Annotated in this window: 57 protein-coding genes, 1 tRNA gene and 1 pseudogene (1 of these 59 only partly in view); 43 read left to right on the top strand and 16 right to left on the bottom strand. The window is 56.8% G+C overall.

The genetic code is table 11. From position 1 onward, the window contains the following. A pseudogene (locus AUC61_RS26620) lies at positions 1–553 on the top strand (PAS domain-containing protein) (its annotated part extends 227 nt beyond the left edge of the window); the annotation flags it as partial. An 84-nt stretch (positions 554–637) separates the two neighbouring features. Then, the gene (locus tag AUC61_RS26615; protein ID WP_422765266.1) at positions 638–1,093 is read left to right on the top strand and encodes a methyl-accepting chemotaxis protein; all 456 of its coding nucleotides are present in this window, start codon (positions 638–640) and stop codon (positions 1,091–1,093) included. A 307-nt stretch (positions 1,094–1,400) separates the two neighbouring features. Here the strand turns inward: AUC61_RS26615 and AUC61_RS11480 are convergent, their stop codons facing one another. The 8 genes from AUC61_RS11480 to AUC61_RS11440 form a co-directional block, all read right to left on the bottom strand. Continuing rightward, positions 1,401–1,643, bottom strand: a complete 243-nt coding sequence (locus AUC61_RS11480; RefSeq protein ID WP_243246147.1) for a hypothetical protein — start codon at positions 1,641–1,643, stop codon at positions 1,401–1,403. Between the two features lie 398 nt (positions 1,644–2,041). Further along, entirely contained in the window at positions 2,042–2,797 is a 756-nt protein-coding gene (locus AUC61_RS11475) for a DUF1828 domain-containing protein (protein WP_243246145.1), read from the bottom strand. After that, positions 2,784–3,284, bottom strand: coding sequence for a hypothetical protein (locus tag AUC61_RS11470; RefSeq protein WP_243246144.1), 501 nt, complete (start codon positions 3,282–3,284; stop codon positions 2,784–2,786). The genes AUC61_RS11475 and AUC61_RS11470 overlap by 14 nt, the downstream gene beginning before the upstream one ends. Positions 3,285–3,497: 213 nt before the next feature. Then, positions 3,498–3,776 carry a hypothetical protein gene (locus AUC61_RS11465; RefSeq protein WP_243246142.1) on the bottom strand — a complete coding sequence of 93 codons (279 nt, stop codon included), beginning with the start codon at positions 3,774–3,776 and terminating at the stop codon, positions 3,498–3,500. Continuing rightward, positions 3,773–4,177 (bottom strand): hypothetical protein, encoded by a 405-nt coding sequence (locus tag AUC61_RS11460; RefSeq protein WP_243246140.1) that lies wholly within the window; start codon positions 4,175–4,177, stop codon positions 3,773–3,775. The genes AUC61_RS11465 and AUC61_RS11460 overlap by 4 nt, the downstream gene beginning before the upstream one ends. A 443-nt stretch (positions 4,178–4,620) precedes the next feature. Continuing rightward, a complete protein-coding gene (locus tag AUC61_RS11450; protein ID WP_243246133.1) occupies positions 4,621–5,034 on the bottom strand; it encodes a hypothetical protein in 414 nt (137 codons plus the stop codon). A 291-nt stretch (positions 5,035–5,325) separates the two neighbouring features. Continuing rightward, positions 5,326–5,736, bottom strand: coding sequence for a DUF4279 domain-containing protein (locus AUC61_RS11445; RefSeq protein ID WP_243246131.1), 411 nt, complete (start codon positions 5,734–5,736; stop codon positions 5,326–5,328). A 184-nt stretch (positions 5,737–5,920) separates the two neighbouring features. Next, positions 5,921–6,295, bottom strand: coding sequence for a GNAT family N-acetyltransferase (locus tag AUC61_RS11440; RefSeq protein WP_340163293.1), 375 nt, complete (start codon positions 6,293–6,295; stop codon positions 5,921–5,923). A 428-nt stretch (positions 6,296–6,723) separates the two neighbouring features. Here AUC61_RS11440 and AUC61_RS11435 point away from each other — a divergent pair, with 428 nt between their 5' ends. After that, positions 6,724–7,080 (top strand): hypothetical protein, encoded by a 357-nt coding sequence (locus tag AUC61_RS11435; protein ID WP_243246128.1) that lies wholly within the window; start codon positions 6,724–6,726, stop codon positions 7,078–7,080. A 350-nt stretch (positions 7,081–7,430) separates the two neighbouring features. On the opposite strand, the gene AUC61_RS11430 is transcribed toward AUC61_RS11435, so the two are convergent. After that, positions 7,431–7,515: transfer RNA gene (locus AUC61_RS11430), tRNA-Leu, on the bottom strand. A gap of 108 nt (positions 7,516–7,623) precedes the next feature. On the opposite strand from AUC61_RS11430, the gene queA reads away from it, so the two are divergent. The 6 genes from queA to AUC61_RS11400 all read left to right on the top strand — a co-directional run bounded on the left by queA (position 7,624) and on the right by AUC61_RS11400 (position 13,768). Next, on the top strand, positions 7,624–8,688 hold the full coding sequence (gene queA, locus AUC61_RS11425) for a tRNA preQ1(34) S-adenosylmethionine ribosyltransferase-isomerase QueA (protein WP_243246127.1): 1,065 nt from the start codon (positions 7,624–7,626) through the stop codon (positions 8,686–8,688). Positions 8,689–8,702: 14 nt separating this feature from the next. After that, entirely contained in the window at positions 8,703–9,818 is a 1,116-nt protein-coding gene (gene tgt, locus AUC61_RS11420) for a tRNA guanosine(34) transglycosylase Tgt (RefSeq protein ID WP_243246530.1), read from the top strand. A gap of 52 nt (positions 9,819–9,870) precedes the next feature. Beyond that, positions 9,871–10,206, top strand: coding sequence for a preprotein translocase subunit YajC (gene yajC / locus AUC61_RS11415; protein ID WP_032630903.1), 336 nt, complete (start codon positions 9,871–9,873; stop codon positions 10,204–10,206). Positions 10,207–10,269: 63 nt separating this feature from the next. Next, the gene (gene secD, locus AUC61_RS11410; protein WP_243246126.1) at positions 10,270–12,138 is read left to right on the top strand and encodes a protein translocase subunit SecD; all 1,869 of its coding nucleotides are present in this window, start codon (positions 10,270–10,272) and stop codon (positions 12,136–12,138) included. A 9-nt stretch (positions 12,139–12,147) separates the two neighbouring features. Beyond that, the gene (gene secF, locus AUC61_RS11405) at positions 12,148–13,059 is read left to right on the top strand and encodes a protein translocase subunit SecF (RefSeq protein ID WP_243246125.1); all 912 of its coding nucleotides are present in this window, start codon (positions 12,148–12,150) and stop codon (positions 13,057–13,059) included. 166 nt (positions 13,060–13,225) lie between these two features. Further along, a complete protein-coding gene (locus AUC61_RS11400) occupies positions 13,226–13,768 on the top strand; it encodes a glycine zipper 2TM domain-containing protein (protein ID WP_027899883.1) in 543 nt (180 codons plus the stop codon). A gap of 120 nt (positions 13,769–13,888) precedes the next feature. Here the strand turns inward: AUC61_RS11400 and suhB are convergent, their stop codons facing one another. After that, positions 13,889–14,704: a type III secretion system regulator SuhB gene (gene suhB / locus AUC61_RS11395; protein WP_122665310.1), complete on the bottom strand. Its 816-nt coding sequence runs from the start codon at positions 14,702–14,704 to the stop codon at positions 13,889–13,891. Positions 14,705–15,181: 477 nt separating this feature from the next. Here suhB and trmJ point away from each other — a divergent pair, with 477 nt between their 5' ends. The 22 genes from trmJ (at position 15,182) to AUC61_RS11285 (ending at position 34,536) form a co-directional block, all read left to right on the top strand. Further along, positions 15,182–15,955 carry a tRNA (cytosine(32)/uridine(32)-2'-O)-methyltransferase TrmJ gene (gene trmJ, locus AUC61_RS11390; protein WP_243246123.1) on the top strand — a complete coding sequence of 258 codons (774 nt, stop codon included), beginning with the start codon at positions 15,182–15,184 and terminating at the stop codon, positions 15,953–15,955. Then, entirely contained in the window at positions 15,955–16,731 is a 777-nt protein-coding gene (gene cysE, locus AUC61_RS11385; RefSeq protein ID WP_122665308.1) for a serine O-acetyltransferase, read from the top strand. Before trmJ ends, cysE begins: the two co-directional genes overlap by 1 nt. Before the next feature lie 158 nt (positions 16,732–16,889). Further along, a complete protein-coding gene (gene iscR / locus AUC61_RS11380; RefSeq protein WP_122665307.1) occupies positions 16,890–17,381 on the top strand; it encodes a Fe-S cluster assembly transcriptional regulator IscR in 492 nt (163 codons plus the stop codon). A gap of 44 nt (positions 17,382–17,425) precedes the next feature. After that, positions 17,426–18,640 (top strand): IscS subfamily cysteine desulfurase, encoded by a 1,215-nt coding sequence (locus tag AUC61_RS11375; RefSeq protein ID WP_122665306.1) that lies wholly within the window; start codon positions 17,426–17,428, stop codon positions 18,638–18,640. An 83-nt stretch (positions 18,641–18,723) separates the two neighbouring features. Continuing rightward, on the top strand, positions 18,724–19,110 hold the full coding sequence (iscU, locus tag AUC61_RS11370) for a Fe-S cluster assembly scaffold IscU (RefSeq protein WP_002552476.1): 387 nt from the start codon (positions 18,724–18,726) through the stop codon (positions 19,108–19,110). Positions 19,111–19,157: 47 nt separating this feature from the next. Then, a complete protein-coding gene (gene iscA, locus AUC61_RS11365; protein WP_087264568.1) occupies positions 19,158–19,481 on the top strand; it encodes an iron-sulfur cluster assembly protein IscA in 324 nt (107 codons plus the stop codon). 8 nt (positions 19,482–19,489) lie between these two features. Beyond that, the gene (gene hscB, locus AUC61_RS11360) at positions 19,490–20,011 is read left to right on the top strand and encodes a co-chaperone HscB (RefSeq protein WP_243246121.1); all 522 of its coding nucleotides are present in this window, start codon (positions 19,490–19,492) and stop codon (positions 20,009–20,011) included. A 45-nt stretch (positions 20,012–20,056) separates the two neighbouring features. Then, entirely contained in the window at positions 20,057–21,919 is a 1,863-nt protein-coding gene (gene hscA, locus AUC61_RS11355) for a Fe-S protein assembly chaperone HscA (protein ID WP_243246120.1), read from the top strand. Positions 21,920–21,922: 3 nt separating this feature from the next. Further along, complete coding sequence (gene fdx / locus AUC61_RS11350; RefSeq protein WP_122665302.1) at positions 21,923–22,264, top strand: ISC system 2Fe-2S type ferredoxin; 342 nt, start codon at positions 21,923–21,925, stop codon at positions 22,262–22,264. A 14-nt stretch (positions 22,265–22,278) separates the two neighbouring features. Continuing rightward, positions 22,279–22,479 carry a Fe-S cluster assembly protein IscX gene (iscX, locus tag AUC61_RS11345; RefSeq protein WP_243246118.1) on the top strand — a complete coding sequence of 67 codons (201 nt, stop codon included), beginning with the start codon at positions 22,279–22,281 and terminating at the stop codon, positions 22,477–22,479. Positions 22,480–22,574: 95 nt separating this feature from the next. After that, positions 22,575–23,000 carry a nucleoside-diphosphate kinase gene (gene ndk / locus AUC61_RS11340; RefSeq protein WP_002552482.1) on the top strand — a complete coding sequence of 142 codons (426 nt, stop codon included), beginning with the start codon at positions 22,575–22,577 and terminating at the stop codon, positions 22,998–23,000. 30 nt (positions 23,001–23,030) lie between these two features. Then, positions 23,031–24,179: a dual-specificity RNA methyltransferase RlmN gene (gene rlmN / locus AUC61_RS11335; RefSeq protein WP_243246117.1), complete on the top strand. Its 1,149-nt coding sequence runs from the start codon at positions 23,031–23,033 to the stop codon at positions 24,177–24,179. A 26-nt stretch (positions 24,180–24,205) separates the two neighbouring features. Next, positions 24,206–24,964 carry a type IV pilus biogenesis/stability protein PilW gene (pilW, locus tag AUC61_RS11330; RefSeq protein WP_243246116.1) on the top strand — a complete coding sequence of 253 codons (759 nt, stop codon included), beginning with the start codon at positions 24,206–24,208 and terminating at the stop codon, positions 24,962–24,964. Further along, positions 24,964–25,953, top strand: a complete 990-nt coding sequence (locus AUC61_RS11325; RefSeq protein ID WP_243246115.1) for a RodZ domain-containing protein — start codon at positions 24,964–24,966, stop codon at positions 25,951–25,953. The genes pilW and AUC61_RS11325 overlap by 1 nt, the downstream gene beginning before the upstream one ends. A gap of 3 nt (positions 25,954–25,956) precedes the next feature. Beyond that, a complete protein-coding gene (gene ispG, locus AUC61_RS11320; RefSeq protein ID WP_122665298.1) occupies positions 25,957–27,066 on the top strand; it encodes a flavodoxin-dependent (E)-4-hydroxy-3-methylbut-2-enyl-diphosphate synthase in 1,110 nt (369 codons plus the stop codon). A gap of 22 nt (positions 27,067–27,088) precedes the next feature. Beyond that, positions 27,089–28,378 (top strand): histidine--tRNA ligase, encoded by a 1,290-nt coding sequence (gene hisS, locus AUC61_RS11315; protein WP_243246114.1) that lies wholly within the window; start codon positions 27,089–27,091, stop codon positions 28,376–28,378. A 39-nt stretch (positions 28,379–28,417) separates the two neighbouring features. Then, complete coding sequence (locus AUC61_RS11310) at positions 28,418–29,059, top strand: YfgM family protein (RefSeq protein WP_243246113.1); 642 nt, start codon at positions 28,418–28,420, stop codon at positions 29,057–29,059. Then, the gene (bamB, locus tag AUC61_RS11305) at positions 29,052–30,203 is read left to right on the top strand and encodes an outer membrane protein assembly factor BamB (protein WP_243246112.1); all 1,152 of its coding nucleotides are present in this window, start codon (positions 29,052–29,054) and stop codon (positions 30,201–30,203) included. Before AUC61_RS11310 ends, bamB begins: the two co-directional genes overlap by 8 nt. A 127-nt stretch (positions 30,204–30,330) precedes the next feature. Next, complete coding sequence (gene der, locus AUC61_RS11300) at positions 30,331–31,803, top strand: ribosome biogenesis GTPase Der (protein ID WP_027902635.1); 1,473 nt, start codon at positions 30,331–30,333, stop codon at positions 31,801–31,803. Between the two features lie 255 nt (positions 31,804–32,058). Further along, a complete protein-coding gene (locus AUC61_RS11295) occupies positions 32,059–33,207 on the top strand; it encodes a pyridoxal phosphate-dependent aminotransferase (protein WP_243246111.1) in 1,149 nt (382 codons plus the stop codon). After that, a complete protein-coding gene (locus tag AUC61_RS11290; protein WP_243246110.1) occupies positions 33,195–33,986 on the top strand; it encodes an amidohydrolase in 792 nt (263 codons plus the stop codon). Before AUC61_RS11295 ends, AUC61_RS11290 begins: the two co-directional genes overlap by 13 nt. Before the next feature lie 127 nt (positions 33,987–34,113). Further along, positions 34,114–34,536 (top strand): FlxA-like family protein, encoded by a 423-nt coding sequence (locus tag AUC61_RS11285; RefSeq protein ID WP_243246109.1) that lies wholly within the window; start codon positions 34,114–34,116, stop codon positions 34,534–34,536. 88 nt (positions 34,537–34,624) lie between these two features. Here AUC61_RS11285 and leuA read toward each other — a convergent pair whose 3' ends face one another. The 3 genes from leuA to xseA form a co-directional block, all read right to left on the bottom strand. Further along, entirely contained in the window at positions 34,625–36,295 is a 1,671-nt protein-coding gene (gene leuA / locus AUC61_RS11280) for a 2-isopropylmalate synthase (protein WP_243246108.1), read from the bottom strand. A gap of 392 nt (positions 36,296–36,687) precedes the next feature. After that, entirely contained in the window at positions 36,688–37,524 is an 837-nt protein-coding gene (locus tag AUC61_RS11275; protein ID WP_243246107.1) for a peptidoglycan DD-metalloendopeptidase family protein, read from the bottom strand. A 6-nt stretch (positions 37,525–37,530) separates the two neighbouring features. Further along, positions 37,531–38,910 carry an exodeoxyribonuclease VII large subunit gene (gene xseA / locus AUC61_RS11270; protein ID WP_243246529.1) on the bottom strand — a complete coding sequence of 460 codons (1,380 nt, stop codon included), beginning with the start codon at positions 38,908–38,910 and terminating at the stop codon, positions 37,531–37,533. 188 nt (positions 38,911–39,098) lie between these two features. On the opposite strand from xseA, the gene AUC61_RS11265 reads away from it, so the two are divergent. The 7 genes from AUC61_RS11265 (at position 39,099) to tadA (ending at position 47,127) form a co-directional block, all read left to right on the top strand. Next, positions 39,099–39,878 carry a sulfite exporter TauE/SafE family protein gene (locus AUC61_RS11265; protein ID WP_243246106.1) on the top strand — a complete coding sequence of 260 codons (780 nt, stop codon included), beginning with the start codon at positions 39,099–39,101 and terminating at the stop codon, positions 39,876–39,878. A 68-nt stretch (positions 39,879–39,946) separates the two neighbouring features. After that, the gene (locus tag AUC61_RS11260; protein WP_243246105.1) at positions 39,947–40,495 is read left to right on the top strand and encodes a sugar ABC transporter ATPase; all 549 of its coding nucleotides are present in this window, start codon (positions 39,947–39,949) and stop codon (positions 40,493–40,495) included. Positions 40,496–40,589: 94 nt separating this feature from the next. Further along, positions 40,590–42,059, top strand: coding sequence for an IMP dehydrogenase (guaB, locus tag AUC61_RS11255; RefSeq protein ID WP_243246104.1), 1,470 nt, complete (start codon positions 40,590–40,592; stop codon positions 42,057–42,059). A 105-nt stretch (positions 42,060–42,164) separates the two neighbouring features. Further along, a complete protein-coding gene (gene guaA, locus AUC61_RS11250; RefSeq protein WP_122665285.1) occupies positions 42,165–43,742 on the top strand; it encodes a glutamine-hydrolyzing GMP synthase in 1,578 nt (525 codons plus the stop codon). Positions 43,743–44,052: 310 nt separating this feature from the next. Then, the gene (locus AUC61_RS11245) at positions 44,053–44,781 is read left to right on the top strand and encodes a hypothetical protein (protein ID WP_243246103.1); all 729 of its coding nucleotides are present in this window, start codon (positions 44,053–44,055) and stop codon (positions 44,779–44,781) included. A 490-nt stretch (positions 44,782–45,271) separates the two neighbouring features. Then, positions 45,272–46,645, top strand: coding sequence for a multicopper oxidase family protein (locus tag AUC61_RS11240; RefSeq protein ID WP_243246102.1), 1,374 nt, complete (start codon positions 45,272–45,274; stop codon positions 46,643–46,645). Further along, positions 46,645–47,127, top strand: coding sequence for a tRNA adenosine(34) deaminase TadA (gene tadA, locus AUC61_RS11235; RefSeq protein WP_243246101.1), 483 nt, complete (start codon positions 46,645–46,647; stop codon positions 47,125–47,127). Before AUC61_RS11240 ends, tadA begins: the two co-directional genes overlap by 1 nt. A gap of 169 nt (positions 47,128–47,296) precedes the next feature. Here tadA and mltF read toward each other — a convergent pair whose 3' ends face one another. After that, positions 47,297–48,757 (bottom strand): membrane-bound lytic murein transglycosylase MltF, encoded by a 1,461-nt coding sequence (gene mltF / locus AUC61_RS11230; RefSeq protein ID WP_243246100.1) that lies wholly within the window; start codon positions 48,755–48,757, stop codon positions 47,297–47,299. A 214-nt stretch (positions 48,758–48,971) separates the two neighbouring features. Here mltF and purL point away from each other — a divergent pair, with 214 nt between their 5' ends. Together purL and AUC61_RS11220 are read left to right on the top strand one after the other, a co-directional pair. After that, on the top strand, positions 48,972–52,868 hold the full coding sequence (gene purL / locus AUC61_RS11225) for a phosphoribosylformylglycinamidine synthase (RefSeq protein WP_243246099.1): 3,897 nt from the start codon (positions 48,972–48,974) through the stop codon (positions 52,866–52,868). Positions 52,869–52,874: 6 nt separating this feature from the next. Further along, positions 52,875–53,186 carry a YqfO family protein gene (locus tag AUC61_RS11220; protein WP_243246098.1) on the top strand — a complete coding sequence of 104 codons (312 nt, stop codon included), beginning with the start codon at positions 52,875–52,877 and terminating at the stop codon, positions 53,184–53,186. A gap of 95 nt (positions 53,187–53,281) precedes the next feature. Here the strand turns inward: AUC61_RS11220 and AUC61_RS11215 are convergent, their stop codons facing one another. Together AUC61_RS11215 and AUC61_RS11210 are read right to left on the bottom strand one after the other, a co-directional pair. Continuing rightward, the gene (locus AUC61_RS11215; protein WP_243246097.1) at positions 53,282–53,845 is read right to left on the bottom strand and encodes a L,D-transpeptidase family protein; all 564 of its coding nucleotides are present in this window, start codon (positions 53,843–53,845) and stop codon (positions 53,282–53,284) included. 43 nt (positions 53,846–53,888) lie between these two features. After that, a complete protein-coding gene (locus AUC61_RS11210) occupies positions 53,889–54,440 on the bottom strand; it encodes an NUDIX hydrolase (RefSeq protein ID WP_243246096.1) in 552 nt (183 codons plus the stop codon). A 156-nt stretch (positions 54,441–54,596) separates the two neighbouring features. Here AUC61_RS11210 and AUC61_RS11205 point away from each other — a divergent pair, with 156 nt between their 5' ends. Genes AUC61_RS11205 through AUC61_RS11195 form a run of 3 tightly spaced genes read left to right on the top strand, consistent with a single transcriptional unit; the run spans position 54,597 to position 55,954 of the window. Continuing rightward, the gene (locus AUC61_RS11205) at positions 54,597–55,193 is read left to right on the top strand and encodes a CoA pyrophosphatase (RefSeq protein ID WP_087264536.1); all 597 of its coding nucleotides are present in this window, start codon (positions 54,597–54,599) and stop codon (positions 55,191–55,193) included. A gap of 42 nt (positions 55,194–55,235) precedes the next feature. Beyond that, the gene (locus AUC61_RS11200) at positions 55,236–55,760 is read left to right on the top strand and encodes a gamma carbonic anhydrase family protein (protein ID WP_243246095.1); all 525 of its coding nucleotides are present in this window, start codon (positions 55,236–55,238) and stop codon (positions 55,758–55,760) included. After that, on the top strand, positions 55,760–55,954 hold the full coding sequence (locus tag AUC61_RS11195; protein ID WP_371856717.1) for a DUF1289 domain-containing protein: 195 nt from the start codon (positions 55,760–55,762) through the stop codon (positions 55,952–55,954). The genes AUC61_RS11200 and AUC61_RS11195 overlap by 1 nt, the downstream gene beginning before the upstream one ends. Positions 55,955–55,980: the final 26 nt, after the last annotated feature.

Here is a 55,980-nt window from a genome sequence, read left to right as displayed (position 1 = left end):
TACCGACCACTTCGCGCGCATGAGCAAAGCCATTCAGCAAGGCAAGCACTGGGCGGGCGCCCTGCAGATTTTTCGTGGCGACCAGAAAGAGGCGTGGCTGCGGGTGATTGTTCAGCCGGTGACCAACAGCGCTGGCAAGGTCATACAGTTCTCTTTGTACGCCAGTGACCTGACTCGCACCATCGAGACTTCCCGTGAGCACGAGAACCTGATCGAAGCGCTGCAACGCTCCACTGCAGTTATTGAATTTGATTTGAGCGGCAACGTGCTGACTGCCAACCAGCGCTTTCTGGATTCCATGGGCTACTCGCTGGCGCAAGTGGTTGGCAAACACCACAGTATTTTCTGTGAGGCGCAAGAAGCCAACTCCCAGCAGTACCAAGTGTTCTGGGAAAAGCTGCGCCGTGGTGAGTTCGTGGTCGATCGCTTCAAACGTATCGACAGCCGTGGTCATTCGGTCTGGCTGGAGGCTTCTTACAACCCGGTTACAGACGCGCACAGTCGTCTCTATAAAATCGTGAAATTCGCGACTGTTATCACTGAGCAAGTCGAACGCGAAGAGGCCGTTTCCGAAGCAGCAAAAATTGCCTTCACGATTTCCAAACACACCGATGAAACTGCACGCAAAGGCAGCATCGTGGTCAAGGAAACCGTTGACGTCATGCGCGCCCTGGCTTCGCAGATGGAGCTCGCCGTAGAAGGCATCGGCGCGCTCGACAAGCAATCGCAAATCATCGGTTCGATCATCACCGCCATCAGCAGCATTGCCGATCAAACCAACCTGCTGGCCCTTAACGCCGCCATCGAAGCCGCCCGCGCCGGTGAGCAAGGCCGAGGCTTCGCCGTTGTTGCCGACGAAGTCCGCCAACTCGCTTCCCGCACCAGCGCCGCTACCGCCGAAATCGTCGACGTGGTGCAGAAAAACCAGGCCCTGGCAGAACAAGCCGTGGGCGTTATCGAACATGGTAAAAAGCAGGCCGAACAAGGTCTGGAGCTGTCAGGTCAGGCAGGCAAAGTCATCGTCGAGATTCAGGACGGAGCCCAGCAGGTGGTGAATGCTGTGGGGCAGTTTGCGAATCAGGTTTCGGGGTGATTGATAAACCAGGCCCGGATTAGACCGGGCTTGGTTTGATTGCTCGTCTCAGGCCGCTTTGGTTTCCGTCCATTGACTGTTGTTCATCATGAAGACGGCACCTTCAACCGGGGCCGCATTGCAAAATCTGCCCTAGACCTTGCAGGTCGGTCAGGGCAGCGCGGTCTCTGTGGGAGCCGAGCTTGCTCGCGATAAGGCCGGACGCGATCTAAAGTGAATCGAGTCCAGCCTTATCGCGAGCAAGCTCAGCTCCCACAGTGGAATGCAATCCTGCAGGCAGAGCTGGGTGGCCAGACCAGATTCGCAATCAATCCTCAGGATCAACCTGACTCTCCGGTTTCCAGCGCGCCACCAGATCAGCCATCCCGGCCGTAATGCCGTCGGTGTTGTCTTCGATGATCTGTAAGTGGCTGGCGATGCTGTCGGCGGCGTCTACTGCGCCGCGCTCATCGAGCCAGATTCGAACCTCGTCCATGGCCGCACGTAGCGCGTTGATGTTTTGGTCGAGGCTGGCAAGCAAGGCAGGGGTGGGGTCATCAGGCACTGACATGGTCTTTCCTCCATAAAAAGGAAAGTGTAGTTGTGGCCCCTACAGTGTCATGCAAATCAAACGGGTACTTTGTGTCCAGTCTTGTCGGTCGATACCGCGCCTTCCTCAGCCAGGAGGAATGGTACCCAGCAGACCCACGCCGATTGCCGCCACCAAAAAGATCGCCATGTAGATCGTAAGCTTGCCCATAAGGCCTCCCGAGGATGGGTGATGTAGCACGTTCAGAATCACATCAAGAACGACCCGATCAGTTGAAGGGTTCAGGCTGTCGGGGTGGCTTTATTATCAAGGGAAGGGCGATTGCAATACAGATTCAGATGGGGGAGAAAAATACGGATCAGATGGGGGCGAGGTGAACAAGCGATAAGGCTGTACAGCGAAATAGCTAGCGTAATCGACTAGTGAGCACTGGAGCTGTAAAACTCCTCAAAGTCAGTGAGGCGTATGGTCGGTGCCAGATCACCAAGGACTGCTATTTCCTCATCAGCTTTTCTTCGCTTGTCCCGGTCATCCACTATGAAAAGTACGTCGACAGGGTCGTCAGCTTTGTTGACCTGTAGTGCTTTTCTGAGCCTTGCATTGATGGCGTTGGCTGTAGGCGTAACTGAATCCACGTAGGTGGTCCCCCAAAGGAAGTCAAAGTGAGTACCCACTCCACCCACGTTGATAAGTACGTTTCGATCCAGATGCCTTGTCGGGTCCTTGGCGCGCAACAGCAGCTCGACTTCTTGAGTTAGCGAGAAGTCGGTATCGCCCTCCGAAAATCGATCCTCCTCCCAAGCAACAACGGAAGAGAAAAGACGCAATATCTTCGCCCCCCAGACATCCAGTTCAGACTCAAGAAAAACAGCTTCGAAAGCGCCTGCGCCCGACAGTGAAAAGCCATGCCTGATTGCGATGTTTTCAAGGCTCCGCCAGTTGCGTTTGTCTCCTAGTGGATAGCCGAGAGAGCGCAACGCAAATACAGTAATACCGTCGTCTGTGAACTCCAGATTTTCGCCATCTGCGAACAGGTAAAAATCCAAGGGCTTTGCGCCCGGCAATGTGATCGGCGTACTGATGTACGTGGCTTTCCTGCTGCCGTTTTCAATGGCCTGGCAGTGCCATCCTGATTTCACAAAGAAGTCGTCGCAGCTTGTATTACCCATATTCATGCCCGAAAAAATCGTCTTTGAAAGGCGGGGACAGCGTTCGGTTTTTGTTATCAAGAACCCTTGCATGTCGCCTGAAACGCTCAACCCACCGAGACATCGTAGCTGATCTGAGCTGCGAGATAACTGTCCTGGTGACCTGACAGAGTCTTTCGTCGCCAAGATGGATATGTGGGCCAAAAAACACTCTGTCGCGTTCTTTATGGGAGCGCTCATGTCTGGGAAAAATCTCCAACATGAAAACCCGGCGCTTCTCCTTCCCGTCGCGAAACATCAGGCCATAGCTCATACGCTCACCCATGCGACCAGGCTGGTACTCGCCCTTGAAATAGAGATGAGGAATTGATACTCGGCGTTCATCCAATAGCGAACTCGTCGCTTGAAGCCATCCCGAATGTGTTGGTTTCGCCTGCCACTGTATTTCATCAGATAGATATTTTGCTTTCCGACACCAATCACGACACGCGGCAAGCCAGTCTTCTTCAACCATTGCAATTCCATAGGTGCGAGCAACGAGCTCTTTGGCGCTACTTTTGGGGGAGGAAATGCTAATGAAACGCGGAGGGGATTGCTGTCAGAGGAGTCTGTTAATGGCTGCGATTTTTCGCTGTGGTAATGCGGGCAGGGTGAGGGCCGCAGCCCGTGATCCATGCGTCACGTTTCTTTAGGGACCTCATTGGCATGTTCGGACAAGACTGATACATCAGCGAATATTTGCTCCAACTTCGCTGATTTCATCCGCCGAAAGGTCTCGCCAATCTGGTAGGCCTATCCCGTACTCCGCGCTTGCAGCTTCAAGCACTTCTTCAAGTGAATGGTAGAGATGGTCGCCTTCAACGATGTTTGGGTAATCGATGTAGCGAATAACCAGATAAAAAACCTCATCTTCCGTGGTCACCAGGCCGAACGTTACCAGTGCGGTGACGCCTGCTTCATCCGGCTGCTTCAGCGAAGCGAAGAGGTAGCTCGGTTGTGACGTCATGGTGTTGCGCCATTAGCTGGATGAGAGGCCTGGTTATCCTTGATCTCTTCCAGTCGACCTCCGCAGTCAATGAACGACTCCTTGTAATTCTGCCGACAGATCTTGCTCTGCGCCGCGCCAGGGTCGACCGGCTCCGAGCCGCAGGGGTTTGAAATTTGCGGGGTCGCTGGGGTCTGCTGCATGCAGGCTCGGTAGCCAACCATTCGGCCTTCGTAAGTCGCCCGCTGGCCCTGAACGCTTTCCTCCGCTCGCTTTTCACAGGCCTGGACTCTTGCATCCAGCTCGGCAACACAGCGCTGTCCCTGCTCGGTTTCAGGTTTGACATAGCGATACTGGGTGCAGGCGGCGAGGTTGATTAAGGCAAGGGCTGCGAGGGAGATAACAGTGAGGCGGCCAGTCATGGATTTCATATCCTTATGGGTAAACAATGCGCTGTTCGACCGGGGAAATGGGCGCAGGTTCTGAGTTGTCGAGCCTTTGTCCGCCTATAGCTGACTGTCTGATTGGAAAGGCCGAGCTGGAAGGGCTGATAGGCAGCTAGTACGCTTGAGTCCCTCTAATGATAGGAGACTTAAATGGGAAATGACTCCTCGTTACAGATCGAACGCGCCGCTTATGAGGAGTTCGTCCGGCTTTGGAGGCAAGGAAGCTTCGAGCATCAGCGACTGGGCCAAGCGTTTTACAACCACTTCAATCTACACAAACTCACCGATCAGGTCGGATTACACGATCTGTATGAGGCCGACGGTGATAAAGCCTCACGCTTGATCTCAAGGCTTTTCCACTTTCACTGAGTGGCAGCAATCGACCCATAGCAGACGTCGAGGGCCAGAATTTATTCCGTTCAGAAAACGATTTCGCACCGTGCTTCAGCGGCTTGTACTCGTAATGTCAGACCAGACTCGAAACACATGACAAGGTGATGATCTGGTTGGATGTTATCTGTGAGATAAAAGGTTTGTGTCTCGGCGTCGGACACCACGGCTCCAATCGAATGGATAACACTACCGTCGCCTTCAATTGGGTGTACATCCCGCCCACTTGCTGAAAAGTAATCGACCTCATGGAAGCTGATAGTAATCTTGCGTGCCTCTTCGGCTGGCACCCAAGCTTCAGTCCGTCGAGTAAAGATAAGTACAGCCGACCTATCCACGATGTCGTAATTGATAGCGCTGGCTCGGTAGAAGTTATGCAGATCGTAGGCACGGTCGTGAATCTCAACCTCGATATGCCCGAACACGAAACCAAGGAATTGCATGGGTTAGCTCTTATGATCTACCGGTAGGCGTGTATCGTACTGCATCGTCGCAATGGCTGCTTTTGGCCGATTTCAGCCCTTTACTACAAGCAGAAACCGGCCAGAAGTAGTCGTTCGAATTCGTCCGTTTCACTCCTTGCCCCGTGAACAAAGGCCGTAGTAAAACTCAGAAGGTAGCGCGACAGCTAGCCCGGTGACAGGCTAGCCTCAAAGCTATCTGAGAAACCAGGAGTAAGGCGACGAAGCTTGAAGCACAGGCCAATTTTGCCCAATTGCTATGCTTCGAAGGCCCTAATTTCGATAGGTATCAATATCTATTGTCGCGCCTACGATGTGGATGAAATCAATGACTGGTAACCCAAAGCCTATAGCTGGCATGGGAGCTTCTTCATCTTGGTCAATCCACAGTACGACCTGAAAAACGCACCTCAGATCAAACTTCTTTTTTGCCTCAACAATCTTTGCAGCAAATGGTGCTAGTCGTGTTACTAACGCATCAGACATTTCGTATACGTCGATCAAATCGCTTTCTATCCTTCCGTTTGAGACTGACCAGCATGAGTTTCGACGCAGGGGGGCGTCAGGACTGCGCGGACCTTTCCGAAAAATCTCTGTCGCAGTTAGTCCTACGTACGCCGTCACTTCGTCTGGCTCAAAATTGTCGCCGTACATTGCGAAATATACTTCGCCGGTTGTCGTCATATAAATCCTCATCTCTGTCGTCAGCCGGTTCACGACGATACCGAAGTGCTGCCTGCGCGACCTACCGCTCCGGGTTGATAGCCATCGGCCGTGGATGACCGCTTTCGACCCGAAGCAGCCACTCTTGACCGGCCCCAGTTGGCCGATAGTTGCCCTGTTAGCCAACGCTAAGGCTCAGTCGCAATCAGTCAGACGTAACGCACTGTCGAGTTGCCTCACCCCAGGTTTTTTCGAAATAGACGCGTTCGAAACCATGCTCGGTGCGCCGCCCCACTTGAACATACCCAAGCCTGGAATAAATCAAGAGGTTGTCGGTCATCTTCTCGTTGGTATAAAGATGCACCGCATTCATTCCCAGTTGTTGGCTGGCATCTTCGCAAAAGCTGATCAGTGATTTACCTACCCCACGTCCTGTCGCGCTTGGCAGCACGGCCACATTTTCAAGCAGCACATACCCTTGCTCGGCATAAAACACCACAAAGCCTTCGACGCGGGTGGTTTCATCCGTCGCCACGTAAACAATCCCCGCCGCGATTTGCGCCCCGTAGTCGGCGGTCATTGGAGCGGGTTTGCGCCCGATTGCAGGTATATAGGGGGCGTAGGCCTGTTCAGCGCAGTGTCTGATCGCAGGCTCGTCTTTTGCTTCAGCTAAACGGATCAAGAATAGGCCTTCGATAAAGGGCGAGGCTTGCGGTTGATACTCTGGCAGATCGTAAACGCAGATGTCGAGTGACCGTCTATGGCCCAGAGCGTGTCAAAACTCGTATTGCCGATTCCACTCCAGTGATTTGTCTTACTAAGCCCAGGTCAGACATCGGTTGCTCACGTTCAGTATGAAACTCCGAAGATCGGCGGACACTCCGACGACGTGGGCTAGAGGCTATAACCTATTAGCTGGCTATTGTTATTTTGGGATTGGTGACCGGACAACCAGTAGACTAAAAAACCACTCAAAACCGATTTGCTCCGAAAGTCAGGGAATTGTTCATGGCATTTATTGTTACCTGCGTTGTGTCCCTGGTTTTCTGGACTGTTGTTTCAGTAATCACAGGGGCTAAGGAGCCTTGGGACCTGGCTAGTTACTGGACCATCATCTATCCCGCCGCGTTAGCTTTGTCAGTGATTCTTGGAGCAGTTCTAAAAAGCTCACAGTGGTCCGCAGGCGGCGTTGTAATGCTCTCTCAGATCCCAGTGGTTTTGGCGATTTCTGGTACATCATCCCCGTTGCTAGGTGTCGGTATCATCTATGCGGCCTTCCTCTCTATTCCGGCGATAACGCTTTCATGGCTCGCTGGCAAATTGTGCTCAGGCAAGAAAGGAGGATGGGCATCTACGAAGAAATGAATCGGCAAGTTGGACAGTGCGACGTCACCACCCGCTTGCCCATCTACGATTTTAAGGTCATAACGGCTCAGGAGACTGCACACGGCCGAGAGGTCGATAACTCACAAGGCATGAGTGTGGGACATCAGCAACGATTCCCGGGCGCCGGTGTTTATTAAGCTGACCACAGACGGCGGACTGAGTCGCCCCTGTTTTGTGTTGCTGTTGTCTTGGATGGGAAGCAGTGGAGGGTGGAAGAGGGGGGGGAGTCGCAGGTAAGGGGAAGCACGAATCCCACCCACAAAAAAACCGGCGCAATGGCCGGTTTCTTTGTATTCAAGCTGCATTGAGCAACAGCTTGAAGTGTGTCGTGGTGCCCCGAGGGAGAATCGAACTCCCACTTCTTTCGAAAACGGATTTTGAATCCGCCGCGTCTACCAATTCCGCCATCAGGGCTCAATGGCGGCGAAGTCTACAGACGGTATTACCGTTGGTCAATCACCTTTCATGGTCAATTTTGTCTCTTTCGGCTAAACTTCGCGGCCCTGCTAGACGAACTCCATCATGCGCGTTGCTGACTTTACCTTCGACCTCCCTGATTCCCTGATCGCTCGCCATCCTTTGGCCGAGCGCCGCAGCAGTCGTTTGTTGACCCTGGACGGGGTCACGGGCGCGCTGGCTCACGAACATTTTTCCGATTTGCTGGAGCATGTGCGCCCCGGTGATCTGATGGTGTTCAACAATACCCGCGTGATTCCGGCGCGGCTGTTCGGCCAGAAGGCGTCGGGCGGCAAGCTGGAGATTCTGGTGGAGCGGGTGCTGGACACGCATAGCGTGCTGGCCCATGTGCGGTCGAGCAAATCGCCCAAGCCGGGTTCGATGATTGTTATTGATGGCGGCGGCGAAGCCGAGATGGTCGTGCGTCACGACACCTTGTTCGAGCTGCGTTTCAGCGAGCCGGTGTTGCCGCTGCTGGAGCGTGTCGGGCATATGCCGTTGCCTCCTTATATAGACAGACCGGATGACAGCGCCGACCGCGAGCGTTATCAGACGGTGTACGCCCAGCGTGCCGGTGCGGTTGCTGCGCCGACGGCGGGTTTGCATTTCGATCAGCCGCTGCTGGATGCCATGCAAGCCAAAGGCGTGGAGATGGCGTTTGTCACACTGCACGTGGGCGCGGGTACGTTCCAGCCGGTGCGGGTCGAGAAGCTTGAAGATCACCACATGCACAGCGAGTGGCTGGAAGTCGGCCAGGATGTTGTCGATGCAGTGGCCGCATGTCGTGCACGCGGCGGCCGGGTGATTGCGGTGGGTACGACCAGCGTGCGTTCGCTGGAAAGTGCCGCCCGTGACGGTGAGTTGAAGCCGTTCAGTGGTGACACCGACATCTTTATTTTTCCGGGGCGTCCCTTCCATGTGGTCGATGCCCTGGTGACCAACTTTCATTTGCCTGAATCCACGCTGCTGATGCTGGTTTCGGCATTCGCCGGTTATCCCGAAACCATGGCTGCCTACGCGGCGGCGGTGGAAAACGGCTACCGCTTCTTTAGTTACGGTGATGCGATGTTCATCACCCGCAATCCCGCGCCGACCGCTCCCAAGGCATCGGGCCCAGAGGATCACGCATGAGCCGCACCAGTCGTATGTCTTTCGAGTTGTTGGCCACTGACGGCAAGGCGCGTCGTGGTCGTTTGACCTTCCCGCGAGGCGTGGTTGAAACCCCGGCGTTCATGCCGGTGGGCACTTATGGCACGGTCAAGGGCATGCTGCCGCGTGACATCGAGGCCACCGGCGCGCAGATCATTCTGGGCAACACGTTCCACCTGTGGCTGCGTCCGGGTACCGAGGTCATCAAGGCTCACGGTGACCTGCACGATTTCATGAAGTGGAATGGTCCGATTCTGACTGACTCGGGCGGCTTTCAGGTGTTCAGCCTGGGCGCGATGCGCAAGATCAAGGAGGAGGGCGTGACCTTCGCTTCTCCGGTCGATGGCGCCAAGGTGTTCATGGGGCCGGAAGAGTCGATGCAGGTTCAGCGTGATCTGGGCTCCGACATCGTGATGATTTTCGATGAATGCACGCCTTACCCGGCTGACGAAGATGTCGCCCGTGTGTCCATGGAGTTGTCGCTGCGCTGGGCCAAGCGTTCGAAAATCGCCCATGGTGAAAGCACTGCCGCGCTGTTCGGCATTGTTCAGGGCGGCATGCATGAAAATCTGCGCAAGCGTTCGCTGGAAGGCCTTGATCAGATTGGCTTTGATGGCCTGGCCATCGGCGGTTTGTCGGTGGGCGAGCCCAAGCACGAGATGATCAAGGTGCTGGATTACCTGCCTGGCCTGATGCCTCCTGAAAAACCTCGTTACCTTATGGGGGTAGGCAAGCCTGAAGATCTGGTTGAGGGTGTGCGCCGCGGAATCGACATGTTCGATTGCGTGATGCCAACCCGCAATGCCCGCAACGGTCATTTGTTCATTGATACAGGTGTATTGAAGATCCGTAACGCGTTCCATCGTCATGATGATTCGCCTCTGGATCCGACCTGCGATTGCTACACCTGTCAGAACTTCTCGCGCGCTTATCTGCATCACCTGGACAAGTGCGGCGAAATGCTGGGAAGCATGCTTAATACGATCCATAATTTGCGGCATTACCAGCGCCTTATGGCTGGTTTGCGCGAGGCTATTCAACAAGGTACATTGGCCGCCTTTGTCGATGCCTTCTATGCCAAGCGCGGGATTCCAACGCCGCCGATGGACTGAGTCAAAACAAGTTTTTTCTGCTTTTTACTTAATTATGCAACTGGAGTGCTAAATGAGCTTTTTCATCTCTCCCGCTTTCGCGGACGCTGCTGCACCTGCTGCTGGCCCTATGGGTGGCGGTTTTGAATGGATCTTCCTGGTCGGCTTCCTGGTCATCTTCTATCTGATGATCTGGCGTCCACAGGCCAAGCGCGCCAAAGAGCAGAAGAACCTGCTGGGCAACTTGCAGAAGGGCGACGAAGTGGTTACTACCGGCGGTATCGCTGGCAAGATCACTAAAGTGACTGATGACTTCGTTGTTATCGAAGTTTCCGACACTGTTGAGCTGAAAATGCAGAAGGGCGCTATTGCTGCCACGCTGCCAAAGGGCACCCTGAAAGCGATTTAAGATTCAGACTTTTACTAATCGACGGGGCGCGCAAGGCGCCCCGCGTTATAAGCGGGCGGCGTGATGCTGAACAAATACCCTCTGTGGAAATACGTACTGATCCTGGCGGTGCTGGTGATCGGTTTTATTTATTCCGCACCCAATCTCTACCCTGACGATCCAGCGATCCAGATCAGCGGCGCAAGCACTGCGCTGCAGGTGGGTCAGGCTGATCTGGAGCGGGCGAGCAAAGCGCTTGTTGATTCCGGAATCGCGGTCAAGGCCTCTTCGCTGGCCGAGAATGGCAAAGGCGGTTTGTTGCGTCTGAGCAAGCAGGAAGACCAGCTGCCAGCCAAGGATGTTGTGCGCAAGGCGTTGGGCGATGACTATGTCGTTGCACTGAACCTGGCCCCAACTACTCCGCCGTGGTTGCGCAATCTGGGTGCAAGCCCGATGAAGATGGGTCTGGACTTGTCCGGTGGTGTGCACTTCCTTCTGGAAGTTGACATGGACAAGGCGCTGGATGCACGTCTGAAAGTTTATGAAGGCGAAGTCAAAAGCCTGTTGCGTAAGGAAAAGGTGCGTTATCGCAGCCTGCCGCAACTGGGTGGCGCTATTCAACTGGGTTTCAGCGATGACGCTGCCCGTGAAGAAGCCCGCGCTCTGGTTCGCAAGAATTTCACCGATTTCGAAATCACCCCGGCTGAGCTGAACGGCATTCCTGTGCTGCGTCTGGCAATGACCCCGGCGAAGATCAACGAGATCCGCGATTACTCGATCAAGCAAAACCTGACCACGGTCCGTAACCGTGTCAACGAGTTGGGTGTTGCCGAGCCTCTGGTTCAGCGTCAGGGTGCCAACCGTATCGTGGTTGAGCTGCCGGGCGTGCAGGATACCGCTGAAGCCAAGCGTATTCTCGGCAAGACAGCCAACCTTGAGTTCCGTCTGGGCGCAGGTCCTGATGATTCGAAAGCCACCACCGAAATGTTCGAGTTCCGCGAAGGCGGTCGTCCGGCAGCACCGGTGGAGCGTGGTCTGATCATCACGGGTGACCAGGTCACTGACGCCAAGGCCAGCTTTGACGAGCACGGTCGTCCACAGGTGAACATCACCCTGGACGGTCACGGTGGCGAGTTGATGAGCCGTGCGACCCGCAGCAACGTGGGTCGTAGCATGGCGGTGATCTTCATCGAGCAGAAGCCGACCACTACCTACACCAAGCAGACTGTCAACGGCGTCGAGAAAGACGTGCCGGTTCAGACCTTCAAGGAAGAAAAGAAGATCATCAGTCTGGCGACCATCCAGTCGCCACTGGGCGCTCAGTTCCGGATTACCGGCCTGAATGGTCAGGGTGAGTCTTCCGAGTTGGCGCTGTTGCTGCGTGCCGGTGGTCTGGCTGCGCCGATGTACTTCGCTGAAGAGCGCACAATCGGTCCGAGCCTGGGTGCAGACAACATCACCAAGGGTATCGACGCTTCCCTGTGGGGCATGCTGTTCGTTTCGCTGTTCATCATGGCGATCTATCGCTTCTTCGGCTTGATCGCGACAGTCGCTCTGGCGCTGAACATGGTCATGCTGCTGGCGTTGATGTCGTTGCTGAGTGCGACGCTGACCTTGCCGGGTATTGCCGGTATCGTCTTGACGATGGGTATGGCGGTTGACGCCAACGTGCTGATCTTCTCGCGGATACGTGAGGAAATCGCCAACGGCATGACCGTTCAGCGTGCGATCCATGAAGGTTTCGACCGCGCTTATACCGCGATCCTCGACGCCAACCTGACGACGCTGCTGGTCGGCGGCATTCTCTTCGCAATGGGCACCGGCCCGGTGAAGGGTTTTGCGGTGACCATGTCGCTCGGGATCTTTACCTCGATGTTCACGGCCATCATGGTGACCCGCGCAATGGTCAACCTGATCTATGGCGGGCGTGACTTCAAGAAGTTGTGGATTTAAGGGGCTGCCATGTTACGTACCATTAACTTCATGGGCGTGCGCAATGTTGCGTTCGCCGTCACGATGCTCCTTACCGTTCTGGCATTGTTCAGCTGGTTCAGCAAAGGGCTCAACTATGGTCTGGACTTCACCGGCGGTACGCTGATCGAGCTGACTTACGAGCGTCCTGCCGATCTGGGCAAGGTTCGTGAGGAGCTGGTCAGCTCCGGTTATCACGATGCTGTGGTGCAAAACTTCGGCGCCACTACCGATCTGCTCGTGCGTATGCCCGGTGAAGACCCGCAGTTGGGTTCTCAGGTTGCCGATGCTCTGCGTAAAGCGGGCGGCGACAACCCGGCTACCGTCAAGCGTGTCGAGTTCGTAGGGCCGCAGGTCGGTGAAGAGCTGCGTGACCAGGGTGGCCTGGGCATGCTGCTGGCGCTGGGTGGTGTATTGATCTACCTGGCCTTCCGCTTTCAGTGGAAGTTCGCGGTGGGTGCGATCATCTCCCTGATCCACGACGTGGTCGTGACGATGGGCATCCTGTCGTTCTTCCAGATTACCTTCGACCTGACGGTGCTGGCGGCGGTGCTTGCCATCATCGGTTATTCGCTCAATGACACCATCGTGGTATTTGACCGTGTGCGGGAAAACTTCCGTTTGCTGCGCAAGGCTTCGTTGATCGAGAACATCAATATCTCCACGACTCAGACGCTGCTGCGTACCGTCGCAACGTCGGTGTCGACCTTGCTGGCGATTGCGGCATTGTGGGTGTTTGGTGGTGACAACCTTGAAGGTTTCTCCATCGCGCTGTTCGTCGGTGTAGTGGCGGGTACTTACTCCTCCATCTATATCGCGAACGTGGTGCTGATCTGGCTGAACCTGACGACAGAGGATCTCATTCCTCCAGTTGTCGCCGAGAAGGCTGACGATCTTCCCTGATCGCTGCGCTTCCCGAGAGTGATACCAAAAGGGCATGAGTTTTGAACTCATGCCCTTTTTTGTGCTCCAAGGCTTGGGTTCGTGGATTGCCGACGCTTACGCTGAAACGGTGACGATCCCAAGTACTGCGTAGGAAAACTACGTTTGAGATGGTCAGGAGGTTCACGTGAACAAATCGTTGCTTGTTGGTGCTGTGCTGGGCGCTGCCGTTGTTACGGCTGGCGGTGCTGTTGCCACCTACAGCCTCGTTAAAAGCGGCCCGGAATATGCGGATGTGCTGGCAGTCGAGCCGGTTAAACAGCAAATAAAAACGCCGCGTGAAGTTTGCAAAGATGTAACCGTAACCAAGCGTGCTCCGGTCAAGGATGAGCACCAGATTGTGGGCAGTGTGATCGGCGCTGTTGCGGGTGGCTTGCTGGGTAACCAGGTAGGCGGCGGCAACGGCAAGAAGATCGCCACCGTAGCGGGCGCTGTTGGCGGCGGTTATGCCGGCAACAAGGTTCAGGAAGGTATGCAGAACCGCGACACTTACACCACCACCGAAACTCGCTGCAACACGGTCAATGACATCAGCGACAAGGTCGTGGGTTATGACGTGAAGTACAAGCTGAATGACAAGGTGGGTCAGGTGCGTATGGATCGTGATCCGGGTGGCCAGATTCCGGTCAACAAGGAAGGTCAGCTGATTCTGGGTCAAAACCAGCAATAAGTTTTGAGTCTGTGTTGATCAGAAAAAGCACCTTCGGGTGCTTTTTCTTTTTCTGCCTTGCTTGAAAGTGGCGGGCATAAAAAAACCGGCGCTTGGCCGGTTTTTTTATGGGGCTGAATCTTAACGCTTCATTGTGGCCGGCAGGTGCGGTGCAATGGAGGTCAGAACAGCTTTGAAGCACTTGGTGTTGCCGGCAACAATGTGGCCTTTTTCCAGGAAGTCGTGACCGCCTGTGAAGTCGCTGACCAGACCGCCTGCTTCCTGAATCAGCAGTGCGCCTGCAGCCATGTCCCACTCGGACAGGCCTGATTCCCAGAATGCGTCGAAGCGACCGGCAGCAACATACGCCAGATCCAGGCTCGCAGCGCCTGCGCGACGGATGCCTGCGGTCTGGCCTACCAGGCTGCGGAACATGCCCAGGTAGTTTTCCAGGTTGTCCATCTGGTTGTCGCGGAACGGGAAGCCGGTGCCGAGCAAGGCGCCATCAAGGCTGGTGCGCGGGCTGACGCGCATGCGTCGGCCGTTGAGCTGTGCGCCGTTACCTGCGCTGGCGGTAAACTCTTCCTGGCGAACCGGATCCAGAACCACTGCGTGAGCCAGGCGGCCTTTATGTTTGCAGGCGATGCTGACGGCGAAGTGCGGGATGCCGCGGAGGAAGTTGGTGGTGCCGTCCAGTGGATCGATGATCCACAGGTAGTCAGCGCCTTCGCCGCTGCCTTCGTGCATGCCGGTTTCTTCGCCAAGAATGCCGTGAGTCGGATAGGCTTTGCGCAGGGCGGTGATGATCAGTTGCTCGGCGGCACGATCGATTTCGCTGACGTAATCCTTCGCACCTTTTTCATCGACCTTGATGGTATCCAGGCGCTCGATGGAGCGGAAGATCAATTCGCTGGCGCTGCGGGCGGCGCGCAGCGCGATATTCAGCATGGGCTGCATGGACGTTTCACCTAGGTCGTTAAAGAAAGCCGAACATTGTATTGGCTGTGGCGGAACTTTTCCAGTGGTTAACTGGATGTGTTGAGTATGTCGCCAATGTCGTGGGACCGGCTTTAGCCGAGAGGAGGTCGCTACAGACGACGCATTTGTATCGTCAGACACTCGTTCCTGTGGGAGCAGAGCTTGCTCGCGATAAGGCTGGACGCAGTTCACTCCAGATTGCATCCAGCCTTCGCGGGCAAGCCCGGCTCCCACAGGATCTGCGCAGTCCTGGATATTGGTGTGAAGTCGTGGGATCAGCTTTGGGCGGGGAGAGGTCGCTACAGACGACGCATTTGTATCGTCAGAAATGCCGCCTTCCCGGCTAGAGTCGGTCCCACGTCACGCCCGTATTCAGCAAGCCGCAACCGTTCATAGCGTTCACTCCGGGGGTTCTGTAAGATTTCACACCCTCCTACTTATCTGTGAGCGCTCCCATTGCTGCAAAACATTCGTGTTGTCCTGGTCGGTACCAGTCACCCCGGTAATATCGGTGGGGCTGCTCGTGCCATGAAAAACATGGGGCTTTCGCGCCTGGTGCTCGTTGATCCGCAGTTTTTCCCTCACCATGAAGCTGATGCTCGTGCTTCCGGCGCTGGCGATATTCTGGAAAAGGCCCAAGTGGTTGCGACCCTTGAAGACGCCTTGGTGGGGTGCAATCTGGTATTGGGTACCAGTGCTCGCGACCGCCGCATCCCGTGGCCGCTGCTTGATCCGCGTGAGTCCGGCGTGTTGGCTGCCGAGCAGGCGGGGCAGGGCGCAGAAGTTGCGTTGGTGTTTGGTCGCGAGTACGCAGGCCTGACCAACGAGGAATTGCAGCGATGTCATTATCACGTGCATATCCCATCCGATCCCGAGTTCAGTTCGCTGAATCTCGCTGCGGCGGTGCAAGTCCTCAGTTACGAGGTGCGCATGTCGTGGCTGGCTGCGCAGGGGCAGCCCACCAAGGTAGAGAAGGTCGAAGTGACCTCGGTGCGCAGTGCTGATCTGGCAACCATGGATGAGATGGAAGGCTTCTATGGTCATCTTGAGTCAACGCTGGTGGCTATCGGCTTTCTCGATCCGGAAAAACCTCGCCATCTGATGGCTCGTCTGCGTCGTCTGTATGGACGCAGCGAGGTGAACCGTTCCGAGATCAGTATTTTGCGCGGCATCCTTACTGAAACCCAGAAGGCTGCACGTGGCGAACCTTATAAGCGGAAGGAACAATGATGTTCGAGCGTCTGCGAGAAGATATTCAGAGTGTGTTTCATCGTGATCCTGCTGCACGTAACTCCTTCGAGGTGCTGACCTGCTACCCCGGCATGCATGCCATCTGGTTGCACCGGCTGGCACACATCCTGTGGCGCAATGGATGGAAGTGGCCTGCGCGTGTGGTTTCCAACTTTGGTCGCTGGATGACGGGTATCGAAATCCATCCGGGCGCCAAAGTGGGTCGGCGCTTCTTCATCGATCACGGCATGGGCATTGTGATTGGCGAGACGGCTGAAATCGGCAATGACGTGACGCTTTATCAGGGTGTGACGCTCGGCGGTACCAGCTGGAATGCAGGCAAGCGCCATCCAACGCTTGAAGATGGTGTGGTGGTGGGAGCGGGTGCCAAGGTGCTTGGGCCGTTTACGGTGGGTGCCGGGGCGAAGATCGGCTCCAATGCGGTGGTGACCAAGGCTGTGCCTGCCGGGGCTACAGCGGTAGGTATTCCGGGGCGGATCATTATCAAGTCCAGTGATGACGTGGAAGCCAAGCGCAAGGCAATCGCCGAGAAGCTGGGTTTCGATGCCTATGGGGTTAGCGAAGACATGCCGGACCCGGTTGCCCGTGCGATCGGTCAATTGCTGGATCACCTGCAGGCTGTGGATGGTCGTCTGGAGGGGATGTGCGAAGCCCTTAAAGGCCTGGGCAGCGACTATTGCGCCAAAGAGCTGCCCGAGTTGCGCGATGAGGTCTTTGACTGCGTAAAGGACAAGAGTGAAAGCAAGGTCGGCTGATGCGCCTTGAATCCGGGGCGTGTCATGCGCCCCAGTGTTTGCTATGATGCGGCCGCTCTTTTGTGCTTAATCCCGACTGTTTTGCTAGGTCTTATAGTTGACTTAAATACTCGGGAATAGCATACTCGCCCCTATTCCGAACCTCTGCGGTACACGCCATGCGACTGACAACTAAAGGCCGATACGCGGTAACTGCCATGCTTGACCTGGCGTTACATGCGCAGAACGGGCCAGTGTCTCTGGCCGATATTTCCGAGCGCCAGGGTATTTCCCTGTCTTACCTTGAGCAGCTGTTTGCCAAGCTGCGCCGTGGCAATCTGGTTTCCAGTGTTCGTGGTCCAGGCGGCGGTTACCAGTTGTCCCGTGACATGCACGGCATCAAGGTTGCTCAGGTTGTCGATGCGGTCAACGAGTCTGTCGATGCAACGCGTTGCCAGGGGTTGGGTGATTGCCATGCCGGTGATACCTGCCTGACTCACCATTTGTGGTGTGACCTCAGTGAGCAGATTCACGAATTTCTAAGCGGTATCAGTCTGGCCGACCTTGTCACTCGCCGTGAGGTACAAGAAGTTGCCCAGCGCCAGGATCTGCGTCGCACCAGCGCCAAGACCCAGTACCTGGATAAGATTGAAACGTCCGCCGTTGAATGAGCGTAGATGAATCAGCGGTGCGCCTGCCTGATAGGAGAGATTCAATGAAGTTGCCGATTTACCTTGATTACTCCGCGACGACCCCGGTCGATCCGCGTGTCGCTCAGAAAATGATTGAGTGCCTGACCGCTGACGGAAACTTCGGTAACCCGGCATCGCGCTCCCACGTCTTCGGCTGGAAAGCTGAAGAGTCGGTTGAGAATGCTCGTCGTCAGGTCGCCGATCTGGTTAACGCTGATCCGCGTGAAATCGTCTGGACCTCGGGTGCTACCGAGTCCGACAACCTGGCAATCAAGGGTGTCGCGCACTTCTACGCCAGCAAAGGCAAGCACATCATCACCAACAAGATCGAGCACAAAGCGGTGCTCGACACCACGCGTCAGCTTGAGCGTGAAGGTTTTGAAGTTACCTACATCGAGCCAGGTGAAGACGGCCTGATTACTCCAGCATTGGTAGAAGCCGCGTTGCGCGACGACACCATCCTGGTTTCGGTCATGCACGTGAACAACGAAATCGGTACCGTGAACGACATCGCTGCAATCGGCGAACTGACCCGTTCCCGCGGCGTGTTGTTCCATGTCGATGCTGCCCAGTCCACCGGTAAGGTCGAGATTGATCTGGCCAACCTCAAGGTTGACCTGATGTCGTTCTCTGCACACAAGACCTATGGCCCTAAAGGTATCGGCGCACTGTACGTCAGCCGCAAGCCGCGTGTTCGCATCGAAGCGGCCATGCACGGTGGCGGTCACGAGCGTGGTATGCGTTCCGGTACCCTCGCGACGCACCAGATCGTCGGCATGGGTGAAGCATTCCGTATCGCCAAGGAAGAAATGGCCGCAGAAAACGTGCGTGTCAAAGCCCTGAGCGATCGTTTCTACAAGCAGGTTGAGCATCTGGAAGAGCTGTACGTCAACGGCAGCCTGACTGCTCGTGTGCCGCACAACCTGAACCTGAGCTTCAACTACGTCGAAGGCGAGTCGCTGATCATGGCGCTCAAGGATCTGGCTGTATCGTCAGGTTCTGCTTGCACCTCCGCGTCGCTTGAGCCGTCTTATGTGCTGCGCGCCCTTGGTCGTAATGACGAACTGGCACACAGCTCGATACGTTTCACCTTCGGCCGTTTCAGCACCGAAGAAGAGATCGATTACGCCGCGCAGAAAGTTTGCGAAGCGGTCACCAAGCTGCGCGCACTTTCGCCGCTATGGGACATGTACAAAGACGGCGTCGACATTTCCAAGATCGAGTGGGCGGCGCACTAATTTAAAGCCGCCTTACCGACAGGCCATGTTTAACCTGTAGTTGCATGGCTTGCAGAGCGGCTCCCTGATAGAGGAATAGCATCATGGCTTACAGCGAAAAGGTCATTGACCACTACGAAAACCCGCGCAACGTCGGCAAGATGAACGCGGAAGACCCAGATGTTGGCACCGGCATGGTCGGCGCCCCTGCTTGCGGCGACGTTATGCGTCTGCAGATCAAGGTCAACGAGCAAGGTGTCATTGAAGACGCCAAGTTCAAGACTTATGGCTGCGGTTCGGCTATCGCTTCCAGCTCTCTGGCAACCGAGTGGATGAAAGGCAAGACTCTGGATGAAGCAGAGACCATCAAAAATACTCAGTTGGCCGAAGAACTGGCTTTGCCTCCGGTGAAAATTCACTGCTCGGTACTTGCTGAAGACGCCATCAAGGCGGCTGTTCGTGACTACAAGCAGAAGAAAGGCCTGCTGTAATAGCAGCGTTTTTTAAAGAAGCTGGTGTGAAGTAATAAGGAGTTCCGATGGCTATCAGCATGACAGAAGCTGCCGCAAATCACGTACGACGCTCCCTTGACGGGCGTGGCAAAGGTGATGGCGTTCGTCTGGGTGTTCGCACCACAGGCTGTTCAGGTCTCGCCTACGTGCTTGAGTTCGTCGATGAGGCGCAAAGCGAAGATTCCGTGTTCGAATTGCACGGCGTCAAGGTGATCATTGACCCGAAAAGCCTGGTCTATCTCGATGGCACCGAGCTCGATTTCGTCAAGGAAGGGTTGAACGAAGGCTTCAAGTTCAACAACCCCAACTCGCGCGGTGAATGTGGCTGCGGCGAAAGCTTCAACGTCTGAGGCTTATTGTGGGTACTCCTTGTCATTTCGCTCTTTTCGAGCTCAAGCCGAGCTTTCGCCTCGATCTCGATCAGTTGGCGAGCCGTTACCGCGAGCTTGCTCGCGGGGTTCATCCTGATCGCTTTGCGGACGCCTCCGAGCGCGAGCAGCGCTTGGCACTTGAACACTCCGCCAGCCTCAACGAAGCCTATCAGACGCTCAAGAGCGCTCCGAAGCGGGCACGCTATCTGTTAGCGATGCGCGGTGACGAGGTTCCGCTTGAAGTCACTGTCCACGATCCCGATTTTCTTCTGCAGCAGATGCAATGGCGCGAAGAGCTTGAGGATCTGCAGGACGAAGCGGATCTGGCCGGGGTAGCTGTTTTCAAGCGGCGCCTCAAGGTTGCTCAGGACGAACTGAACGAAAGCTTCGCTGCCTGTTGGGATGATGCTGCACAGCGCGAGCAGGCCGAGCGCCTGATGCGACGTATGCAGTTCCTCGACAAGCTCTCTTACGAAGTGCGCCAGCTTGAAGAGCGCCTCGACGATTAACTCCGTGCTGCTTCTGGCAGCGCGCCTGTGAAATTCTGATAAAGCATGGCTCTACTGCAGATCGCCGAACCCGGTCAAAGTCCTCAACCTCACCAGCGCCGTCTGGCCGTGGGTATTGACCTGGGCACAACCAATTCGCTGGTCGCTGCGTTGCGCAGTGGCCTCTCCGAACCGCTGGCTGATGCAGATGGGCAGGTCATTCTGCCCTCTGCTGTGCGCTACCATGCCGATCGCGTCGAGGTGGGGCAGGCTGCAAAAGCCGCCGCCTCGACAGATCCATTCAACACCGTACTGTCGGTCAAGCGCTTGATGGGTCGTGGTCTTTCCGACGTCAAGCAATTGGGCGAGCAGTTGCCTTACCGCTTTGTAGGCGGCGAGTCGCATATGCCGTTCATTGAGACTGTTCAGGGGCCGAAAAGCCCGGTCGAGGTCTCAGCGGATATTCTCAAGGTCTTGCGCGAGCGCGCCGAGCAGGCTCTGGGTGGGGATCTGGTCGGTGCGGTCATCACTGTTCCGGCTTATTTCGATGACGCCCAGCGTCAGGCGACAAAAGACGCCGCCAGGCTGGCGGGTCTTAACGTGCTGCGCCTGCTCAACGAGCCAACCGCTGCGGCCGTGGCTTATGGTCTGGATCAGAGCGCCCAGGGCGTTGTTGCGATTTATGACCTTGGCGGCGGTACGTTCGACATCTCTATTTTGCGTCTCACTGGCGGCGTGTTCGAGGTTCTGGCAACCGGCGGCGATACCGCGTTGGGTGGCGATGACTTCGATCACGCTATTGCCAGCTGGATTATTGGCGAAACAGGTTTGTCTGCCGACATCGACCCCGCTGCGCAGCGCAGCCTTTTGCAGGCGGCTTGTGCTGCGAAAGAGGCGCTGACCACTGACAGTTCTGTCGCCGTCGAATATGGCGACTGGAAAAGCACCCTGACGCGTGACGCCTTCGAGGCGATGATCGAGCCGATGGTGGCGCGCAGCCTCAAGTCTTGCCGCCGTGCCGTGCGTGATGCGGGTATCGAGCTGGATGAAGTTGAAGCGGTAGTGATGGTTGGCGGTTCTACTCGTGTGCCGCGTGTGCGCGGTGCCGTAGCCGATTTGTTCGGTCGCCAGCCGTTGACGGAGATCGATCCGGATCAAGTGGTCGCCATTGGTGCGGCGATCCAGGCAGATACGCTGGCTGGCAACAAGCGCGACGGCGAAGAGCTGCTGCTGCTTGATGTGATTCCGCTCTCGCTGGGGCTGGAAACCATGGGCGGCCTGATGGAGAAGGTCATTCCGCGTAACACGACCATCCCGGTGGCGCGCGCTCAGGATTTCACCACTTACAAAGATGGTCAGTCGGCCATGATGATTCACGTGCTGCAAGGTGAGCGTGAATTGATCAGTGACTGCCGCTCGCTGGCGCGCTTCGAACTGCGTGGTATTCCTTCCATGGTCGCCGGAGCAGCGAAAATTCGCGTTACTTTCCAGGTCGATGCCGATGGTCTGCTCAGTGTCGCGGCTCGTGAGCTGGGTTCGGGTGTTGAGTCGAGCATTCAGGTCAAGCCCTCCTATGGGCTGACTGATGGCGAAATTTCCCGGATGCTCAAGGACTCCTTCGAGTACGCCAGTGATGATAAGGTCGCCCGCGTTTTGCGCGAGCAGCAGGTTGATGCTCAGCGTCTTGTGGAGGCTGTAGAGGCCGCCCTTGAGGTTGATGGCGAGCGCTTGCTGGATGCTGAAGAGCGCATGGTGATCGACCTGCAGTTGCAGGAATTACGCGAATTGATGCAAGGCACCGATGGCCCGGCCATTGAGCAGCAGACCAAGCGTCTGTCGCAGGTGACTGATGCTTTTGCTGCCCGCCGCATGAACGTGACGGTAAAAGCCGCTCTGGCGGGGCGCAACCTGAATGACATTGAGGAATAACTGATGCCGCAGCTGATTTTTCTGCCCCATGCCGTGTTGTGCCCGGAAGGGCTGGTTCTGGAGGTTGAGCCTGGCACTTCCATCCTCGAAATTGCCCATGAGCATCACATCGAGATTGAAAGCGCCTGCGGCGGTGTCTGCGCCTGCACTACCTGTCATTGCGTCATTCGCGAGGGTTTTGGCTCTCTGAATGAAGCAGACGAGCTGGAAGAAGACATGCTGGACAAGGCCTGGGGGCTGGAAGCTCAGTCCCGCCTGTCCTGTCAGGCAGTCGTCGGAAATGAAGACCTGACCGTTGAAATTCCGAAGTATTCGCTTAACCATGCGGCTGAAGCGCCGCACTGATTCAAGGAAGTCTCATGAGCCTTAAATGGGTTGATGTGCAGGAAATAGCGATCCAGCTTGCCGAGTTACACCCGGATGTCGATCCGCTGTCGGTGAATTTCGTCAAGCTGCGCAATCTGGTTATGAATCTGCCCGAGTTCGATGATGTCCCGGACCGCGGCGGTGAAAAGGTCCTCGAAGCCATTCAGGGCCTGTGGATCGAAGAAACAGACTAAGCTCTGTTACTTATGCAGTTAGGAAATCCCCCAGAACCCGCGTATAATTCGCGGGTTTAATTTTTCGCTTTAATCATCGTTTCTGGAGTTACACCATGGCTGTTCAACGTACTTTCTCCATCATCAAGCCTGACGCCGTTGCTAAGAACGTAATCGGCGAGATCACCACTCGTTTTGAAAAAGCCGGTCTGCGCGTCGTTGCTTCGAAGCTGAAGCAGCTGTCCAAGGCTGAAGCTGAAGGTTTCTACGCTGAGCACAGCGCTCGTGGCTTCTTCGGCGACCTGGTTGCTTTCATGATTTCCGGTCCTGTTGTTGTTCAGGTTCTGGAAGGCGAAAACGCTATCGCTCTGAACCGTGAGCTGATGGGCGCTACCAACCCTAAAGAAGCTGCTGCGGGCACCATCCGTGCTGACTTCGCTGATTCCATCGACGCCAACGCTGTTCACGGCTCCGATTCCGAAGCAGCCGCTGCTCGCGAAATCTCGTACTTCTTCGCAGCTACAGAGGTAACCGCTCGCTAAGTCCTGGACTAACGAGTGAAGGGTGAATTCATGATTGCAACGACTGGCAAAACAAACCTGTTGGGTCTTACCCAGCCGGAAATGGAAAAATTCTTCGATTCAATCGGGGAGAAGCGCTTCCGTGCCGGTCAGGTCATGAAGTGGATTCACCACTTTGGCGTCGATGATTTCGACGCCATGACGAATGTCGGCAAGGCCCTGCGTGAAAAGCTCAAGGCCTGTGCTGAGGTTCGCGGTCCTGAAGTCGTCAGCGAGGACATCTCCAGCGATGGCACCCGTAAATGGGTGGTTCGTGTGGCGTCCGGCAGCTGCGTCGAAACCGTTTATATCCCTCAGGGCAAGCGTGGCACCTTGTGTGTTTCGTCCCAGGCGGGCTGTGCGCTGGATTGCAGTTTCTGCTCTACCGGCAAACAAGGCTTCAACAGCAACCTCACCGCCGCCGAAGTGATCGGTCAGGTGTGGATTGCCAACAAATCCTTTGGCAGCGTCCCGGCTACCGTCGACCGTGCCATCACCAACGTGGTGATGATGGGCATGGGTGAGCCGCTGCTGAATTTCGATAATGTCATTGCCGCCATGCATCTGATGATGGATGACCTGGGGTATGGCATTTCCAAGCGCCGGGTGACTCTATCCACCTCCGGCGTGGTACCGATGATCGACGTGCTGGCTGAGCACATTGATGTTTCGCTGGCGTTGTCGCTGCACGCGCCTAACGACGCGTTGCGTAACCAGTTGGTACCGATCAACAAGAAGTATCCGTTGAAAATGCTCCTCGAATCCTGCCGTCGCTACATGGCGACGCTGGGTGAAAAGCGCGTGTTGACCATTGAGTACACCCTGCTCAAGGACGTCAACGACAAGGTCGAGCACGCCGTTGAGATGATCGAGTTGCTCAAGGACACGCCTTGCAAGATCAATCTGATCCCGTTCAACCCGTTCCCGCACTCTGGTTACGAGCGTCCAAGCAACAATGCGATTCGTCGCTTCCAGGACCAACTGCATCAAGCTGGATACAACGTCACGGTGCGCACCACTCGGGGTGAAGATATCGATGCCGCGTGTGGTCAGTTGGTAGGGCAGGTCATGGACCGAACACGCCGCAGCGAGCGTTATATCGCTGTACGTGAATTGAGTAGCGAGGCGAGTGTGGCTCAAAGCGCCGCGACTCGAACCTGATCGCGAACCTGGCCGAGAGAATCTCAATGTCCGTGCGTGCCGCCTTGCTGCTCTGCTTTTTGACCGCGCTGGCTGGTTGCGTGACCACGGGTAATGTCGATCCGATGAGCACCAGCAAAGGTCGCGACGCTGCACGTCAGGCTTATGTACAGCTGGGTATTGGCTATCTGCAACAGGGGCAGACTGAGCGGGCCAAGGTGCCATTGAAAAAGGCGCTTGAGCTGGACAGTTCCGATGCGGATGCCAATGCCGCACTCGCTCTGGTCTTCCAGGTCGAGATGGAGCCCGAGCTGGCTGATCAGCATTTCCAGAAAGCGCTGTCCTCGCGCCGGGGCGACGCACGTATCCTCAACAATTACGGCAGTTTTCTTTACGAGCAGAAGCGCTACAAAGAGGCTTATGAGCGTTTTGAGCAAGCTGCCGCCGATAACCTTTATCCTGAGCGTTCGCGGGTATTCGAAAATCTGGGCATGACTGCCGTTATGCTGGGTAACCGCGAAGCTGCCGCTGCTCATTTCACCAAAGCCTTGCGCATGGATCGTCAATTGCCACGCGCATTGCTGGAAATGGCTGAGTTGTCTTACGAAGACAGGCATTATGTGCCCTCGCGTGATTATTACGACCGGTTTAGCCAACTGAGCGAGCAAAATGCACGTAGTCTATTGCTCGGTACGCGGTTGGCAAAAATCTACGAAGATCGCAACAAGGCAGCCAGTTTTGGCCTGCAACTCAAAAGACTCTATCCCGGTACGCCGGAATATCAGCAATACCTGTCGGAGCAATGATGAAAGCGGTGCATCCCGAAGTCGTAGCAGCCACTCGCGTCAATCCTGGCGATACCTTGCGTCAGGCTCGTGAGAGTAAAAACTGGTCGCTGCCAGACGTCGCCCTGAGGCTGAATCTCACCGTAACCTCGTTGAGTAACCTCGAGGCTGGCCACTTTGAAAAATTGCCGGGTCATACGTTCGCCCGCGGTTATGTGCGCGCATACGCCAAGGTGCTGGAGCTGGATCAGGCCGCACTGGTCACCCAGTTCGATCAGTACACCGGTACAGACAGCGCGGGCAGTTCGGTGCATGCCCTGGGTCGTATCGAAGAACCGGTGCGCCTTTCCCACAATATTCTGCGAATCGTCAGCCTGCTGTTGCTGATTGTGCTGGTTGGTGGTGGTTTCTTCTGGTGGCAGGATCAGACGTCCTTGCGTGGCAAGGACGCAGGTCTGAGCCTTGAGCACGTTGAAGTTGAAAGCGCTGATGGCACCACCCAGATTCATCCGCTGGACGAGCCTGAAGATCAGGCCGTTGCTGAAGCGCAAACGTCCGACTCGGCGCCTCTGGCCCTGAATCCTTCTACGCCGCCAGCACAGGCACCTGCTCAGGCCCCGGTTCAGACGCCTGCAACCCCGTCGTCGACTACGCCTCCTGCAGCTTCGCCGACGCACAGCGCGCCTGCGACCGCTCCAGCGCCATCAGCTCCGGTTGCTGCTCCTGCACCGGCTGCTCCTGCTGTCGCTACTGAAGCTCCGGTTGCCGGTGCTGGCCAGTTGAGCATCACATTCATCGCTGATTGCTGGACTCAGGTCACCGACGCTGGTGGCAAGGTTCTGTACAGCGGTTTGAAGCGCAAGGGCGACACTCTGGACGTGAATGGCAAGCCACCTCTCAATGTGCGCCTGGGGGCGGCAGCTGGCGCTCAGGTCAGCTACAACGGCATGTCAGTCGATGTGGCTCCGTTCACCACTGGCGCAACTGCTCGCCTGAAGCTGGGACAATAAGTCATGCACGGTGAATCTCCGATCAAGCGTCGCGAATCCCGGAAAATCTGGGTGGGCTCGGTACCGGTAGGCGGCGATGCGCCTATCGCGGTGCAGAGCATGACTAACAGTGACACTAATGATGTCGCTGCGACGGTTGCGCAAATCAATCGTCTTGAAGCTGCTGGCGTGGACATCGTCCGGGTTTCGGTACCGGATATGGACGCCGCTGAGGCTTTCGGTCGTATCAAACAGTTGGTGAAGGTCCCGCTGGTTGCCGACATTCACTTTGATTACCGGATTGCCTTGCGGGTTGCTGAACTGGGTGTCGATTGCCTGCGTATCAACCCGGGCAACATCGGTCGCGAAGACCGGGTGAAGGCTGTGGTCGATGCCGCTCGTGATCGTGGTATTCCGATTCGCATTGGCGTCAACGCTGGTTCGCTGGAAAAAGATCTGCAGAAGAAGTACGGCGAGCCAACGCCAGCGGCGCTTGTAGAATCAGCTCTGCGCCACGTCGAGCACCTCGAGCGTCTGAACTTCAAGGACTTCAAGGTCAGTGTCAAAGCTTCCGATGTGTTCATGGCCGTCGAAGCCTATCGCTTGCTGGCGAAGGAAATTGTCCAGCCATTGCACTTGGGTATCACCGAGGCGGGTGGTCTGCGTTCAGGCACGGTGAAATCGGCAGTGGGCCTAGGTATGCTGCTCGCCGAAGGAATTGGCGATACTATCCGCATCTCGCTGGCCGCTGATCCGGTCGAAGAGGTGAAAGTCGGCTACGACATCCTTAAATCGCTGCGCCTTCGCTCTCGTGGAATCAACTTCATCGCCTGCCCGAGTTGCTCGCGGCAGAACTTCGATGTGGTCAAGACCATGAACGAACTGGAAGGGCGGCTTGAGGATTTGCTGGTGCCGCTGGATGTTGCGGTCATCGGTTGCGTGGTTAACGGGCCTGGTGAAGCCAAAGAGGCGCATGTAGGTCTGACGGGCGGTACGCCTAACCTGATCTACATCGACGGCAAGCCGGCACAGAAGCTGACCAATGACAATCTGGTGGATGAGCTGGAACGCTTGATTCGCCAGAAAGCGGCCGAAAAGGTCGAAGCTGACGCAGCCCTTATCGCGCGCGGCTAAACAGAATTGCTAAGGATTTTTTGTGAGTAAGTCTCTGCAAGCCATTCGTGGCATGAACGACATTTTGCCCGATCAGACCCCGTTGTGGCGTCACTTCGAAGGCACTGTCTCGCGTCTGCTGGATAACTACGGTTACCGTCAGATTCGCATGCCTGTCGTGGAGTTCACCGATCTGTTCAAGCGCTCCATCGGTGAAGTGACCGATATCGTCGAAAAAGAGATGTACACCTTCGCCGATCGCAACGGTGACTCTCTGACCCTGCGCCCGGAAGGCACGGCAGCCTGCGTGCGTGCGGTGCTTGAACACGGTATCACCGGTGGCGGTCAGGTACAGAAACTGTGGTACATCGGTCCGATGTTCCGCCACGAGCGTCCACAGAAAGGCCGTTATCGTCAGTTTCACCAGATCGGTGTCGAAGTGTTCAACCTTGATGGTCCGGACATCGACGCAGAGCTGATCGTCCTGACCTGGCGTCTATGGGGCCTGTTGGGTATCCGCAACGCAGTCAAGCTCGAACTCAACAGCCTGGGCACCAGCGAGGCGCGAGCGCGTTACCGCGATGCGCTGGTCGAGTTCCTGTCAGCACGCCTCACTGAACTGGATGAAGACAGCCAGCGCCGCCTGAAAACCAACCCTTTGCGCGTACTCGACACCAAGAACCCTGAAACCCAGGCCCTACTGGTCGATGCGCCGAAACTGGCGGATTACCTGGACGACGAGTCTCGCATCCACTTCGAAGGCCTCAAGGCGCGTCTGGATGCTGCGGGTATTCCGTATGTGATCAATCCGAAGCTGGTTCGTGGTCTCGATTACTACAGCAAAACCGTTTTCGAGTGGGTAACCGATCAACTGGGGGCCCAAGGCACTGTATGCGCGGGCGGCCGTTATGACGGTCTGGTCGAGCAGATGGGTGGCAAGGCTACCAGTGGCGTCGGTTTCGCCATGGGTATCGAGCGTCTGGTGCTGCTGCTTGAAACACTTGAGCAGGTCCCTGAGGAGATATCCCGTCAGGTTGACGTGTACCTGTGCGCCTTCGGCGAAGCGGCGGAGCTGGCAGCACTTGCGCTGACCGAGCGTGTGCGTGATGAACTGCCGAACCTGCGCTTGCAGGTAAACGCGGGAGCTGGCAGTTTCAAAAGTCAGTTCAAGAAAGCCGACAAGAGTGGTGCGCTGTTTGCGTTGATCCTTGGGGAAGAGGAGCTGGCGCAGCAGATCATCGGCGTCAAACCCCTGCGTGGTCAGGGTGAACAACAAAATATTGCCTGGGATGCTCTGTCTGAGCACCTGGCCTCCTGCGTTGTGCAGGGTTGAAGCTGATTTACAGCCGATTTAGCGAATAGGAGTATTGGGGTGTCAGGTACTGAAGATGATGAACTGGCGGCAATGAAGGACTGGTGGCAGCGTAATGGTAAACCCCTGGTGACGGGCGGTTTGCTGGCGCTGGTAGTGGTGCTTGGCTGGCAGGCCTGGACCAGATACGAAAGCAATCAATCGCAAGGTGCTTCGGCGCTTTACCAGCAGTTGCTGGAAACAGCCCTTACGCCGAGTGGCCAGGCTGATACGGCCCGTGTTGCTGATATCGCCAACAAGCTCAAAAACGAGTTTGGTGGTTCTGCCTACGCTCAATACGGCAGCCTGTTCGTAGCCAAGGTGGCTGTCGACAACGGCAAACTCGATGATGCTGCGGCCGAGTTGAAGCTGGTCACCGACAAGCCTGCCAGCGACACGTTGGGCGAAATCGCCCGCCAGCGTCTGGCTCGCGTATTGGCTGCACAGAACAAGGCTGACGACGCGTTGAAGCTGCTCGACGGCGATGCCGAAAAGGCATTCCTGGCCAGCCGTGAAGAACTCAAGGGCGACCTGCTGGTACAGCTGGGTCGTACCGACGAGGCCCATGCTGCATACCAAAAAGCCAAATCCGCGCTGTCTGAAGAAGCGGCCGTAGGTGGCTTACAAATGAAGCTCGACGACTTGGCCAAAGGGGATGCGTGACGTGATCCGTTGGAAACATGCAGCATTGCTGGCTCTGGCCATTTTGGCCGCGGGTTGCAGCAGCAACAGCAAAAAGGAATTGCCACCGGCCGAGCTGACCGACTTCAAAGAAGAAGTCGTGCTGCAGAAGCAGTGGAGCCGCTCTATCGGTGAGGGCCAGGGCGAAACCTACAACATGTTGGTTCCGGCCATTGATGGCGACCGTATCTTCGCCAGCGACGTTGAAGGCTTCATCGTCGCGATGGACCGAATGAACGGTAAGGTCATCTGGGAAAAAGATCTTGAGTTGCGTGTATCCGGCGCCGTTGGCGTGGGTTACGGCATGCTCATGGTGGGGACCCTGAAAGGCGAAGTCGTCGCTCTGGACTCCAGCACCGGTGAAGAAAAATGGCGTGCTCGCGTGACCAGCGAAGTGCTGGCTCCGCCTGCCACCAACGGTGATGTGGTCGTGGTTCAGACCCAGGATGACCGTATTGTCGGCCTGGATGCAGCGACCGGTAACCAGCGCTGGATCTACGAAAGCACTCCGGCAGTACTGACCCTGCGCGGTACCGGTGCGCCGATCGTAACCAACCGCCTGGCGGTGGCTGGCCTGTCGACCGGTAAAGTGGTTGCACTGGACACCTCCAACGGCGTGCCGGTCTGGGAGCAACGTGTCGCTGTTCCTCAAGGTCGCTCGGAGCTGGATCGCGTCGTTGATATCGACGGCGGTTTGCTGCTGTCCGGTGGTACTTTGTACGTCGCTACCTATCAGGGCCGGGTTGCCGGTCTTGAGCTGGAAAGCGGGCGTGTGATCTGGCAGCGCGATGCATCGAGTTACTCTGGCGTAGCCCAGGGCTTTGGTAGTGTTTATGCCAGCCTGGCCTCCGGCACCGTCGAGGGTATCGATGAGCGTTCATCCTCTGCCTTGTGGAGTAACGAAGCGCTGGCCCGTCGTCAGCTGGGTTCGCCGGAAGTGTTTTCCAGCTATGTAGCCGTCGGCGACATGGAAGGCTATCTGCACCTGTTGAGCCAGGTTGATGGTCGTTTCGTGGGCCGCGAGCGCATTGACAGTGACGGCCTGCGTGCTCGTCCGTTGGTGGTTGGCGACATGATTTACGTCTACGGCAACAGCGGCAAGCTGGAAGCCCTGACGATCAAGTAATGGATGTCTATGCTTGATCAGGACCCTGCTTCGGCGGGGTCTGCAGCACTCTGAGTGCTGTCCCGAACTCCGGCCGCTGCCCTGCAGCGGCTTTTGTATTTTCTGAAATAACGAAGTGGAGAGCCGCATGGTTCCCGTAATCGCCCTGGTGGGTCGACCGAACGTCGGCAAGTCCACCTTGTTCAACCGCCTGACCAGGACTCGCGACGCCATCGTCGGCGATCTGTCCGGTCTGACCCGTGATCGCCAATACGGTGAGGCCAAGTGGCAAGGGCGCTCCTACATTCTGATCGACACCGGCGGTATTTCCGGTGACGAACACGGCATGGACGAAAAGATGGCCGAGCAGTCACTGCTGGCTATCGAAGAAGCCGATGTCGTGCTGTTCCTTGTTGATGCCAAAGCCGGTTTCACTGCAGCTGACCAGATGATCGGCGAGCACTTGCGCAAACGTGGCAAGCGCTCTTATGTGGTAGCCAACAAGGTCGACAACATCGACCCTGAAATGGCCCGCGCCGAGTTCGCTCCATTGGGTATGGGCGATGCCATTCCGGTAGCCGGTGCTCACGGTCGCGGCATCAGCCAGATGCTGGAAATCGCCCTCAGCCAATTCCCGAAAGACGAAGGGGAAGAGGACGAGGAAGGCGAAGCCGAAGTGGTCGCTGAAGGCCAGGAAGCCAAGCGCATTCCGGGTCCGAGTGAAAAGGATGGCATCAAGATCGCGATAATTGGTCGTCCTAACGTCGGCAAGTCGACGCTGGTCAACCGTATGCTGGGTGAAGACCGGGTTATCGTTTATGACGAGCCGGGCACGACGCGTGACAGCATCTACATCCCGTTTGAGCGCAACGACGAGAAGTACACCCTGATCGATACGGCCGGTGTGCGTAAGCGCGGCAAGATCCACGAGGAAGTTGAAAAGTTCTCGGTGGTGAAAACCCTGCAAGCCATCAAGGACGCCAACGTGGTGATCTTTGTCATGGACGCTCGCGAAGGTGTGGTTGACCACGACTTGAACCTGCTGGGCTTCGCCCTTGAGGCCGGTCGCGCATTGGTTATCGCCCTGAACAAATGGGACGGCATGGTCCCGAGCGAACGTGATTACGTGAAGACCGAGCTTGAACGCCGGTTGTTCTTCGTTGACTTCGCTGACATTCACTTCATCTCGGCGCTGCACGGCACGGGCGTTGGCAACCTGTACCAGTCGGTGCAGAACTCCTTCAAGTCCGCTGTAACTCGCTGGCCGACCAGCCGCCTGACGCAGATTCTTGAAGATGCGGTCAGCGAGCACGCGCCACCGATGGTGGGTAGCCGTCGCATCAAGCTTCGTTACGCTCACTTGGGTGGTGCTAACCCGCCGCTGATCGTGATCCACGGTAACCAGGTCGAGAAAGTACCCAAGTCCTACGTTCGTTATCTGGAAAACACTTACCGCCGCGTGCTCAAACTGGTCGGTACACCGATCCGTATCGAGTTCAAAGGCGGCGAGAACCCTTACGAGGGTAACAAGAACACGCTGACAGACCGTCAGGTCAACAAGAAGCGTCGGATGATGTCGCACCACAAGAAAGCCGACAAGAAACGTAGAGACAAGCGCTGATAGCGTTGCCTGCGCAGGGCTTATGTGGGAGCTGAGCTTGCTCGCGAAAAACGATGATGCGGTCTGCTTTCAAACCGCGTCGCTTGTATCGCGAGCAAGCCCGGCTCCCACAGAGCCTGCGCAGTCCCGCGGATTGGGTACAAAGCTTTCTCAGGAAAAGGCGCTAATAGCGCCTTTTTTTATGCGCGCGCTATGGGCTATCCTGCCTGACCCCGAGCCGCCGTCGAGCCGGGCGTAGAGCAGGAAACAGGCCCAATGATTGACAGCAAGTTGCCCAATGTTGGCACTACTATTTTTACCGTCATGTCTCAGCTCGCAGCCGAGACGGGCGCGATCAACCTGTCCCAGGGTTTCCCCGATTTCGATGGTCCTCAGGCGCTGCGCGATGCGCTGAGCCGTCACGTCGCTGAAGGGCACAACCAATACGCACCAATGACCGGTTTGCCTGCGCTTCGCCAGCAGGTCGCCACCAAGATTGCGCGCAGCTATGGCCGCCAGGTCAACGCTGAAACTGAAATAACTATTACTCCGGGCGCTACCCAGGCGATCTTCTGTGCGGTCCAGGCCGTGATTCGTCCGGGTGACGAAGTGATCGTTTTTGATCCTTGCTACGACAGCTATGAGCCCTCGGTTGAGTTGGCAGGCGGCCGCTGTGTTCACGTGCAGCTGGACGCAAACGACTTCTCCATCGACTGGCAGAAACTGCGTGATGCGCTGAGCCCCCGCACCCGGATGATCATCCTCAACAGCCCGCATAACCCGAGTGGCGCTTTGATCAGCCGTGCCGAACTGGATCAACTGGCTGCGCTGATCGCCGAGCGTGATATCTACCTTGTCAGCGACGAGGTCTACGAGCACCTGGTATTCGATGGTGTTCAGCACGTCAGCATCCTGAGCCACGAAGAGTTGTACCAGCGCGCCTTCGTGGTCAGCTCGTTCGGTAAGACCTATCACGTCACAGGCTGGAAAACCGGTTACGTGGTTGCGCCGCCAGCATTGAGCGCCGAGTTGCGAAAGGTTCACCAGTACGTCAGTTTCTGTGGCGTCACGCCATTGCAATGGGCACTGGCGGATTTCATGGCCGAGCACCCTGAGCACGTCGAAGAACTACCTGGGTTCTATCAGGCCAAACGTGATTTCTTCTGCGATCAATTACAGGGCTCGCGCTTCACGTTTGATCGTGTTGGCGGTACCTACTTTCAGCTTGTGAATTACGCGCAAATCCGACCGGACCTCAACGACGTGGAGATGTCGCTGTGGATGACGCGTGAGCATGGCGTGGCAAGTATTCCTGTCTCGGTGTTCTACCAGAAACCACCTGAAGGCCAGCGGTTGATCCGGCTGTGCTTCGCCAAGCGTGAGGAGACGTTGCGTCAGGCAGCGGAAAAATTATGCGCGATCTGAGTGAACTACCCAACCTGAATGTGGCGTTGGTCCAGACTTCACTGGTCTGGCATGACCGCAAGGCCAATCTTGAACACTTCGCCATGCTCCTGGCTCCCATCAAGGGCGCTGATCTGGTGGTCCTGCCGGAGATGTTCACCACGGGCTTTTCCATGGCGTCTGAAACCCTCGCCGAGCAAGAAGCAGGTCCCACATCCAAATGGATGCTTGAACAGGCCAGGCTGCTCAACGCGGTGATTACCGGTAGCGTCATCGTCAAGGATGCTGATGGCAGTCACCGCAACAGGCTGTTGTGGGCTCGTCCCGACGGTGAGCTGCTGCATTACGACAAGCGCCATCTGTTTCGCATGGCGGGTGAGCACGAGCATTACAGCCCTGGCGAGCGGCAAGTGCAGTTCGAACTCAAGGGGTGGCGTATACGTCCGTTGATTTGCTACGACTTACGCTTCCCTGTCTGGAGCCGTGACGGGCAGCACACCGATCTGTTGCTCTACACCGCAAACTGGCCGGGCGCCCGACGCATGCACTGGAATCGACTGCTCCCGGCACGGGCCATTGAAAACCTGTGTTACGTCGCCGCAGTCAATCGCACAGGCACCGACGGCAAAGGCTTCGCTTATACCGGTGACAGTCAGGTGCTGGATTTCCAGGGAGAGAGCCTGTTCAACGCCGGAGAGGCTGACGGCGTTTTTGAGGTGTCGTTGAACGCTGCGGATCTCGCGGCTTACAGGACAAAGTTTCCGGCTCATCTCGACGCCGATACATTCGAGATTCGCTAACTGCGCGTCGTACGTCCCGAAGCGTCGTCGTTTCGGTTGCTGAAACACGTGTTTCAGAATATTTCATCGAGTAGCTGAAGTTTTGATAGATACGGCCGATATCGCTGTATCAATCCAGGAGTTGACCATGACCACCATCAATACAAGCTCGCTTGGCATGTATTCCAGCGGTTTTACGGCTGCAATCAAAACCAGCACAGACTCCAAAGCGTCCGACACCAAGTCGGGTGAGGTGACTTCGGTTGATGTGAACCTTCGTGGCAATGTGTATCAGACGGGGGACGATGCGAAAGCGGGCGCTGCTGCTCCGTCGAGTCCTGCTGAAGAACAGATCGAGCGGATCCAGAAACAGATCAAAGACGTGCAGAAGCAACTCCTGCGTCAGCAACAGCAGCTATCTGCGGCGCAGAACAGCAAGGGTTCTGAAGAGGAAAAAGCTCAGCAGGTGATGTCTATCCAGCAGCAGATTTCCGCTACCCAGGCTCAGTTGGCGACTTTGCAGGCAGCGTTGCTGACTGTGATGAAGGGCAATGTAAACACGACAGCCTGATTCTCGCGCAAACAAAAAGGCCCTGAAGCTTTCACTTCAGGGCCTTTTTTGTTCGTCCGGCGCCGCTACAGGTGCAGCGCCTGGCGGGTCAGGCGGCTTTCGCTTCAGCCTGACTCAGCGAGCGGTTCAGCGCGCTGAACAGTGCCTTGAAGCTTGCCGTGGTGATGTTTTCATCAACCCCGACACCGTGGACCGCACGATCACCGTTGACTCGCAGTTCGATGTAGGCAGCTGCTTTGGCGGTGGTACCGGCGCCGATCGCATGCTCGTTGTAATCCATGATTTCCACGCCAACCGGCAGGCTTGATACCAGCGCTTCGAGCGCGCCGTTGCCTTTGCCTTTCCAGCGTTGGGTTTCGTCGTTGACGCTGACTTCGGCATCCACTGCGCTGGTGTTGTTTTCTTCCTGCAGGCGATGGCTGATCAGTGCATAAGGTTTGTTGGCCTGCAGGTATTCACGTTTGAACAGCGCGTAGATCTGCTGGGCGCTCATTTCCAGGCCGAGGCGATCGGTTTCACCCTGAACCACCTGGCTGAACTCGATCTGCATGCGACGCGGCAGAGAGATGCCGTATTCCTGTTCCAGCAAATAAGTGATGCCGCCTTTGCCGGACTGGCTGTTGACACGAATCACCGCCTCATAGCTGCGGCCGATGTCTGCCGGGTCGATTGGCAGGTAAGGCACTTCCCACAGAGCGTCGTCTTTCTGTTGGGCGAAGCCTTTGCGGATTGCATCCTGGTGCGAACCGGAGAACGCGGTGTGAACCAGGTCGCCCACGTAAGGGGCACGGGGATGGACCGGGATCTGGTTGCATTCCTCGACGACTTTACGCACGCCATCAATGTCGGAGAAGTCCAACTGCGGGTCCAGGCCCTGGGTGTACATGTTCAGCGCCACGGTCACCAGGTCCACGTTGCCGGTGCGCTCGCCGTTACCGAACAGGCAGCCTTCAACGCGATCTGCGCCAGCCATCAGGCCCAGCTCGGTCGCAGCGATACCGGTGCCACGGTCGTTGTGGGTATGCAGGCTGATGATCACGCTGTCACGACGATTGATGTTGCGGCAGAACCATTCGATCTGGTCGGCGTAGATATTCGGGGTGGCGACTTCAACCGTGGCGGGCAGGTTGAGGATGACCTTGTTCTCAGGCGTGGCGTTCCAGACTTCGATGACCGCGTCGCAGACTTCCTTGGCGAACTCCAGCTCAGTCGCGCTGAAGGTTTCCGGGGAGTATTCGAACGTCCACTGGGTGTCAGGCTGCTCTGCGGCGTACTTCACGAACAGCTTGGCTGCACTGACCGCGATTTCTTTTACGCCAGCCTTGTCCTGATTGAAGACGATGCGACGGAAGGAAGGGCTGGTGGCATTGTAGAGGTGAACGATTGCCTTCTTGGCGCCGCGCAGGGATTCGAAGGTGCGCGCAATCAGATCTTCACGGCCCTGGGTCAGCACTTGAATAGTGGTGTCGTCCGGGATGTGGCCTTCTTCGATCAGCGTGCGTACGAAGTCGAAGTCGGTCTGTGAAGCCGCTGGGAACGATGCCTCGATTTCTTTCACGCCTACGGCGACCAGAGTCTTCCAGAAGCGCAGCTTCTTCACCGCATCCATTGGCTCGATCAGCGACTGGTTACCGTCACGAAGGTCCGAGCTGCACCAGATCGGCGCCGCAGTAATGGTCTTTGAAGGCCAGGTGCGGTCAGGCAGGTCGATGGTCGGAAAAGCGCGGTACTTCTGCGAGGGATCTTTGAGCATTGGCATTGGAGCGAATCCTTTGGGTACTTATTTTGTATGGGCCGGGAGAAGGCGGCCAACCGATGACGCGAGAGGCGGGGTGAGGCACAGCGATCTAGCTTGGCAGTCGTGCACTGACCAGGCTGAGACAGCGATGTTGCCGCAACAGAATGAGGGTTTGAGAGGTTTTCATAAGGCCAACCGTACTCATTGAGGTGAAAGTTGGCAAGCACTTGAAAAAAATTGAGATAAGTTCTCTTAAATCTGTTTTTTGTAGTTTTTTATAGCTCGAATCTCTGGGGGATGAACTATTTATTGCTTGGCTTTGTTTGATTGCAGGAGCTACCGAAGGCTGCGAAACGGTTTTGCCTGCTCCATCGCTTCGCAGCCTGCGGCAGCTCCTGCAAAAAACTTTCTATTTACGGCTGGAACGCGCCGATGAATATCGCCGGATCAACCCGTGCGTCATTAAGGCTGACGTTCCAGTGCATGTGCGGACCCGTTGCGCGACCGGTTGAACCCACACGACCGACAACACCGCCACGAGGGACTGCATCGCCGACCTTCACGTCGATCTTCGACATGTGGCAGAACATGCTGATGAACCCCTGGCCGTGGTCAACAAACACGGTATTGCCGTTGAAGAAGTAATTACCGGTCAGGATCACTTTACCGGCAGCAGGGGCCTTGATTGGCGTGCCTGCCGGAACAGCGAAGTCCAGACCGGAATGCGGGTTGCGCTCTTCACCATTAAAGAAACGGCGCACGCCGAACTTACTGGAGAGCGGGCCAGCTACCGGTTTGTCCAGCGCCAGATTGCTCGGTGTGCCTGGGCTGAAGCTGCGATAGGCCTTTAGCTGCTCGGCCAGCTCACCGTCAATACGCTTCAGGTCATCCGGGTTTGGATTGACCTGTCTCTGGTTTTTCAGGGTGATACGTTGTTCGGGGTATTTCTTGCTACCGACCGCGAAGTTCAGGGTGCGGCTGCCGCTGGCATCTTTGGCGACCAGTTGCTGAGTGCCCGGTTTTACCGTTAACGGAACGCCAATTATTGCCAGCCAGCGCACGCCCTGTTCTTTGACCACCAGCACTGGTTTGCCGTCGTACGTGGCTTTTGGCGCTTGTGCGGCATTGCCCAGATCGACCACTGCAACGCCCCCAGGCACCGGCTTGTTCAGCAGGCGGGTGATGTAACTGTCAGCGTGGGCAGGCAGGCACAGAAAAGCAGCGAGGAGCGGGGCGATAAAACGCAGCATCAGTATTCAATCCAGAAGAGAAAGGGTGACAGGCGTCAAGTGGTTGTCCTCGACGCGCACTTGCAGTTCGCCTTCGCCAAGTCGCGCGGTTAGCCGCTGGCCGGTTCGGGTTTGTGCAGCAGTGCGAATCGCGTGGCCGCGCTCGTCGAGCAATATGCTATAGCCCCGTCCCAGCGTCGCCAGCGGGCTGACCACGTGCAGGGTTTGCACTTGGGTCTGCAATTGCAGGCGGCGGGTTTTCAGCGCATCGCGCATTGCTTTGGGTAAACGCTCGGCCAGAACGTCCAGACGCTGGCGCAGAAACGCCAGCGTCCGGCCCGGATGCTGTGCGGCCAGGCGACTTTCCAGGTGTGCAAGTCTGACCTGTCGCTTGTGCGTTTGCTGCGCGAATGCACGACGCATGCGCATGTCCAGATCATCCAGACGTTGCGCTTGCTGGCGTAGACGTTCACCAGGGTGGCGCAGTCGACGGGAAATGCCTTCCAGACGCAGGCGCTCGCGCATCAGCTTGTCTTTTATACGGCTGACCAGTCGACGATGCAGGTTATCCACACGGCGATGCAGGTCACTGGAGTCGGGCGCCAGCAGTTCGGCCGCTGCGGAAGGCGTTGGCGCGCGTACGTCAGCCACGAAGTCGCTGATCGAGACATCGGTTTCATGACCGACGGCGCTGACGATTGGCGTTACGCAGGCATCAATGGCACGGGCCACGGCTTCTTCGTTGAAGCACCAGAGATCCTCCAGCGAACCACCACCACGGGCCAGAATCAGTGCGTCGAAACCACGCGCATCCGCCAGCTTGAGGGCGCGGACGATTTGGCTGATGGCTTCGCGGCCCTGAACGGCAGTAGGAATCAACGTGAGTTCGACTTGAGGTGCACGGCGGCGAAAAACGCTGATGATGTCGCGGATTACGGCGCCAGTCGGCGAGCTGATAATGCCGATGCGTTGTGGGTGAAGGGGCAGGGCGATTTTACGCTCGGCACTGAACAGGCCTTCGGCGCTGAGCTTCTCTTTCAGCGCATCGAAGGCCAGACGCAGCGCGCCGTCACCGGCGGGCTCCACTGTGTCGAGGATCAACTGGTAGTCGCCGCGACCTTCAAACAAGGACACCTTGCCGCGTACCTTGACCTGCAAACCATCCTTGAGCGCCTGGCGGACCCGCGCTGCACTCTGCCGGAACAGTGCGCAACGGACCTGAGCCCCGGAGTCCTTCAGCGTGAAGTACACATGACCGGACGCCGGGCGTGAGAGATTGGAGATTTCCCCCTCGACCCAGATATTGCTGAACACATCCTCCAGCAACACCCGGGCGCGGCCGTTGAGCTGGCTGACAGTAAGGATTTCCCGGTCGAGGCCGAGTCTTGCGAAGGGGTCTTTAATCATGACGGGCATGATAAAGGCAATGCGCAACAAGCGCACGGCGGGAAATTTATCTGTCCCAGCAGGAGCGCACGAGCAGCGTGAGGCCGCGATGGTGGTCTGCCTGATACGCCGCAATCGCGGCCTCGCGCTGCTCGTGCGCTCCTACAGGAAATGCATTAGATTCAGGCGAAGCTCAAGGAAGAAGATCAATGGGCAACATCAATGTCATCGAAGCCTTCACCCAACTGGGCTTCACGCCCCTGAACTGGCTGCTCATCGTGTCGGGTATCGTTGCGGCTTATATAATCTTTGGCATCGCAGGCTTCGGCACCGCGTTGGTCGCCGGTCCGATCCTGATCAACTTCATGCCGCTGTCGCAGATCATTCCTTTATTGGTGCTGCTGGATTTCATCGCTGCATTTGGCAATCTGCTGACTTCGCGTCAGTCGGTGGTCAAGTCCGAGCTCGTACGTCTGCTGCCGTGCATGGCGGTAGGGTGCAGCCTTGGCGTGGTATTTCTGCTCAACCTGAAGTCCGATCTGCTTCTCCTGTTAATGGGCGTGTTCATCACCTGTTATGCGCTTTATACCTTGGCGGTCAAAGCAAGGCCGACGCAACTGGCCGCAGGTTGGGCGATTCCGATGGGGACGGTCGGCGGGCTGTTCGGTGCGTTGTTCGGGAGTGGTGGCTTTTTATATGCGATCTACCTGAACAGCCGACTTGAATCCAAAGAGCAGGTGCGAGCCACACAAAGTGCGCTGATCAGTTGCAGCACTGTCGTGCGCCTTGGCCTGTTTCTGATTGCCGGGGTGTATGCGCAAATTCCGCTGCTGCTTCTGGCGTTGTGCTTGCTACCCGCCATGGCGCTGGGATCGTGGATCGGCCGTCGGTTGACCCTGCGCATGTCGCGGGAAACGTTCGTCAGGCTGGTCACCTGGCTGGTGCTGGTCAGCGGTATCGTGCTCATCGGCCGCTATTTTGCACATTGACTCTGACTTGACCTGAGCCACTGGAGCATTAAGCTGCCGACCCTCGAACACATTAGCCAAAGAGCATCATGAGCAGCCAAAGTATTATCGTCCCGCAGATTTCCGGTTTCCCCGGCCGTGAGGCTCGGGCGCGTCTGATTCTGCGCTGGCTGGTGAAGCTCAACGTGGTTGAGCCGGAGTTGACCACCTGTGGGCGAACCTACAACAAGATGGCCTATGCCATTGCGCCCGGTGCTCGTGCAGTGGTCGAGCACCCGGAGGCGCTGCCCTTCGGCAAGCCGGTCAACGGCCTGGAGATTGTGACCAAACGCTGTATCTATACACCGCTCAAGGATTTCGCCGAGGAAGCCGGTTGCCCCGAGTGCCGCAAGGAAATCGGCGAGGCGCTGTTCGACAGTCTCGAAGAGTGGATGCCCGGCCACACTGACAACTTCATCTGCCCTGAATGTCGCCATGAAGACGACATCAACGGCTTTCTGTTCCTGCAGCCGTGTGGCTTCTCGGACCTGGGGTTCATCTTCAATGACTGGCTTGATGCATCCTTCAAACAGAGCTTTCTGGATGACTTCGCCGAACGTCTGGATCGTCCGGTTTCCTTCGTCAAAGTACGTCTATAACGTCGTGTGATAATTGCCTAAGGTTTACATTGAGCCGGCGGGGGTGTCTGGGTATAATGGCGCGCTTCCAATTTCCCGCTCGGGAGCCCCCGCGATGCTGCGTATCAGCCAAGAAGCACTTACTTTCGACGACATTCTCCTTGTGCCCGGTTATTCCGAGGTACTTCCTAACGAAGTCAGTCTGAAAACCCGTTTGACCCGTGGCATCGAATTGAATATTCCGCTGGTCTCCGCTGCCATGGACACCGTGACTGAAGCCCGTCTGGCAATTGCCATGGCTCAGGAAGGCGGTATCGGTGTCATCCACAAGAACATGACCATCGAGCAGCAAGCTGCCGAAGTCCGCAAGGTCAAGAAGTTCGAAGCCGGTGTCGTGAAAGACCCGATCACCATCGAGGCTGATGCCACGGTTCGTGACCTGTTCGAACTGACCCGCCTGCACAATATTTCTGGTGTACCTGTCCTGCACAATGGCGACCTGGTCGGCATCGTGACGTCCCGTGACGTGCGCTTTGAAAACCGTCTGGACGTGCCTGTTCGCGAAGTGATGACCCCTAAAGAGCGTCTGGTCACTGTTCGCGAAGGCGCTGACAAGAACGAAGTACGCGAGCTGCTGCACAAGCACCGTCTGGAAAAAGTCCTGATCGTCGACGCCAACTTCGCGCTCAAGGGCATGATGACCGTCAAGGACATCGAAAAAGCCAAGGCTTACCCGCTGGCCAGCAAGGACGACCAGGGTCGTCTGCGCGTAGGTGCTGCTGTCGGCACCGGCAAAGACACTGGCGAACGCGTTACTGCGCTGGTCGCAGCAGGCGTTGACGTGGTGGTTGTCGACACCGCTCACGGTCACTCCAAAGGCGTGATCGACCGCGTACGCTGGGTCAAGGAAAACTTCCCTGAAGTACAGGTAATTGGCGGCAACATCGCCACTGGCGCTGCTGCCAAGGCACTGGTTGCCGCTGGCGCTGACGCAGTCAAGGTCGGTATCGGTCCTGGTTCGATCTGCACCACGCGTATCGTCGCCGGTGTGGGTGTGCCGCAAATCAGCGCGATCGCCAATGTCGCCGCAGCCCTTGAAGGCACTGGCGTTCCATTGATCGCCGATGGCGGTATCCGTTTCTCCGGTGACCTGTCCAAGGCCATCGTAGCCGGTGCGTCCTGTGTGATGATGGGTTCGATGTTCGCCGGTACTGAAGAAGCGCCAGGCGAGATCGAACTGTTCCAGGGTCGCTCCTACAAGGCTTACCGCGGTATGGGTTCTCTGGGTGCCATGTCTCAGGCTCAGGGCTCGTCCGACCGTTACTTCCAGGATTCGTCCGAAGGTGCCGAGAAGCTGGTACCGGAAGGTATTGAAGGCCGTGTTGCCTACAAAGGCTCGCTGACCGCCATCATTCACCAGTTGATGGGCGGCCTGCGTTCTTCCATGGGTTACACCGGCAGCGCTGACATTGAAGAGATGCGCACCAAGCCTGAATTCGTGCGTATCACCGGTGCCGGTATGGCTGAATCCCACGTCCACGACGTGCAGATCACCAAGGAAGCGCCGAACTATCGCGTTGGTTGATCCGGATTGCATCGTGGTTTGCGCCACGATGCAGCCCAACGAGTTTTATAGCCGGGGCTGTTGACGCAGCCCCGTGTCGTTTCTGTTTATTGACGAGAATGAGTCATGGCCCTCGACATTCACGCCCACCGTATCCTGATCCTCGACTTCGGTTCCCAGTACACCCAATTGATCGCCCGTCGCGTGCGTGAAATCGGCGTTTACTGCGAGCTGCACCCGTTCGACATGGACGACGAAGCCATTCGTGAGTTCGCTCCAAAAGGCGTGATTCTCGCCGGCGGTCCCGAGTCCGTACACGAAGCCAACAGCCCGCGCTGCCCGCAAGCGGTATTCGATCTGGGCGTGCCGGTTTTCGGTATCTGCTACGGCATGCAGACCATGGCCGAGCAGTTGGGCGGCAAGGTTGCAGGCTCTGAACTCCGCGAGTTCGGCTACGCCCGTGTTGACGTAGTCGGCAAAAGCCGTCTGCTGGATGGTATCGAAGACCACATCGACGCCGACGGCCTGTTCGGCCTCGACGTGTGGATGAGCCACGGTGACAAGGTCACCAAACTTCCTGAAGAATTCCACATTCTGGCCAGCACCCCGAGCTGCCCGATTGCCGGTATGGCAGACGACGCTCGCGGTTACTACGGCGTGCAGTTCCACCCTGAAGTGACTCACACCAAGCAGGGCGGTCGCATTTTGTCGCGCTTCATCCTCGACATCTGCGGTTGTGAAGCATTGTGGACCCCGTCGAAGATTGCTGAAGACGCTATCGCTCAGGTTCGCGCCCAGGTGGGTACCGACAACGTACTGCTGGGCCTTTCCGGTGGCGTTGACTCTTCCGTGGTTGCGGCTCTGCTGCACAAAGCCATCGGCGATCAACTGACCTGCGTATTCGTCGATAACGGCTTGCTGCGTCTGCACGAAGGTGAGCAGGTTATGGCCATGTTCGCCGAGAACATGGGCGTCAAAGTCATCCGCGCCAATGCTGAAGACCAGTTCCTGAACAACCTGGCTGGCGAAAGCGATCCGGAAAAGAAGCGCAAGATCATCGGTCGTACCTTCATCGACGTGTTTGATGCCGAGTCCTGCAAACTGGACAACATCAAGTACCTGGCCCAAGGCACGATCTATCCGGACGTGATCGAGTCGGCTGGCGCCAAGAGCGGCAAAGCTCACGTGATCAAGTCGCACCACAACGTGGGCGGCCTGCCGGAGGAAATGAACCTCAAGCTGGTCGAACCGCTGCGTGAGCTGTTCAAGGACGAAGTACGTCGCCTCGGTCTCGAACTGGGTCTGCCGTACGACATGGTTTACCGTCACCCATTCCCAGGCCCGGGTCTGGGCGTGCGGATCCTCGGTGAAGTGAAAAAGGAATACGCCGACCTGCTGCGTCGCGCCGACCATATCTTCATCGAAGAGCTGCGCAAAGCCGACTGGTACCACAAGGTCAGCCAGGCGTTCGTGGTGTTCCAACCGGTTAAATCGGTTGGCGTAGTAGGCGATGGCCGTCGTTACGCGTGGGTCGTTGCACTGCGCGCTGTCGAAACCATCGACTTCATGACCGCACGTTGGGCGCACCTGCCTTACGAGCTGCTGGAAACCGTCAGCGGCCGGATCATCAACGAGATCGAAGGCATTTCCCGCGTGACTTACGACGTGTCGAGCAAGCCGCCGGCGACGATTGAGTGGGAATAACTCCCTACAGCGCAGCATGAAAAAACCGGCTTCGGCCGGTTTTTTTATGCCTCCGATAACGGCTAACTCTTGCTATAGAAGAGCCCGCCAGAAAATCGAAAAGTCGCGTGCTTATATTTTGAGATATTCATCACATAAACACTGCAAGTCATTATGCGTCAACGCACCTTTCACTAATCGCAGTGGTCCAACCTGCGGCTTCATTTATGCACAAGAAAATTCTCACCTATTAATCGGGCAGTGAACGACCAGCCGCAAAAGCCGGCCGCATGCTCTATGGAAATGATGCTCTTATCAGGGACCCGTCTTTATGCGCTCTTACCTTTCTGTTGTCGCCGCTTCTCTCGCCACGCTTACCTGCCTGACCGCCATGGCAGCAGACGATATTTCGGGCGTGACGCTTGGTTCCTCGTTAGCTGATGTCAAAGAAGCCATCGCCAAGGCAAACCCCGACTTGAAGCTTTCTCCGCTCATGTTGAGAAACGGCAATGAGGGAGGGGTAACAGCGGTGAGTGCGGACCTGATACCTGAGGCAGGTGTGGGTAGCGTGAAACGTCCTTCTGACGAGTTTGCAGCACTTCAAACTGACTCAGGCAAGGTTTGGTTCATCGCTCGCGTTCAGCGTCTTGAGCAGGGTGCGCGCATCAAGACCGATACGCTTGAGGCTTCATTGACGGAAAAATTTGGTAAGCCTTCCTCCCCCGGCTTGGGCTACGGTTTTGTCTGGCAATTCGACCGCGAAGGGAAACAGTACTTCGGTCCTGGTACAGCGGGGCCTTGCGATAGCATGATGCGGGGCGTTAGCAATCTTCCCGGCGTAACAGTGGGTGCACCTGAGTCGTTCAGTCCGACGTGCGGGAAGTTGATTGTCGTATCAACGACGGAACAGCCTGACGGCATGGTGCCCTATTACACCGTCTCCCTTATCGACGCCAAAACAATGTTTGACGAGCTGGCCGCACGTGATGCTCAGGCAGAAACTGAGCGTGCGAAAAAGCTTTCGGATGAGCAAGCCAAAGGTGTGAAGCCTAAAATCTGATAGCAGCAGATATCTGGCACAAAACTGGTGTTCCAGAAAAAAAGATGCCGACGCGAGCTGATCGATCAGGGGTTCGCTGTTGTTTGAGTGAGCGGTATAGATAGAAAAGCCGGTGTCGCCTAACAGGCGCACCGGCTTTTTTATTGTGAGCAATGGACCTGTACAGGCAACAAATTAGCTTCCATCAAAAAGCAACACGTAACTTTCTGAGTTTACGCAAATCCTGTGGGACCGAATTTAGTCGGGAAGAGGTCGGTACATCCGTCACATCATGGTCGTCGGGAATGCCGCCTTCCCGGCTAAAGCCGGTCCCACTGGTCCTCTGTTTGCTGCGCGACAGCGCGGTGGCACGGACACCGGGACGACTCCTACATGGGCCGCCGCTCCAACAGGTCCGGTGTTTTGATTTTGGAAATGCAGGTGTATCGTATTCGCCCCTCGCACCGGCTCTCAGGTGCGACTCGTTTTTTAGTTTTGAGGTGTGTGCGTTATGTCTTTTACCCGTCGACAAATACTCGGTGGCCTTGTCGGTCTTGCCGTGGTGGGGCTTGGGGCGGGAGGGGCGTCACGTTATTGGCTGGGCCGTCGTGGGCCGGGCGAGGGGCATGACTTCGAGCTGATTGCCGCGCCGCTGGACGTTGAATTAGTGGCCGGGCATCAGACGCCAGCCTGGGCATTTGGCGGGTCTGCGCCAGGTACCGAGCTGCGGGTGCGACAGGGCGAGTGGCTGCGCTTGCGCTTTATCAATCACTTACCGGTTGAAACCACGATTCACTGGCATGGCATCCGCTTGCCGCTGGAAATGGATGGCGTGCCCTATGTGTCGCAGCTACCCGTCAAGCCGGGCGAGTATTTCGATTACAAGTTTCTGGTGCCGGATGCAGGCAGCTACTGGTATCACCCGCATGTCAGCAGTAGCGAAGAGTTGGGGCGCGGCCTGGTCGGGCCGCTGATCATTGAGGAGCGCGAGCCCACTGGCTTCAAACATGAGCGCACGGTCAGTCTGAAAAGCTGGCATGTGGACGAAGAGGGCGCATTCACTGAGTTCAGCGTGATTCGCGAGGCTGCTCGTGAAGGGACGGCGGGGCGTCTCTCTACTATTAATGGTATTCCTCAGGGCGTTATCGAGTTGCCTGCCGGACAGATCACTCGGGTGCGCATTCTCAACCTTGATAACACCGTGACCTACCGTCTCAATCTGCCGGGAGCCGAGGCACAGATTTATGCGCTGGACGGCAATCCGATCAAGCCTCGCGCATTAGGCAAGGATTATTGGCTAGGGCCAGGAATGCGCCTTTGCCTGGCGATCAAGGCACCGCCTGCGGGTGAAGAGCTGTCATTTCGAAATGGTCCGGTGCGCCTGGGGACTTTCCGTTCGGTGACCAATAACGATGCGCCAGGCGAGTGGCCTCCGGAGCTGCCAGCCAATCCAATTGCCGAGCCGGATCTTGAAAACGCCGAGAAGCTTAACTTCAACTTTGAATGGGTCGGCTCGGTCTCCGTTAATGTCGATAACGGCAAGCCGCCAAGTCTGTGGCAGATCAATGGCGAGGCCTGGGATATCACCGACAAGACCTGCGCCGACCGGCCTATTGCGAAACTGGTACTGGGCAAGAGCTACATCTTTGAACTCAAGAACATGACCCAGTATCAGCACCCGATTCACTTGCATGGGATGAGCTTCAAGGTGCTGGCGTCGGATCGCAGGAAGATCATTCCGTATTTCACCGATACGTTCCTATTGGGCAGAAACGAGCGCGCACGTGTGGCTCTGGTGGCGGATAATCCCGGCGTGTGGATGTTCCACTGCCATGTGATTGATCACATGGAGACCGGACTTATGGCAGCAATAGAGGTTTCTTGATGCGGCAGCCGCAAATCATTGATCGCAGTCGCGATCAGGACTTCATGCGCGAAGCGTTGTCACTGGCGGCTCAAGGGGCTGCGCTGGGTGAAGTACCCGTGGGCGCGGTGCTGGTACAGAATGGCGAGATCATAGGCCGTGGCTTCAATTGCCCCATCAGCGGCAGTGATCCCAGTGCTCATGCCGAGATGGTCGCCATACGTGCTGCGGCGCAGGCGGTCAGCAATTACCGGCTGCCGGGCAGCACGCTGTACGTCACCTTGGAGCCGTGCAGCATGTGCGCTGGGCTGATCGTCCATTCGCGTATCACCCGAGTGGTGTATGGCGCACTCGAACCCAAGGCTGGCATTGTCCAGAGCCAGGGGCAGTTTTTCACCCAAGGCTTTCTCAACCATCGTGTGTTTTTTGAAGGCGGGGTGCTGGGGGAGGAATGCGGCACGATGTTGAGCGAGTTTTTCAGGATGCGACGGGCGAAGGCTTAACCGTGAGCTACTTGATTTGAAATACGATCCCTGTGGGAGCTGGGCTTGCCCGCGATAAGGCTGGACGCGATCTAAAGTGAATCGCGTCCAGCCTTCGCGGGCAAGCCCAGCTCCCACAGGGGATCGCGTCTGAGTTGGAGATTTTTTAGATAGGCAGGTAGAGGAATTGTTAAAGCGGAGGATTTTCTTCTGCAGGCTTGGTCTTGTTAACACCCGGCACATGCAGATTGCTCTCTGCAACCTGACTGCCTTCCAGTTGTGGCTGCGTGGCCCAGGTGAGAATGTCGTAGTAGCGGCGGATGTTGGCCACAAAGTGCACCGGTTCGCCGCCTCGGGCATAACCATATCGGGTTTTGCTGTACCACTTCTTCTGCGAAAGACGCGGCAGCATCTTTTTGACGTCGAGCCATTTATTTGGATTCAGGCCCTCGTTCTCAGCCAGTTTCCGCGCATCTTCCAAATGTCCGCCACCAATGTTGTAGGAAGCGAGAGCAAACCACGTACGATCCGGTTCTAAAATCGTGTCATCCAGCTGTTCCTTCACGTATGCGAAGTACTTGGCACCACCCTGAATGCTTTGTTTGGCATCCAGCCGGTTGGACACGCCCATGGCCTGCGCTGTGTTTTGCGTCAGCATCATCAAGCCGCGTACACCGGTCTTGGAGGTAACGCCCGGCTGCCAGAGTGATTCCTGATAACCGATAGCCGCCAGCAGGCGCCAGTCCACCTGTTCCTTCTTGGCAGACGCCTGGAAGTGTTTTTCGTACTTGGGAAGGCGTTCCTGCAAATGCTGGGCGAAGGTATATGCGCCCACATAACCAAGTACATCGACGTGCCCGTAATAGCGATCTTTCAAGCGCTGCAGGGTGCCGTTCTTGTTGACCTTGTCGAGATAAGCGTTGATTTCGTTAAGCAGGCTGTTGTCTTCGCCTGGCGCTACGGCCCAGCGTTGCCCCTTGCCTTCACCCAGATCGAACGCGACACGCACGTTAGGGAAGTAAACCTGATTCATCGCCAGCTCGTTAGAGTCCACCAGCGTGATGTCGGTCTGGCCTTCATCCACCATGCGCAGCAGGTCGACTACCTCAACAGCGTCGGATTCTTCGTACTCGATTGCAGGATTTTGCGCTTTCAGTGCAGCCATTTGCTCGGCATGACTGCTGCCTTTAAGGACAGTAATGCGCTTACCCACCAGATCCGAAGGCTCCGTTGGACGTGACTGGCCATTGCGGTAGATGACCTGCGGAGTGACATCAAGGTAGGAATGAGAGAAGCGAGCCTGCTTTTTGCGCTCTTCAGTATCAATCAAACCAGCGGCTGCCAGGACCGGACCGCCAGGCTTCTGGATCTGGTCGAAGATGTCGTCAAGATTGTCGGCTGTTTCGATCTTCAGTTCTACGCCGAGATCTTCGGCGAAACGCTTGACCAATTCGTACTCGAAACCGGTTTCCCCGTTGCGATCCTGGAAGTAGGTCGCGGGGCTGTTGCGAGTGACCACGCGCAGCACGCCGTCCTCCTTTACTCGCTCCAGTGTGTTGGGTTTATCCACACAGGCGCCGAGCATCAGGAAGAGTCCGGTTGCGATGAGCCATCTGGCACAACGAGGGCGGAAGTCTGATTGGGAAAACATCCGGGCAGTATACGCAAAGCGCACCCGCCGCCATATCTCGACAGCGAGGCTCGGGTCTGCTAGAGCGCGGCCTTTCTTATGGGGAACTTGGGGGGCAACTCGGGCCGCCGATATTCGGACACTGTCAATCTGGCCGTTTTGGGTGCTCAAACAGTACGTTTAGGCTAGAATGCACGGCCTCAAAGCACACCCCCTTCCCGAGGCTGTCCCGAAGATGTTGATCCTGCGCGGTGCTCCTGCCCTTTCTGCCTTTCGCCACAGCAAATTACTTGAGCAACTGAAACAAAAAGTTTCAGCTGTCAGTGGCTTGTATGCCGAATTTGCCCACTTTGCCGAAGTCGCTGGCGATCTGACTGGCGAGGAACAGGAAGTTCTCGTTCGCATCTTGAAATACGGCCCGAGCGTGCCGGTTCAAGAGCCGACCGGCCGGTTGTTCCTGGTGTTGCCACGTTTCGGCACCATTTCGCCATGGTCCAGCAAGGCGAGCGATATCGCCCGTAACTGCGGCCTGGCCAAAGTTCAGCGCATCGAGCGCGGTATCACCTTCTATGTAGAAGGCCAGTTCAGCGAAGCTGAGGCTGAGGTCATTGCCGGTTGCCTGCACGACCGCATGACCCAGATGGTGCTGGGTTCCGTACAGGAAGCCGAAGGCCTGTTTACGCATGCCGAGCCCAAGCCGCTGACTGCGATTGACGTGCTGGGCGGCGGTCGTGCAGCACTGGAAAAAGCCAACGTCGACCTCGGCCTGGCGCTGGCTGAAGACGAAATCGATTATCTGGTCACCAGCTTCAATGGTCTGGGGCGCAACCCTCACGACATCGAGCTGATGATGTTTGCCCAGGCGAACTCCGAGCACTGCCGTCACAAGATTTTCAACGCCAGTTGGGATATCGACGGCGAGAGTCAGGAAAAAAGCCTGTTCGGCATGATCAAGAACACCTACCAGATGCACAGTGAAGGCGTCCTGTCTGCTTATAAGGACAACGCTTCAGTGATCGTCGGCAGTGTGGCAGGTCGTTTCTTCCCGGACCCTGAAACCCGCCAGTACGGTGCGGTGCAGGAGCCTGTGCACATTCTGATGAAGGTCGAAACTCACAACCACCCGACTGCGATTGCCCCGTTCCCGGGCGCATCGACTGGTTCGGGTGGCGAGATTCGCGACGAAGGCGCAACCGGTCGCGGTGCCAAGCCTAAAGCTGGCCTGACCGGTTTCACTGTTTCCAACCTGCAGATTCCAGGCTTCGAACAGCCGTGGGAAGTGAACTACGGCAAGCCTGAGCGCATCGTGACCGCGCTGGATATCATGCTTGAAGGCCCATTGGGTGGCGCGGCGTTCAACAACGAATTCGGCCGTCCAGCCCTGACCGGTTATTTCCGTACGTTCGAGCAGTCCATCACCACACCACACGGTGATGAAGTTCGCGGCTACCACAAGCCGATCATGCTCGCGGGCGGTATGGGTAACATCCGTGCCGAACACGTGCAGAAAGGTGAAATCACCGTTGGCTCCAAGCTGATCGTACTTGGCGGCCCGGCGATGTTGATCGGTCTGGGCGGCGGTGCGGCTTCTTCGATGGCCACCGGTACTAGTTCTGCGGATCTGGACTTTGCTTCCGTTCAGCGTGAAAACCCTGAAATGGAGCGTCGTTGCCAGGAAGTCATCGACCGTTGCTGGCAACTGGGTGACAAGAACCCGATCAGCTTCATCCATGACGTCGGCGCGGGTGGTTTGTCCAACGCCTTCCCGGAACTGGTCAATGACGGCGGCCGTGGTGGTCGCTTCGAATTGCGTAATGTGCCAAACGACGAGCCGGGCATGGCCCCGCTGGAAATCTGGAGCAACGAATCCCAGGAACGTTACGTGATGGCGGTTGGCGCCGAAGACTTCGAGCGCTTCAAGGCCATTTGTGAGCGTGAGCGCTGCCCGTTTGCGGTAGTGGGCGAGGCGACTGCCGAGCCACAACTGACCGTAACCGACAGCCACTTCGGCAACAACCCGGTCGACATGCCGCTCGAAGTCCTGCTGGGCAAGGCGCCGCGCATGCACCGCAGTGCTGATCGCGAAAGCGAGCTGGGCGATGATTTCGACCCGAGCGTGCTGGATATCGAAGAAAGCGTACAGCGCGTTCTGCATCATCCGGCCGTAGCCAGCAAGAGCTTCCTGATCACTATTGGTGACCGCAGCATTACCGGTCTGGTCGCTCGTGATCAGATGGTAGGCCCTTGGCAGGTTCCGGTGGCTGACGTTGCAGTTACTGCCACCAGCTTCGACGTCACTACCGGTGAAGCCATGGCGATGGGCGAGCGTACTCCACTGGCTTTGCTCGACGCTCCTGCGTCGGGCCGTATGGCCATTGGTGAGACGCTGACCAACATTGCTGCGTCGCGCATTGAAAAGCTGTCCGACATCAAAATGTCTGCCAACTGGATGTCCGCTGCCGGTCACCCAGGTGAAGATGCTCGTCTGTACGACACGGTCAAGGCTGTGGGTATGGAGCTTTGCCCGGCACTGGGTATCACCATTCCGGTGGGCAAGGACTCAATGTCCATGAAAACCCGCTGGAGCGATGAAGGCGTCGAGAAGAGCGTAACGTCGCCGCTGTCGCTGATCGTGACCGGCTTTGCGCCGGTGACTGATATCCGTAAGACCCTGACTCCAGAGCTGCGTATGGACAAGGGCGTCACCGACCTGATCCTGATCGACCTGGGTCGTGGCCAGAACCGTATGGGGGCTTCGATCCTGGCTCAGGTTTACGGCAAGCTCGGTCGCGTTGCTCCGGACGTCGATGATGCTGAAGACCTCAAAGCTTTCTTTGCCGTTATTCAAGGCTTGAACGCTGACGGCCATCTGCTCGCTTACCACGACCGTTCCGATGGTGGTCTGTTGACCACCACGCTGGAAATGGCCTTCGCCGGTCACTGTGGCCTGGACCTGCACATGGACGGCCTGGCTGAGACGCCGGCTGAACTGGCGGCCATCCTGTTCAACGAAGAGCTGGGTGCAGTGATTCAGGTGCGTCAGGACGCCACTCCGGACGTATTGGCTCAGTTCAGTGCGGCGGGTCTGGAAGATTGCGTTGCTGTAATCGGTCAGCCGGTCAACAACGACGAAGTGTCCATCAGCTTCAACGGCGAGCCGGTCTTTGGCGGCCAACGCCGTCTGCTGCAGCGTCAGTGGGCTGAAACCAGCTACCAGATCCAGCGTCTGCGTGATAACGCCGAATGTGCGGATCAGGAATTCGACGCATTGCTGGAAGAAGATAATCCAGGCCTGACGGTCAAGCTGGGCTTCGACGTCAACGAAGACATTGCTGCGCCTTACATCAAGACTGGTGTGCGTCCGCAAGTGGCTGTGCTGCGTGAGCAGGGCGTCAACGGTCAGGTCGAAATGGCAGCTGCCTTTGATCGCGCCGGTTTCAACGCGATTGACGTACACATGAGCGATATCCTGGCCGGTCGTGTCGACCTGAACGACTTCAAGGGCATGGTTGCTTGCGGTGGCTTCTCGTACGGCGACGTGCTGGGCGCTGGTGAAGGCTGGGCCAAGTCGGCGCTGTTCAACAGCCGAGCGCGTGATGCGTTCCAGAGCTTCTTCGAGCGTCAGGACAGCTTCACCCTTGGCGTGTGCAACGGTTGCCAGATGTTGTCCAACCTGCACGAGTTGATTCCAGGCAGCGAACTGTGGCCGCACTTTGTGCGCAACCGTTCCGAGCAGTTTGAAGCCCGGGTTGCCATGGTGCAGATCCAGGAATCGCCGTCGATCTTCCTGCAGGGTATGGCTGGTTCGCGTATGCCGATCGCCATTGCCCACGGCGAAGGTCACGCTGAGTTCTCCAGCGATGAAGCGCTGGTCGCTGCCGATGTTTCCGGCACGGTCGCGCTGCGTTTCGTCGACAACCACGGCAAGATCACCGAAGCCTACCCGGCCAACCCGAACGGTTCGCCGCGCGGTATCGGTGGTCTGACTACTCGCGACGGTCGCGTCACTATCATGATGCCGCACCCTGAGCGTGTATTCCGTGCCGTGCAGAACTCCTGGCGTCCGGAAGACTGGAACGAAGATGGTGCGTGGATGCGCATGTTCCGCAATGCGCGTGCCTGGGTTAACTAAGGCGTCATGTACAAGCTCGCGTTCTTTGTACCGCCGAGCCATGTAGAGCAGGTCAAAAGTGCCGTATTCGCCGCTGGTGCAGGGCGAATCGGTGCTTATGATCAGTGTTCATGGCAAGTGCTTGGCCAAGGTCAGTTCCGCCCGCTGGATGGCAGCCAGCCATTTATAGGGCAGGGCGGCGTGGTCGAGCAGGTGCAGGAATGGAAGGTAGAGCTTGTCGTTGCGGATGAGTTGATTCAGCAAGTAGTAGTGGCTCTCAAGCAGAGCCACCCCTATGAAACGCCAGCCTACGAGGTTTGGCGGCTGGAGGATCTGTAATTCCCCTGTAGGAGCTGCCGAAGGCTGCGATGCGATTTATCTGATACACCGCCATCGCAGCCTTCGGCAGCTCCTACAGGAGTCCAGCGTTCTCTTTACGGCCTGATCTCAATCATCGTGCCGTCCTTCACCAGACTCCATACTTCCCGCATGTCGTTGTTCTTCAGCGCGATGCAGCCGTTGGTCCAGTCCAGCGTGTGGAAGTACCACTCCGGATATTCTTCATCCACTGGCGTGCCATGAATCATGATCATGCTGCCCGGCTTCACCCCTTCGCGTTTTGAGCGCTCTGCGTCAGCAGCGTTCGGGTAGGAAATGTGCATCGACAGGTTGTAATTGGTGCTGGTCTTGCGCCAGTCGAGCCAGTAAAAACCTTCAGGGGTACGCTGGTCGCCTTCCTTGAGTTTGGTGCCTTTGGGTTGTTTGCCCAACGAAATACGGTACGTTTTCAGTGACTCGCCACCACTGATCAGTTGCAACTGACGGGCTGATTTGAGCACCAGCACTTTGTCGATTTTCTTGTCTGCGATGTTCTCGACGTTGATCACTTTTTCGCCGACGATCTTCTGCTCGCTGCCTTTCGGAACAATAGTCTGAGTGAACGAGGCCTGAGACAGCGGCATGAATGACAAGCACAAAACTGCGAGCAACCAACGCATCTAAACGGTATCCCTGAGGCGGTGCCTTTTTTGGCTGGCCTGATTAAGTGTCTTGAATGGGCCGCGATGGCGGCAGGGACTCGTTGCGCACAGGGTAAGCCTGTTGGCGACGATCCGCGAAAAAGCATTCTAGGGTACGGCGGACCGTCATGAAAGCCAGCTCTGACCACGGTATGTCCGCTTCGTCGAACAGGCGAACTTCGAGGCTCTCGATTCCGGCGGCGAAGTCTGGTGTAGCCAGTTCGCCCCGAAAGAACACATGCACCTGATTAATGTGCGCAACGTCTACCAGCATGTACAGGCTGAGATCGCCCGGCGTTGCGCAGGCTTCTTCATCAGTTTCCCGGCGTGCTGCCTGCTCCATGGTTTCGCCGTTTTCCATAAAGCCAGCCGGCAGAGTCCAGAACCCCAGGCGTGGTTCGATAGCCCTACGGCACAGCAACACCTTGCCTTCCCAAACCGCCAGGCAGCCCGCCACGATATTCGGGTTCTGATAGTGAATGGTTTTGCAATGTTCGCAGACATAACGCAGGCGGCTATCGCCTTCAGGAATGCACTGGATAACCGGTTTGGCGCACTGGCTGCAGAATTTCATGGAATGAGTCGATTGCTGAATTCAGCCGCTATCTTGGCGCGTGCTGCGGGTCATCGGCAAGCAGCCCTTTAGTCTTGCTTGCATTGTCCTACAAGGGCTTGGGCGGCTGGCCGCTTTGGTGCATGATGCGGGGTAGGCAACAGATCGAGATCTCCCATGCTGGATGAGCTACTTCGCCGTGTAAGCAGTCATACGCCGAGCACATTTGAGACGGATCGACTTTTTCCCGAAGCTGCAGTGTTACTGCCGATTACCCGTAGTGACGAGCCGGAGTTGATTTTGACTCTGCGTGCCAGCGGGCTGTCGACCCACGGCGGCGAGGTTGCCTTTCCGGGGGGGCGACGTGACCCTGAAGACAGTGACCTGATCTTTACTGCACTGCGCGAAGCCGAGGAAGAGATCGGTCTGCCGCCGGGGCTGGTCGAAGTGATCGGGCCGCTCAGTCCATTGATCTCCAAGCACGGTATCAAGGTCACACCCTATGTTGGGTTGATTCCCGACTTCGTCGAGTATCGCCCCAACGACGCTGAAATCGCCGCCGTGTTCAGCGTGCCGCTGGAGTTCTTTCGGCAGGACACCCGAGAACATACACACCGCATCGATTATCAAGGTCGCAGTTGGTACGTGCCCAGCTATCGTTACGGCGAGTTCAAAATCTGGGGGCTGACTGCGATCATGATCGTTGAGTTGATCAACGTGCTTTATGACAGCAAGATCAGTCTGCATCACCCGCCTGAACACTCCGTGATCTAAGCGTCGATTAAACGGGCCGCAGAGCCTTGAGGATTCTTATCCATGAAATATCGTCTGGGCGATTTTCGCGTCGAAACCCATCCGCAAAGCTGGGTCGCGCCCAATGCCGTGCTGATCGGCAAGGTCAAGCTGGAGGCAGGGGCCAATGTCTGGTTCAACGCCGTGTTGCGCGGCGATAACGAACTGATCCACATTGGCGAAAACAGCAACGTGCAGGACGGCACGGTGATGCATACCGACATGGGTTCCCCACTGGAGATCGGTAAAGGCGTGACGATCGGCCATAACGCCATGCTGCACGGTTGCAGCGTCGATGATTACAGTCTGATCGGGATCAACGCGGTGATCCTTAACGGCGCGAAGATTGGCAAGTACTGCATCATCGGCGCCAATTCGTTGATCGGTGAGGGTAAGGTTATTCCTGATGGCTCGCTCGTCATGGGTTCGCCCGGTAAAGTAGTGCGCGAACTCACTGATGTGCAGAAGAAAATGCTTGAAGCCAGTGCCGCCCACTACGTCCACAACGCCCAGCGCTACGCTCGCGACTTGATGCCGCAGGACGATTGATGGAAGCCGAACGCCGTGTTGCCTCACCTTGCGTCAGTATTTGCGCGCTGGACGACGACGATGTATGCCTGGGTTGCCAGCGTACCGTAAAAGAAATCACCGACTGGCACGCCATGGACAACGACCAGCGCCGCGCCGTTCTCAGGCTCTGCCATGAGCGAGCCGAGGCGAGTGGGCTTGTCTGGAAAATGTAGTCCGAAGTCCCGCTTTCCTGTAGGAG

The sequence above is a fragment of the Pseudomonas maioricensis genome (assembly GCF_022790535.1).
GTDB lineage: Bacteria > Pseudomonadota > Gammaproteobacteria > Pseudomonadales > Pseudomonadaceae > Aquipseudomonas > Aquipseudomonas maioricensis.
The sequence above is the reverse complement of the archived record's forward strand: the minus strand, read 5'-3'. Positions and strand labels throughout refer to the sequence as shown.

Excerpts from the sequence above, each read along its gene's own strand:
- suhB (WP_122665310.1), bottom strand. The coding sequence starts at position 14,704 with ATGCAGCCCATGCTGAATATCGCGCTGCGCGCCGCCCGCAGCGCCAGC.
- secD (WP_243246126.1), top strand. The coding sequence starts at position 10,270 with ATGCTGAACAAATACCCTCTGTGGAAATACGTACTGATCCTGGCGGTG.
- AUC61_RS11260 (WP_243246105.1), top strand. The coding sequence starts at position 39,947 with ATGAGCAGCCAAAGTATTATCGTCCCGCAGATTTCCGGTTTCCCCGGC.
- iscR (WP_122665307.1), top strand. The coding sequence starts at position 16,890 with ATGCGACTGACAACTAAAGGCCGATACGCGGTAACTGCCATGCTTGAC.
- tadA (WP_243246101.1), top strand. The coding sequence starts at position 46,645 with ATGCGGCAGCCGCAAATCATTGATCGCAGTCGCGATCAGGACTTCATG.
- AUC61_RS11210 (WP_243246096.1), bottom strand. The coding sequence starts at position 54,440 with ATGAAATTCTGCAGCCAGTGCGCCAAACCGGTTATCCAGTGCATTCCT.
- ispG (WP_122665298.1), top strand. The coding sequence starts at position 25,957 with ATGCACGGTGAATCTCCGATCAAGCGTCGCGAATCCCGGAAAATCTGG.
- AUC61_RS11475 (WP_243246145.1), bottom strand. The coding sequence starts at position 2,797 with ATGAATATGGGTAATACAAGCTGCGACGACTTCTTTGTGAAATCAGGA.
- yajC (WP_032630903.1), top strand. The coding sequence starts at position 9,871 with ATGAGCTTTTTCATCTCTCCCGCTTTCGCGGACGCTGCTGCACCTGCT.
- tgt (WP_243246530.1), top strand. The coding sequence starts at position 8,703 with ATGTCTTTCGAGTTGTTGGCCACTGACGGCAAGGCGCGTCGTGGTCGT.
- AUC61_RS11205 (WP_087264536.1), top strand. The coding sequence starts at position 54,597 with ATGCTGGATGAGCTACTTCGCCGTGTAAGCAGTCATACGCCGAGCACA.
- iscX (WP_243246118.1), top strand. The coding sequence starts at position 22,279 with ATGAGCCTTAAATGGGTTGATGTGCAGGAAATAGCGATCCAGCTTGCC.
- AUC61_RS11325 (WP_243246115.1), top strand. The coding sequence starts at position 24,964 with ATGAAAGCGGTGCATCCCGAAGTCGTAGCAGCCACTCGCGTCAATCCT.
- guaA (WP_122665285.1), top strand. The coding sequence starts at position 42,165 with ATGGCCCTCGACATTCACGCCCACCGTATCCTGATCCTCGACTTCGGT.
- leuA (WP_243246108.1), bottom strand. The coding sequence starts at position 36,295 with ATGCCAATGCTCAAAGATCCCTCGCAGAAGTACCGCGCTTTTCCGACC.
- AUC61_RS11295 (WP_243246111.1), top strand. The coding sequence starts at position 32,059 with ATGATTGACAGCAAGTTGCCCAATGTTGGCACTACTATTTTTACCGTC.
- guaB (WP_243246104.1), top strand. The coding sequence starts at position 40,590 with ATGCTGCGTATCAGCCAAGAAGCACTTACTTTCGACGACATTCTCCTT.
- fdx (WP_122665302.1), top strand. The coding sequence starts at position 21,923 with ATGCCGCAGCTGATTTTTCTGCCCCATGCCGTGTTGTGCCCGGAAGGG.
- AUC61_RS11195 (WP_371856717.1), top strand. The coding sequence starts at position 55,760 with ATGGAAGCCGAACGCCGTGTTGCCTCACCTTGCGTCAGTATTTGCGCG.
- AUC61_RS11220 (WP_243246098.1), top strand. The coding sequence starts at position 52,875 with ATGTACAAGCTCGCGTTCTTTGTACCGCCGAGCCATGTAGAGCAGGTC.
- AUC61_RS11445 (WP_243246131.1), bottom strand. The coding sequence starts at position 5,736 with ATGACGACAACCGGCGAAGTATATTTCGCAATGTACGGCGACAATTTT.
- AUC61_RS11240 (WP_243246102.1), top strand. The coding sequence starts at position 45,272 with ATGTCTTTTACCCGTCGACAAATACTCGGTGGCCTTGTCGGTCTTGCC.
- AUC61_RS11215 (WP_243246097.1), bottom strand. The coding sequence starts at position 53,845 with ATGCGTTGGTTGCTCGCAGTTTTGTGCTTGTCATTCATGCCGCTGTCT.
- xseA (WP_243246529.1), bottom strand. The coding sequence starts at position 38,910 with ATGATTAAAGACCCCTTCGCAAGACTCGGCCTCGACCGGGAAATCCTT.
- AUC61_RS11285 (WP_243246109.1), top strand. The coding sequence starts at position 34,114 with ATGACCACCATCAATACAAGCTCGCTTGGCATGTATTCCAGCGGTTTT.
- hscA (WP_243246120.1), top strand. The coding sequence starts at position 20,057 with ATGGCTCTACTGCAGATCGCCGAACCCGGTCAAAGTCCTCAACCTCAC.
- secF (WP_243246125.1), top strand. The coding sequence starts at position 12,148 with ATGTTACGTACCATTAACTTCATGGGCGTGCGCAATGTTGCGTTCGCC.
- ndk (WP_002552482.1), top strand. The coding sequence starts at position 22,575 with ATGGCTGTTCAACGTACTTTCTCCATCATCAAGCCTGACGCCGTTGCT.
- iscA (WP_087264568.1), top strand. The coding sequence starts at position 19,158 with ATGGCTATCAGCATGACAGAAGCTGCCGCAAATCACGTACGACGCTCC.
- rlmN (WP_243246117.1), top strand. The coding sequence starts at position 23,031 with ATGATTGCAACGACTGGCAAAACAAACCTGTTGGGTCTTACCCAGCCG.
- queA (WP_243246127.1), top strand. The coding sequence starts at position 7,624 with ATGCGCGTTGCTGACTTTACCTTCGACCTCCCTGATTCCCTGATCGCT.
- cysE (WP_122665308.1), top strand. The coding sequence starts at position 15,955 with ATGTTCGAGCGTCTGCGAGAAGATATTCAGAGTGTGTTTCATCGTGAT.
- AUC61_RS11470 (WP_243246144.1), bottom strand. The coding sequence starts at position 3,284 with ATGGTTGAAGAAGACTGGCTTGCCGCGTGTCGTGATTGGTGTCGGAAA.
- AUC61_RS11200 (WP_243246095.1), top strand. The coding sequence starts at position 55,236 with ATGAAATATCGTCTGGGCGATTTTCGCGTCGAAACCCATCCGCAAAGC.
- AUC61_RS11450 (WP_243246133.1), bottom strand. The coding sequence starts at position 5,034 with ATGCAATTCCTTGGTTTCGTGTTCGGGCATATCGAGGTTGAGATTCAC.
- AUC61_RS11265 (WP_243246106.1), top strand. The coding sequence starts at position 39,099 with ATGGGCAACATCAATGTCATCGAAGCCTTCACCCAACTGGGCTTCACG.
- iscU (WP_002552476.1), top strand. The coding sequence starts at position 18,724 with ATGGCTTACAGCGAAAAGGTCATTGACCACTACGAAAACCCGCGCAAC.
- mltF (WP_243246100.1), bottom strand. The coding sequence starts at position 48,757 with ATGTTTTCCCAATCAGACTTCCGCCCTCGTTGTGCCAGATGGCTCATC.
- AUC61_RS11275 (WP_243246107.1), bottom strand. The coding sequence starts at position 37,524 with ATGCTGCGTTTTATCGCCCCGCTCCTCGCTGCTTTTCTGTGCCTGCCT.
- pilW (WP_243246116.1), top strand. The coding sequence starts at position 24,206 with ATGTCCGTGCGTGCCGCCTTGCTGCTCTGCTTTTTGACCGCGCTGGCT.
- AUC61_RS11480 (WP_243246147.1), bottom strand. The coding sequence starts at position 1,643 with ATGTCAGTGCCTGATGACCCCACCCCTGCCTTGCTTGCCAGCCTCGAC.
- AUC61_RS11440 (WP_340163293.1), bottom strand. The coding sequence starts at position 6,295 with ATGACCGCCGACTACGGGGCGCAAATCGCGGCGGGGATTGTTTACGTG.
- AUC61_RS11375 (WP_122665306.1), top strand. The coding sequence starts at position 17,426 with ATGAAGTTGCCGATTTACCTTGATTACTCCGCGACGACCCCGGTCGAT.
- bamB (WP_243246112.1), top strand. The coding sequence starts at position 29,052 with ATGCGTGACGTGATCCGTTGGAAACATGCAGCATTGCTGGCTCTGGCC.
- AUC61_RS11290 (WP_243246110.1), top strand. The coding sequence starts at position 33,195 with ATGCGCGATCTGAGTGAACTACCCAACCTGAATGTGGCGTTGGTCCAG.
- AUC61_RS11245 (WP_243246103.1), top strand. The coding sequence starts at position 44,053 with ATGCGCTCTTACCTTTCTGTTGTCGCCGCTTCTCTCGCCACGCTTACC.
- der (WP_027902635.1), top strand. The coding sequence starts at position 30,331 with ATGGTTCCCGTAATCGCCCTGGTGGGTCGACCGAACGTCGGCAAGTCC.
- AUC61_RS11460 (WP_243246140.1), bottom strand. The coding sequence starts at position 4,177 with ATGACTGGCCGCCTCACTGTTATCTCCCTCGCAGCCCTTGCCTTAATC.
- purL (WP_243246099.1), top strand. The coding sequence starts at position 48,972 with ATGTTGATCCTGCGCGGTGCTCCTGCCCTTTCTGCCTTTCGCCACAGC.
- AUC61_RS11435 (WP_243246128.1), top strand. The coding sequence starts at position 6,724 with ATGGCATTTATTGTTACCTGCGTTGTGTCCCTGGTTTTCTGGACTGTT.
- AUC61_RS11465 (WP_243246142.1), bottom strand. The coding sequence starts at position 3,776 with ATGACGTCACAACCGAGCTACCTCTTCGCTTCGCTGAAGCAGCCGGAT.